The sequence below is a fragment of the Mycobacterium sp. NGS15 genome, assembly GCF_059813245.1.
Genome location: NZ_JCALEF010000008.1, coordinates 112,971 through 170,117, shown reverse-complemented (window position 1 = coordinate 170,117; position 57,147 = coordinate 112,971). Strand labels below are relative to the sequence as shown.

General features: G+C 64.6%; 55 protein-coding genes, 2 tRNA genes and 1 pseudogene (2 of these 58 running past the window's edge). 43 read left to right on the top strand and 15 right to left on the bottom strand.

Annotation, left to right across the window (positions count from 1 at the left end):
* From AC5Y5C_RS23775 to AC5Y5C_RS23765, 3 genes are all read left to right on the top strand, one after another.
* Positions 1-3,407, top strand: partial view of an NAD-glutamate dehydrogenase gene (locus AC5Y5C_RS23775; RefSeq protein ID WP_499977051.1) — the 3' portion only. Its footprint begins 1,267 nt before the window's first position; 3,407 of the gene's 4,674 nt are visible here — the last part of the coding sequence; its start codon lies off the left edge, out of view; it ends in the stop codon at positions 3,405-3,407.
* Positions 3,408-3,474: 67 nt separating this feature from the next.
* Entirely contained in the window at positions 3,475-3,933 is a 459-nt protein-coding gene (locus tag AC5Y5C_RS23770) for an acyl-CoA thioesterase (protein WP_499977049.1), read from the top strand.
* Positions 3,930-4,577, top strand: a complete 648-nt coding sequence (locus tag AC5Y5C_RS23765; RefSeq protein WP_499977019.1) for a DUF8185 domain-containing protein — start codon at positions 3,930-3,932, stop codon at positions 4,575-4,577. The genes AC5Y5C_RS23770 and AC5Y5C_RS23765 overlap by 4 nt, the downstream gene beginning before the upstream one ends.
* Here the strand turns inward: AC5Y5C_RS23765 and AC5Y5C_RS23760 are convergent.
* Both AC5Y5C_RS23760 and AC5Y5C_RS23755 read right to left on the bottom strand, forming a co-directional pair.
* Positions 4,574-6,163: a glycoside hydrolase family 13 protein gene (locus AC5Y5C_RS23760; RefSeq protein ID WP_499977017.1), complete on the bottom strand. Its 1,590-nt coding sequence runs from the start codon at positions 6,161-6,163 to the stop codon at positions 4,574-4,576. The two genes, AC5Y5C_RS23765 and AC5Y5C_RS23760, sit on opposite strands and share 4 nt — an antisense overlap.
* Before the next feature lie 51 nt (positions 6,164-6,214).
* Positions 6,215-6,634 carry a globin gene (locus tag AC5Y5C_RS23755; protein WP_499977015.1) on the bottom strand — a complete coding sequence of 140 codons (420 nt, stop codon included), beginning with the start codon at positions 6,632-6,634 and terminating at the stop codon, positions 6,215-6,217.
* Between the two features lie 237 nt (positions 6,635-6,871).
* Here AC5Y5C_RS23755 and AC5Y5C_RS23750 point away from each other — a divergent pair, with 237 nt between their 5' ends.
* The 4 genes from AC5Y5C_RS23750 to AC5Y5C_RS23735 all read left to right on the top strand — a co-directional run bounded on the left by AC5Y5C_RS23750 (position 6,872) and on the right by AC5Y5C_RS23735 (position 9,177).
* Complete coding sequence (locus AC5Y5C_RS23750) at positions 6,872-7,423, top strand: HNH endonuclease (protein ID WP_499977048.1); 552 nt, start codon at positions 6,872-6,874, stop codon at positions 7,421-7,423.
* A 31-nt stretch (positions 7,424-7,454) separates the two neighbouring features.
* The gene (gene ctaJ / locus AC5Y5C_RS23745) at positions 7,455-7,721 is read left to right on the top strand and encodes an aa3-type cytochrome oxidase subunit CtaJ (protein WP_499977013.1); all 267 of its coding nucleotides are present in this window, start codon (positions 7,455-7,457) and stop codon (positions 7,719-7,721) included.
* A complete protein-coding gene (locus tag AC5Y5C_RS23740) occupies positions 7,708-8,175 on the top strand; it encodes a DUF5130 domain-containing protein (protein WP_499977011.1) in 468 nt (155 codons plus the stop codon). The genes ctaJ and AC5Y5C_RS23740 overlap by 14 nt, the downstream gene beginning before the upstream one ends.
* A 132-nt stretch (positions 8,176-8,307) precedes the next feature.
* Positions 8,308-9,177 (top strand): type IV toxin-antitoxin system AbiEi family antitoxin, encoded by an 870-nt coding sequence (locus AC5Y5C_RS23735; RefSeq protein ID WP_499977009.1) that lies wholly within the window; start codon positions 8,308-8,310, stop codon positions 9,175-9,177.
* A 48-nt stretch (positions 9,178-9,225) separates the two neighbouring features.
* Here the strand turns inward: AC5Y5C_RS23735 and pepN are convergent, their stop codons facing one another.
* Positions 9,226-11,790, bottom strand: a complete 2,565-nt coding sequence (pepN, locus tag AC5Y5C_RS23730) for an aminopeptidase N (protein ID WP_499977008.1) — start codon at positions 11,788-11,790, stop codon at positions 9,226-9,228.
* Positions 11,791-11,907: 117 nt separating this feature from the next.
* Here pepN and AC5Y5C_RS23725 point away from each other — a divergent pair, with 117 nt between their 5' ends.
* The gene (locus AC5Y5C_RS23725) at positions 11,908-12,537 is read left to right on the top strand and encodes a mycothiol-dependent nitroreductase Rv2466c family protein (protein ID WP_499977006.1); all 630 of its coding nucleotides are present in this window, start codon (positions 11,908-11,910) and stop codon (positions 12,535-12,537) included.
* Here the strand turns inward: AC5Y5C_RS23725 and AC5Y5C_RS23720 are convergent.
* Positions 12,534-13,490 carry a M48 family metallopeptidase gene (locus AC5Y5C_RS23720; RefSeq protein ID WP_499977004.1) on the bottom strand — a complete coding sequence of 319 codons (957 nt, stop codon included), beginning with the start codon at positions 13,488-13,490 and terminating at the stop codon, positions 12,534-12,536. The genes AC5Y5C_RS23725 and AC5Y5C_RS23720 overlap by 4 nt on opposite strands.
* Before the next feature lie 60 nt (positions 13,491-13,550).
* On the opposite strand from AC5Y5C_RS23720, the gene AC5Y5C_RS23715 reads away from it, so the two are divergent.
* The 3 genes from AC5Y5C_RS23715 (at position 13,551) to AC5Y5C_RS23705 (ending at position 15,575) form a co-directional block, all read left to right on the top strand.
* Positions 13,551-14,030 carry a ribose-5-phosphate isomerase gene (locus AC5Y5C_RS23715; RefSeq protein WP_499977001.1) on the top strand — a complete coding sequence of 160 codons (480 nt, stop codon included), beginning with the start codon at positions 13,551-13,553 and terminating at the stop codon, positions 14,028-14,030.
* A gap of 6 nt (positions 14,031-14,036) precedes the next feature.
* Entirely contained in the window at positions 14,037-14,834 is a 798-nt protein-coding gene (locus AC5Y5C_RS23710; protein WP_499976998.1) for an Fpg/Nei family DNA glycosylase, read from the top strand.
* 78 nt (positions 14,835-14,912) lie between these two features.
* Positions 14,913-15,575, top strand: a complete 663-nt coding sequence (locus AC5Y5C_RS23705; RefSeq protein WP_499976996.1) for a TetR/AcrR family transcriptional regulator — start codon at positions 14,913-14,915, stop codon at positions 15,573-15,575.
* A 6-nt stretch (positions 15,576-15,581) separates the two neighbouring features.
* Here AC5Y5C_RS23705 and AC5Y5C_RS23700 read toward each other — a convergent pair whose 3' ends face one another.
* Positions 15,582-16,442 (bottom strand): DUF1542 domain-containing protein, encoded by an 861-nt coding sequence (locus AC5Y5C_RS23700; RefSeq protein WP_499976995.1) that lies wholly within the window; start codon positions 16,440-16,442, stop codon positions 15,582-15,584.
* A 21-nt stretch (positions 16,443-16,463) separates the two neighbouring features.
* Positions 16,464-16,537 (bottom strand) — tRNA-Gly (locus tag AC5Y5C_RS23695).
* 130 nt (positions 16,538-16,667) lie between these two features.
* Here AC5Y5C_RS23695 and AC5Y5C_RS23690 point away from each other — a divergent pair.
* The 7 genes from AC5Y5C_RS23690 to AC5Y5C_RS23660 all read left to right on the top strand — a co-directional run bounded on the left by AC5Y5C_RS23690 (position 16,668) and on the right by AC5Y5C_RS23660 (position 22,484).
* A tRNA-Pro gene (locus AC5Y5C_RS23690) sits at positions 16,668-16,741 on the top strand.
* A gap of 66 nt (positions 16,742-16,807) precedes the next feature.
* Positions 16,808-18,316, top strand: coding sequence for a trigger factor (gene tig / locus AC5Y5C_RS23685; RefSeq protein ID WP_499976993.1), 1,509 nt, complete (start codon positions 16,808-16,810; stop codon positions 18,314-18,316).
* 204 nt (positions 18,317-18,520) lie between these two features.
* Complete coding sequence (locus tag AC5Y5C_RS23680; protein ID WP_499976992.1) at positions 18,521-19,114, top strand: ATP-dependent Clp protease proteolytic subunit; 594 nt, start codon at positions 18,521-18,523, stop codon at positions 19,112-19,114.
* On the top strand, positions 19,111-19,764 hold the full coding sequence (locus AC5Y5C_RS23675) for an ATP-dependent Clp protease proteolytic subunit (RefSeq protein ID WP_499976990.1): 654 nt from the start codon (positions 19,111-19,113) through the stop codon (positions 19,762-19,764). Before AC5Y5C_RS23680 ends, AC5Y5C_RS23675 begins: the two co-directional genes overlap by 4 nt.
* Positions 19,765-20,017: 253 nt before the next feature.
* Complete coding sequence (gene clpX, locus AC5Y5C_RS23670; protein WP_134206261.1) at positions 20,018-21,298, top strand: ATP-dependent Clp protease ATP-binding subunit ClpX; 1,281 nt, start codon at positions 20,018-20,020, stop codon at positions 21,296-21,298.
* 15 nt (positions 21,299-21,313) lie between these two features.
* Positions 21,314-21,925, top strand: coding sequence for a maleylpyruvate isomerase family mycothiol-dependent enzyme (locus AC5Y5C_RS23665; RefSeq protein WP_499977046.1), 612 nt, complete (start codon positions 21,314-21,316; stop codon positions 21,923-21,925).
* A 19-nt stretch (positions 21,926-21,944) separates the two neighbouring features.
* Positions 21,945-22,484: a GNAT family N-acetyltransferase gene (locus tag AC5Y5C_RS23660; protein ID WP_499976989.1), complete on the top strand. Its 540-nt coding sequence runs from the start codon at positions 21,945-21,947 to the stop codon at positions 22,482-22,484.
* A gap of 48 nt (positions 22,485-22,532) precedes the next feature.
* Here the strand turns inward: AC5Y5C_RS23660 and AC5Y5C_RS23655 are convergent, their stop codons facing one another.
* The 3 genes from AC5Y5C_RS23655 to AC5Y5C_RS23645 are packed head-to-tail and all read right to left on the bottom strand — an operon-like array spanning position 22,533 to position 25,080.
* Entirely contained in the window at positions 22,533-22,763 is a 231-nt protein-coding gene (locus tag AC5Y5C_RS23655; protein ID WP_499976988.1) for a hypothetical protein, read from the bottom strand.
* Between the two features lie 10 nt (positions 22,764-22,773).
* The gene (locus AC5Y5C_RS23650; protein WP_499976986.1) at positions 22,774-23,955 is read right to left on the bottom strand and encodes a fatty acid desaturase family protein; all 1,182 of its coding nucleotides are present in this window, start codon (positions 23,953-23,955) and stop codon (positions 22,774-22,776) included.
* 24 nt (positions 23,956-23,979) lie between these two features.
* On the bottom strand, positions 23,980-25,080 hold the full coding sequence (locus tag AC5Y5C_RS23645; protein WP_499976985.1) for a ferredoxin reductase: 1,101 nt from the start codon (positions 25,078-25,080) through the stop codon (positions 23,980-23,982).
* Between the two features lie 104 nt (positions 25,081-25,184).
* Here AC5Y5C_RS23645 and AC5Y5C_RS23640 point away from each other — a divergent pair, with 104 nt between their 5' ends.
* Positions 25,185-25,841: a TetR family transcriptional regulator gene (locus tag AC5Y5C_RS23640; protein WP_499976984.1), complete on the top strand. Its 657-nt coding sequence runs from the start codon at positions 25,185-25,187 to the stop codon at positions 25,839-25,841.
* A 12-nt stretch (positions 25,842-25,853) separates the two neighbouring features.
* Here AC5Y5C_RS23640 and AC5Y5C_RS23635 read toward each other — a convergent pair whose 3' ends face one another.
* Positions 25,854-26,015 (bottom strand): hypothetical protein, encoded by a 162-nt coding sequence (locus tag AC5Y5C_RS23635; protein ID WP_139359845.1) that lies wholly within the window; start codon positions 26,013-26,015, stop codon positions 25,854-25,856.
* 52 nt (positions 26,016-26,067) lie between these two features.
* On the opposite strand from AC5Y5C_RS23635, the gene AC5Y5C_RS23630 reads away from it, so the two are divergent.
* Entirely contained in the window at positions 26,068-26,754 is a 687-nt protein-coding gene (locus AC5Y5C_RS23630; protein ID WP_499977044.1) for a guanylate cyclase, read from the top strand.
* Here the strand turns inward: AC5Y5C_RS23630 and fdhD are convergent.
* Both fdhD and AC5Y5C_RS23620 read right to left on the bottom strand, forming a co-directional pair.
* Positions 26,751-27,572: a formate dehydrogenase accessory sulfurtransferase FdhD gene (fdhD, locus tag AC5Y5C_RS23625; RefSeq protein ID WP_499976982.1), complete on the bottom strand. Its 822-nt coding sequence runs from the start codon at positions 27,570-27,572 to the stop codon at positions 26,751-26,753. The two genes, AC5Y5C_RS23630 and fdhD, sit on opposite strands and share 4 nt — an antisense overlap.
* Positions 27,565-29,901: an FdhF/YdeP family oxidoreductase gene (locus AC5Y5C_RS23620; protein WP_499976980.1), complete on the bottom strand. Its 2,337-nt coding sequence runs from the start codon at positions 29,899-29,901 to the stop codon at positions 27,565-27,567. The genes fdhD and AC5Y5C_RS23620 overlap by 8 nt, the downstream gene beginning before the upstream one ends.
* Before the next feature lie 310 nt (positions 29,902-30,211).
* On the opposite strand from AC5Y5C_RS23620, the gene AC5Y5C_RS23615 reads away from it, so the two are divergent.
* The 6 genes and pseudogenes from AC5Y5C_RS23615 (at position 30,212) to AC5Y5C_RS23590 (ending at position 36,695) form a co-directional block, all read left to right on the top strand.
* Entirely contained in the window at positions 30,212-32,137 is a 1,926-nt protein-coding gene (locus AC5Y5C_RS23615; RefSeq protein WP_499976978.1) for a 2-oxoacid:acceptor oxidoreductase subunit alpha, read from the top strand.
* The gene (locus AC5Y5C_RS23610) at positions 32,134-33,231 is read left to right on the top strand and encodes a 2-oxoacid:ferredoxin oxidoreductase subunit beta (protein WP_499976976.1); all 1,098 of its coding nucleotides are present in this window, start codon (positions 32,134-32,136) and stop codon (positions 33,229-33,231) included. The genes AC5Y5C_RS23615 and AC5Y5C_RS23610 overlap by 4 nt, the downstream gene beginning before the upstream one ends.
* A 137-nt stretch (positions 33,232-33,368) precedes the next feature.
* Positions 33,369-33,677, top strand: a complete 309-nt coding sequence (locus tag AC5Y5C_RS23605) for a hypothetical protein (protein ID WP_499976974.1) — start codon at positions 33,369-33,371, stop codon at positions 33,675-33,677.
* Positions 33,678-34,546: 869 nt separating this feature from the next.
* Positions 34,547-34,771: pseudogene (locus tag AC5Y5C_RS23600) on the top strand (transglycosylase family protein); the annotation flags it as partial.
* Between the two features lie 92 nt (positions 34,772-34,863).
* Positions 34,864-35,430: a molybdenum cofactor guanylyltransferase gene (mobA, locus tag AC5Y5C_RS23595; protein WP_499976973.1), complete on the top strand. Its 567-nt coding sequence runs from the start codon at positions 34,864-34,866 to the stop codon at positions 35,428-35,430.
* A 5-nt stretch (positions 35,431-35,435) separates the two neighbouring features.
* Positions 35,436-36,695 carry a YibE/F family protein gene (locus AC5Y5C_RS23590; protein WP_499976971.1) on the top strand — a complete coding sequence of 420 codons (1,260 nt, stop codon included), beginning with the start codon at positions 35,436-35,438 and terminating at the stop codon, positions 36,693-36,695.
* Here the strand turns inward: AC5Y5C_RS23590 and AC5Y5C_RS23585 are convergent.
* Positions 36,692-37,384 carry a VOC family protein gene (locus tag AC5Y5C_RS23585; RefSeq protein ID WP_499976970.1) on the bottom strand — a complete coding sequence of 231 codons (693 nt, stop codon included), beginning with the start codon at positions 37,382-37,384 and terminating at the stop codon, positions 36,692-36,694. The two genes, AC5Y5C_RS23590 and AC5Y5C_RS23585, sit on opposite strands and share 4 nt — an antisense overlap.
* A 9-nt stretch (positions 37,385-37,393) precedes the next feature.
* Positions 37,394-38,548, bottom strand: coding sequence for an FAD-dependent monooxygenase (locus AC5Y5C_RS23580; protein WP_499976969.1), 1,155 nt, complete (start codon positions 38,546-38,548; stop codon positions 37,394-37,396).
* Between the two features lie 127 nt (positions 38,549-38,675).
* On the opposite strand from AC5Y5C_RS23580, the gene AC5Y5C_RS23575 reads away from it, so the two are divergent.
* From AC5Y5C_RS23575 to AC5Y5C_RS23510, 14 genes are all read left to right on the top strand, one after another.
* A complete protein-coding gene (locus AC5Y5C_RS23575; protein ID WP_499976967.1) occupies positions 38,676-39,290 on the top strand; it encodes a DUF937 domain-containing protein in 615 nt (204 codons plus the stop codon).
* Positions 39,291-39,468: 178 nt separating this feature from the next.
* Complete coding sequence (locus tag AC5Y5C_RS23570; protein ID WP_499976966.1) at positions 39,469-42,129, top strand: valine--tRNA ligase; 2,661 nt, start codon at positions 39,469-39,471, stop codon at positions 42,127-42,129.
* Entirely contained in the window at positions 42,126-43,562 is a 1,437-nt protein-coding gene (gene folC / locus AC5Y5C_RS23565; RefSeq protein ID WP_499976964.1) for a bifunctional tetrahydrofolate synthase/dihydrofolate synthase, read from the top strand. The genes AC5Y5C_RS23570 and folC overlap by 4 nt, the downstream gene beginning before the upstream one ends.
* Before the next feature lie 62 nt (positions 43,563-43,624).
* Positions 43,625-43,969 carry a DUF4233 domain-containing protein gene (locus tag AC5Y5C_RS23560; RefSeq protein ID WP_499977043.1) on the top strand — a complete coding sequence of 115 codons (345 nt, stop codon included), beginning with the start codon at positions 43,625-43,627 and terminating at the stop codon, positions 43,967-43,969.
* Between the two features lie 10 nt (positions 43,970-43,979).
* Entirely contained in the window at positions 43,980-44,390 is a 411-nt protein-coding gene (gene ndk / locus AC5Y5C_RS23555) for a nucleoside-diphosphate kinase (protein WP_078298456.1), read from the top strand.
* A gap of 424 nt (positions 44,391-44,814) precedes the next feature.
* The gene (locus AC5Y5C_RS23550) at positions 44,815-47,661 is read left to right on the top strand and encodes an Rne/Rng family ribonuclease (RefSeq protein ID WP_499976963.1); all 2,847 of its coding nucleotides are present in this window, start codon (positions 44,815-44,817) and stop codon (positions 47,659-47,661) included.
* Between the two features lie 250 nt (positions 47,662-47,911).
* Positions 47,912-48,223, top strand: a complete 312-nt coding sequence (gene rplU, locus AC5Y5C_RS23545) for a 50S ribosomal protein L21 (protein ID WP_078291167.1) — start codon at positions 47,912-47,914, stop codon at positions 48,221-48,223.
* Positions 48,224-48,235: 12 nt separating this feature from the next.
* Positions 48,236-48,493, top strand: a complete 258-nt coding sequence (rpmA, locus tag AC5Y5C_RS23540) for a 50S ribosomal protein L27 (protein ID WP_078298462.1) — start codon at positions 48,236-48,238, stop codon at positions 48,491-48,493.
* A gap of 53 nt (positions 48,494-48,546) precedes the next feature.
* Positions 48,547-49,995 (top strand): GTPase ObgE, encoded by a 1,449-nt coding sequence (obgE, locus tag AC5Y5C_RS23535; RefSeq protein ID WP_499976961.1) that lies wholly within the window; start codon positions 48,547-48,549, stop codon positions 49,993-49,995.
* The gene (gene proB / locus AC5Y5C_RS23530) at positions 49,992-51,098 is read left to right on the top strand and encodes a glutamate 5-kinase (protein ID WP_499976959.1); all 1,107 of its coding nucleotides are present in this window, start codon (positions 49,992-49,994) and stop codon (positions 51,096-51,098) included. The genes obgE and proB overlap by 4 nt, the downstream gene beginning before the upstream one ends.
* Before the next feature lie 137 nt (positions 51,099-51,235).
* The gene (locus AC5Y5C_RS23525) at positions 51,236-51,874 is read left to right on the top strand and encodes a hypothetical protein (RefSeq protein ID WP_499976957.1); all 639 of its coding nucleotides are present in this window, start codon (positions 51,236-51,238) and stop codon (positions 51,872-51,874) included.
* A 28-nt stretch (positions 51,875-51,902) separates the two neighbouring features.
* Positions 51,903-52,520, top strand: a complete 618-nt coding sequence (locus AC5Y5C_RS23520) for a hypothetical protein (RefSeq protein ID WP_499976956.1) — start codon at positions 51,903-51,905, stop codon at positions 52,518-52,520.
* Between the two features lie 172 nt (positions 52,521-52,692).
* Entirely contained in the window at positions 52,693-53,286 is a 594-nt protein-coding gene (locus AC5Y5C_RS23515) for a hypothetical protein (RefSeq protein WP_499977041.1), read from the top strand.
* 70 nt (positions 53,287-53,356) lie between these two features.
* The gene (locus tag AC5Y5C_RS23510) at positions 53,357-53,899 is read left to right on the top strand and encodes a hypothetical protein (RefSeq protein WP_499976954.1); all 543 of its coding nucleotides are present in this window, start codon (positions 53,357-53,359) and stop codon (positions 53,897-53,899) included.
* A gap of 1 nt (position 53,900) precedes the next feature.
* Here AC5Y5C_RS23510 and AC5Y5C_RS23505 read toward each other — a convergent pair whose 3' ends face one another.
* Positions 53,901-54,767, bottom strand: a complete 867-nt coding sequence (locus AC5Y5C_RS23505) for a ribokinase (RefSeq protein WP_499976952.1) — start codon at positions 54,765-54,767, stop codon at positions 53,901-53,903.
* A gap of 56 nt (positions 54,768-54,823) precedes the next feature.
* Between AC5Y5C_RS23505 and AC5Y5C_RS23500 the strand changes: the two genes are divergently transcribed.
* The 3 genes in view from AC5Y5C_RS23500 to AC5Y5C_RS23490 are tightly spaced (at most 31 nt apart) and all read left to right on the top strand, a layout consistent with a single transcriptional unit that may run on beyond the window.
* A complete protein-coding gene (locus AC5Y5C_RS23500; RefSeq protein WP_499976950.1) occupies positions 54,824-56,128 on the top strand; it encodes a glutamate-5-semialdehyde dehydrogenase in 1,305 nt (434 codons plus the stop codon).
* A 13-nt stretch (positions 56,129-56,141) separates the two neighbouring features.
* On the top strand, positions 56,142-57,017 hold the full coding sequence (locus AC5Y5C_RS23495; protein ID WP_499976948.1) for an AAA family ATPase: 876 nt from the start codon (positions 56,142-56,144) through the stop codon (positions 57,015-57,017).
* Positions 57,018-57,048: 31 nt separating this feature from the next.
* Positions 57,049-57,147, top strand: partial view of a vWA domain-containing protein gene (locus AC5Y5C_RS23490; protein ID WP_499976946.1) — the 5' portion only. Its footprint extends 1,326 nt past the window's final position; 99 of the gene's 1,425 nt are visible here — the first part of the coding sequence; it begins with the start codon at positions 57,049-57,051; its stop codon lies off the right edge, out of view.

Here is a 57,147-nt window from a genome sequence, read left to right as displayed (position 1 = left end):
TGCTCACGCAGACCAGCCGCACCTGGAGTGACCGTCTGGTGAGTGCGGTGCGGCCGGACTCGCCGATCGATCGCGCGTGCGCCGAACGCTACTCGGTGATCCTGCCTGAGGTCTTCAAGACGAATGTCGCTCCCGTAGACGCCATCGATGACATCGCGAGAATCGAAGGACTCCAAGATAATTCGCTGGATCTTGCCTACGACGCCGCCGAAGAGCCGGCGACCGGTGTGCTCAGTATGTACCTGGGCGGGCGCTCGGCATCGCTGAGTCAGGTGCTGCCGGTCCTGCACAGCATGGGCGTCGACGTGATGGAGGAGCGCCCCTATCACTTCACCCGCCCCGATGGTCTTGCCGTCTCGCTGTACGCGTTCCGTATCGTGGTGCATCCGGCGATCGCGCGCACCTTCGACGCCGAGGGCGTGCAGCGCCGCGCGCAGCTCTTCACCGATGCGATCGACGATGTGTGGAACGGCCGCGTCGAGACCGACCGATTCAACGAGCTGGTGCTGCGCGCCGGGCTCACCGCTGGTCAAATAACGATTCTGCGCGGATACGCCAAATACCTGCGGCAGGCCGGCTTCCCGTACAGCCAGGCACATATCGAGACCGTGCTCGCGGACAACTCCGGCACCGCGCGTGACTTCGTCGAACTGTTCGAGGCTCGTTTCGATCCGGCCATTACCGACAACACGTTGGCCGTCATCAAGGCAGAGCAGGTTCTTGCGGAGATCGATAAGGTCGTCAGCCTCGATACCGACCGCGTGCTGCGTGCCTTCTTCGCGCTGATCCAGGCCACCCTGCGCACCAACTACTTTGTGACGGAAGAGAACTCGGCCCGAGCCAAGGGGGTGCTCGCCTTCAAGCTCAATCCGCGCGAGATCGAGGAGCTGCCCGAGCCCAGGCCGCGGTTCGAGATCTTCGTGTACTCCCCGCGTGTTGAGGGTGTGCACCTGCGGTTCGGCCCCGTCGCCCGCGGCGGGCTGCGTTGGTCGGATCGCCGCGAGGACTTCCGCACCGAGATCCTGGGGTTGGTCAAGGCGCAGGCCGTGAAGAACGCCGTCATCGTCCCCGTCGGGGCCAAGGGCGGATTCGTCGTCAAGCAGCCGCCGGCGACCACCGGCGATGCCGCCATCGACCGGGACGCGTTCCGCGCCGAGGGTGTCGAATGCTATCGACGATTCATCGGAGGTCTGCTTGACCTCACCGATAACTTGGACACTGCCACCAACGCCGTCATCCCGCCGGAGGGGGTGCGCCGTCGTGACGGCGATGACACCTATCTGGTGGTGGCAGCGGACAAGGGCACCGCGACGTTCTCCGATATCGCCAACGACGTCGCCAAGTCCTACGGATTCTGGCTCGGTGACGCGTTCGCCTCCGGCGGCTCCGTCGGGTACGACCACAAGGCCATGGGAATCACCGCGCGCGGTGCCTGGGAGAGCGTCAAACGTCACTTCCTGGAGATGGGGATCGACACCCAGGCAGAGGATTTCACCGTAGCCGGGGTCGGCGATATGAGCGGGGACGTGTTTGGCAACGGCATGCTGTTGTCGCAGCACATCAAGCTGGTGGCGGCCTTCGACCACCGTCACATCTTCCTGGACCCCAACCCGGACCCGGCATCGTCGTGGGCAGAACGCAAGCGGATGTTTGCGTTGGAGCGTTCCAGCTGGGCCGACTACAACCCGGCACTCATCAGCGCCGGGGGCGGGGTGTACAGCAAGGAACAGAAGTCTGTGCCGATCAGCCCCGAGGTTCGTGAGGCTCTCGGCATCGACGGCGATGTCACCGAGATGGCACCGCCACAGCTCATCCGGGCCATCCTGCTGGCCCCCGTCGACCTGTTCTTCAACGGCGGCATCGGCACCTACGTCAAGGCCGAGAGCGAATCGCACGCCGAGGTGGGAGACAAGGCCAACGACGCGGTCCGCGTCAACGGAAACCAGATGCGCGCCAAGGTGATCGGCGAGGGCGGCAACCTGGGTCTGACCTCGCGCGGGCGCATCGAATTCGAGCTCAACGGTGGCCGGGTCAATACCGACGCACTGGATAACTCGGCCGGAGTGGACTGCTCCGACCACGAGGTCAACATCAAGATTCTGGTCGACTCACTGGTCAGTGCCGGCAAGGTCGAGGCCTCCGAGCGCACCGCGCTCTTGGAGTCCATGACCGATGACGTCGCGGCACTTGTACTGGCCGACAACGAATCCCAGAACAATCTCATGGGAACGAGTCGCGCCAACGCGGCCTCGCTGCTCACAGTTCACGCGCGCCAGATCGCTCACCTGGTGGCGGATCGGGGGCTGGACCGTGAGCTGGAGGCGTTGCCCTCCGAGAAGGAGATCGAGCGCCGCGTTGCACTCGGGATCGGTTTGACGTCACCGGAGTTGTCGACCCTGATGGCGCACGTGAAGCTGGCGCTCAAGGCGGACCTGCTGGCCACTGACGCCCCCGAGCAAGAGGTCACCCAGCGGCGGATGGTCCATTACTTCCCGGACGAACTGCGTGAGCGCTTCGATGCCGAGATCCGCAAGCATCCGCTGCGTAAAGAGATCTACGCGACGATGCTGGTGAACGCGGTGGTCGACTGCGGTGGAATCACCTACGTGTACCGGCTTTTCGAAGATGCCGGGACGGGTTCGGTCGACGGACTCAAGACCTATGTGGCGGTGGAGGCCATCTTTGGGCTGCGCTCGCTGTGGGACCGAATCCGGCATGCCGATGTGCCGGTGTCGGTTTCGGACCGGCTGACCCTGGACATGCGCCGTCTACTGGATCGCGCGTCACGGTGGTTGATCAGCTACCGGCCGCAGCCCCTGGCGGTCGGCGCCGAGATCAACCGCTTCGCGGAGGGCATCGCCCAGCTGACCCCACAGCTCACCACCTGGCTGCGGGGTCACGACCTGGAGATCGTCACCAAACAGACTGAAGACCTGATGGCGCTGGGCGTTCCCGCCGATCTCGCCGGCGATGTGGCCGGTTGCCTTTACGGGTTCAGCCTGCTGGACATCATCGATATCGCCGACATCGCCGACCGTGACGGCGCGGAGGTCGCGGATCTGTACTTCACCCTGATGGACGATCTGCGGGTGGACGATCTGCTGACCGCCGTCTCTCAGCTGGAACGCGATGATCGCTGGCATTCCCTGGCCCGGTTGGCGATCCGCGACGACATCTACTCCTCGCTGCGGGCGCTCACCATGGACGTGCTGTCGGTGGGCGAACCCGATGAGACGGGCGAGCAGAAGATCGCCGAGTGGGAGTTCACCAATGCCTCGCGTCTGGAGCGCGCGCGCAGCACCCTCGCGGAGATCTTCGCCTCGGGCGAGCCGGACCTGGCGACGTTGTCGGTGGCAGCACGCCAGATCAGAGGGATGATCAGGAGCAGCATCACCGGTCCTGCATGATGGTGCGATGAGCGTGAGCGAAGAGCGTCAGGCACCGATGAGCGTGAGCGAAGAGCGTCAGGCACCGATGAGCGTGAGCGAAGAGCGTCAGACACCGATGAGCGTTAGTGAGAAGCCCGGCTATGTCGCGGCGGTGCCGGTCCGTTGGTCCGATATCGACATGTACCAGCATGTGAACCACGCCACGATGGTGACAATTCTGGAAGAGGCGCGAGTGCCCTTCCTGCGCGACGTTTTTGGCGCGGAGATCACCACCACGGGCCTGCTCATCGCCGACGTCCACGTGAAGTACAAGGGGCAGGTGCGGCTCGCGGACTCACCGCTGCAGGTGACCATGTGGGTGTCGAAGATCAGGGCAGTGGACTTCACGATCAACTATGAGGTGCGCTCGGTGGACGCGGCACCGGACTCCAAACCCGCGGTGATCGCGGACACCCAATTGGTGACGTTTCACCTCGACAGCCAAACCCTGCTGCGTCTCACCGACACCCACCGCGAGCATCTGCAGCGGTGGTCGCGACAATGAGTGAGGCCGCACTACGGGTGCCCGGCGCCTCCGATCGCAAGGACCTGGCGACCTTCCTCACCCGGGTTGCCCGCCTGGACGAGTCGGCGGTGGTACGGCTGCGCGTTCGAGACGATGGCCGGGTAGTTGTCTGGACCGCAACGCAATTCGATGTGCTGGCGTGTCGCGCGGTGCGCGGTGAGCTGAGGACACCCGATATCAGCGCCGCCGTCGATGAAGTGCTGCGTGGCCTGCAGGCCCCGGATGCGGACGGCTATGTGCACACGGGGTTTCCCATGGACTCGGTGTGGCGAGGTGCGCTACCCGCCGATAACGGCTTCGAGTATCTCGACGACATCCCGGCGCGGTCGGTGCTCGAACTGGCCCAGCGCGGGGGAGAGCTGGCGCGCGAACACGGCAGCGCCCACGGTCCGCCCGTATCGCTGCTGGACCAGTCCGTCGTCACGGTCGATGGAAGCGACGGCCGACCGGTCGACGTACCGATGCGGTGCGTGTTTGCCTTGGCCGCCATGGGATTCGTCCCCACCAGCCCGACCGAAGACGAACCGGTGCGGGTGCGGGCCGTCCCGGCGTGGTTGCGGCTTGATGCCCGCTTCGGATCGGTCTATCGGCGCCGCACTGATCTGACGCTACGGGTCCGTTAGACGATCCAGGCCGCGGTGTTACGCGGCAGCTTGCCGTTGACGAGAGGTCCGCTGGACAGGATGACCTCGCCCGCAGGCAAATCCACCAGGTCACTGCTGACATTCAGGGCGCAGGTCAGGCCGCCGCCCTTGACGCGGAAGGCCAGCGCGCCCGGGGGGCTGCCATACCACTCCAAGCCGGTGCCGTCGAATTCCTTTCGGTTCTTGCGTAATTCGATGGCACGCCGATACAGAGACAGCGTGGAGTCGGTGCGCTCCAACTGACGTTCGACCGTAAAGTCGGCCCAGCCGTGGGGCATCGGTAGCCAGGTCTGATCGGTGGTCGAGAAACCGTACGGGGGATCGGTGCCCTCCCACGGGATGGGCACTCGGCAGCCGTCGCGGCCCCGCTCGGTGTGGCCGGAACGCTCCCACACTGGATCTTGGAGAGCCTCGTCGGGCAATTCCACATTCGGCAGCCCCAGTTCGGAGCCGTTGTAGATGAACACAGTTCCCGGCAGCGCGAGCATCACCAGGGCCATGGCGCGGGCCCGCCACTGCCCGATCAGGCCATCGCCGTAGCGCGTCACCTCGCGCTCCACGTCGTGGTTGGATAACGTCCAGGTAGGCGTCGCGCCTACCGAATCCACTGCGGCGAGTGAGTTTTCGATGGCGGCGCGGATCTTGTCCGCATCGAAGTCGGCCTCTACCAGTTTGAAGTTGAATCCGAGATGCAACTCGTCAGGCCTGACGTATTCGGCGAAGCGCGCGTTGTCGTTCACCCAGATCTCGCCGACGGCCACCACATCGCGGTACTGGTCGAGCACCTTGCGAATCTTGCGGTGGTACTCGTGTACGCCCTCGTTGTTGAAACGTGGGTCCTCGTCAGCGATATGCAGCATCGAGGCTTCGGTTTCCTGGAGGTCCGGGAGGCCCGGTGGCTTGGCCATGCCATGGGCCACGTCGAGGCGGAATCCGTCGATGCCCCGATCGAGCCAGAAGCGCAGGGTGTCGGCGAAGTCGTCGAATACCTCCGGGTTGTCCCAGTTGACGTCTGGCTGCTCGGGGGCGAACAAGTGCAGGTACCACTGGCCGGGTTTTCCGTCGGGTTCGGTCACTCGCGTCCAGGCGGGACCGCCGAACACCGAGGGCCAATTGTTGGGTGGCAGTTCGCCGTTGGTGCCCTTGCCGTCCCGGAAGATGTAACGTGACCGGGCATCACTGCCGGGCTCCGCGGCCAGAGCCTCGATGAACCAGGGGTGCTCGGAGCTGGTGTGGTTGGGGACCAGGTCCATGATGACCTTGATGTCGTGGCGGTGGGCAGAGGCGATGAGCCTGTGCATCGCGGTCAACCCGCCGAACAACGGATCGATATCCCGCGGATTCGACACGTCATATCCGTGGTCGGCCATCGGTGATCTGGTAACCGGATTTAGCCAGATTCCTTGGACGCCGAGCAAGTCGAGGTAGCCAAGTTTTGCTGAAATGCCGTCGAGATCGCCGACGCCATCGCCATCGCTGTCGCCGAACGACCGCGGGTAGATCTGATAGAAAACGGCCCGCGACCACCAAGGGTCGTCATGTTGGCCCAAGTCGGCGGCGGTCACGGTTGAACATTCTGCACCACGGCGGCTCTGGCCTCGAATCGCGATCGATGTTCAGAAGGGCGAGTTGACCATCGATTGCGCCGCCATCTCCAGGTAGCTCCACAGCTGGGCTCGATGGTCGTCGTCAAGCGTGTTCCGATCGATGGAATCGACGGCGGTCCGCATGCAGCGCAGCCACGCGTCCCGTTCGATGGGTCCGATCCGAAACGGTGCGTGGCGCATCCGCAGCCGGGGATGTCCGCGCTGGTCCGAATAGGTGCGCGGGCCGCCCCAATACTGCTCGAGGAACATCCGAAGGCGATCCTCGGCGCCGGTGAGGTCTTCCTCCGGATATAAGGGGCGCAGCACCTCGTCGTCGGCGACAAGCTCGTAGAAGCGGGCCACTATCGCGTGGAAAGTGGCGGCGCCACCAACGGCGTCGTAGAAGTTATCCGGCGTAGGCGCCGGGGACAGCTCTGCCACGTACGCCATTGTGCCGGTACGCGCTTCGGTCGATCGGCCGGGTTGGTTACGCGATGTTCATTGGATTGACCTGCGAACACGGCACAAATTGTCGTGCGAAGACCGCGGAATCGTGGTGCACTGGTGGCAATGGTGCAACACAGGAAGAGCCGCGGGCACCGGCATAACAGTGCCAGCGCTGGGCCGACCCAGAACGGGTCGGCCCGAATACTGCACAGTGTCCCAGGGACGAGGGTCCCCGGGACCATTCCCCCACAGCACTCCAACGACGCCGGTTCCCTATGGGGCCGGCGTCGCGTGTTATTGCTGAACTCCACATATGAGCCGCTCACGGCACTGCCGATGCGTCGCGCTGTGATCATGCTGCTATGCGGGAAGGCCGATGTGGTGCACGACGACCCGGCTGCTCCGGTCATTCATTCCGCCACGACGTCGGTGGCGGTCCCGTCGGTGATCAGGCTCAGGTCCTTCGTACGGGTGCCATACCGGGCCCGGGTTCCGATGACGCGTGCCGCGCTCATGCATCGCGATCGGTTCCGTTGTGCCTATTGCGGTGGACGGGCCGACACCATTGACCACGTCATCCCGCGCAGCAAGGGAGGCACGCACTCCTGGGAGAACTGTGTGGCCTGCTGCTCGTCCTGCAATCACCGCAAGGCGGACCGGATGTTGGCGGACCTGGGCTGGTCGCTTCGCACCACGCCGATGCCGCCCAAGGGGCAGCACTGGCGACTGCTGTCATCGGTCAAGGAACTCGACCCGGCATGGGTGCGATATCTAGGGGAGGGCGCGGCGTGAGTTCCCGGTGCGGTCGGCTACGGTTTGCATCGTGAGCTTTCTCAACAGCCCCACATACATTGGGATGCCGGTCTGGGTAGCCCTGATCACGCCGGTCTTCTTCGTGCTCGTCGGACTGTGGACGATGCGCAAGAAGGGGCCGCACCCCGCGACCTACAACATGAACGACGGCTGGACGCACGCCCCAGTTCTGTGGGCTGCCGTCGACGAAAACGTCGGCGATGCCCATGGGCATGGCCACGGTCATGGACATGCGGGCACCGAGGCGATTGGAGGGTCCGCAAGTGGCAAGTGGTGAAGTGACCAAGACTGCTCCCGCCAATCTGCCGCGCGGCTGGGCCGAGACCATCAGCGGACGCATCTCGGGTGTGACCGAGCCCGGCGCGCTGTCGGTTGAATACCCGTTCCCCAACTACGAGCTGGCGACTCTCGACGACGCGCTGACCTACGGGTCTCGTCAGTCGAAGGCGCGGTTCTCGGTGTACATCGGCGATCTGGGATCCGATACCGCCGCCGGAGCGCGGGACGTGTTCCTCAAGGTACCGACGCCCGATGAGGCCGTGCTGATCGCTGTGTCGCCCAACCAGCATGCTGTCGAGGTCGTCTACGGCGAGGGACTCAAGGGTCGCGGTGTCGAGTCGGCCGCCGACCTTGGCGTCGCTGCTGCTGTGGCGTCGTTCAAAGAAGGCAACCTGCTCGACGGGATCATCAGCGCGGTGCGCGTGATGAGCGCCGCCGTCGCTCGCCCCTGATCTTTCTCTCTGCGCCGGTTCCCGGCGTGCTTCTTTGCGCCGAGCGCATACCTGGTGCAGGTCAAATAACTGAATCGCATGCACCTGGTATGCGTTCGGTGAGCTGTCGGACCTCTGTTGCATGCTTCGGCAATGGGGAACGGGGCCTTTCTCGGAAGTGAAGCGCTTCGTGCGGGTTTATTGACGCGGCACGAACTGATCACCAACTATGTGGCCTGGCATAAGGATGTCTACGTTCCGCGAGGCACCGTGATAACGCCGACGATCCGTGCGGAAGCCGCGTGGCTCCGCTCGCGTCGTCGTGGTGTGCTCGCTGGGTTCTCGGCGGCGGCGCTGCTTGGCGCGCAATGGATCGATCCCTCTCGGCCAGCGGAGGTTGTCGATGACCACAACCGCCGCCGCGAACCGGGTGTAATCACCCGTCGGTACGTCCTTCCCGCCGACGAGGTGTGCGTTGTGCGCGGTATGCGCGTCACAACTCCCGCTCGCACGGCGCTCGATCTGGCGAGTCGGTACCCCGCAGGCTCTGCGGTGGCATCTGTCGATGCGCTGTGCCGGGCGACGGGGCTTACGGCCCTCGAGGTACTACGCCTCTCAGAGCGCTACCGGGGCCGGCGCGGAATACGAAAGGCAAGGGCAGCACTCGATTTGGTGGACCCTGGCGCGCAGTCGCCGAAGGAGACCTGGCTCCGGTTGCTGCTGATTCGGGCTGGGTTGCCACGCCCTACCACGCAGATCCTGGTGCATAACGGAGACTTCGTTCCACTTGCATACGTTGACATGGGCTGGGAGGACGTCATGGTCGGCGTCGAATACGACGGCGATCACCACCGCAGTGACCGCCGACAGTACGTGAAGGACATTCAGCGGCTGGAGATGCTCGAGGGTCTGGGCTGGCTGATTGTCAGAGTGGTCGCCGAGGACCACCCCGACGACGTCATTCGTCGAGTGCGCGAAGCCCTCGCTCGCCGAGTGCATACCGTACGCGGACGAATCGCGTGAAAGGTCTGTGCCTGGTATGCACTCGGCGCAACGGCTGAGAGGCAGGAGCTAGTGGGCTGCGTCGAACTCGCGGGCTTTCAGTGACCTGACGATCCCGGCGCGCCCCTCGGACACCAGACGGCGCAACGCCGACGGGATCTCCTTGGCCAAGAAGCCGTCTGCCGACTCGACGGCGCGCTGGGAGATGTCCCATGACGGGTACAGGCCGATCACCACGGTCTGGGCCACTTCGCTGGACCGCCGTGCCCACACATTCTCGATGACATCGAAGTAGCGACCCGCGAACGGTGCCAGCAGGTCGGCCTGCCCGGGCTGCACGATTCCCGCGATGACGGAACGCGCGGTGATGTTCGGCAGCGCGTCATCCTCGATGACCTGCTTCCACGCGGCCTCTTTCACCTCGGCGACCGGACGGGCCGCCCGGGCCTGGGCGGCCTGACGTTTGCCCGCCGCGGTCTGGTCGCGCTCCAGCTCCGCATCGATGAACACCGAGGCGTCCGGCTCCAGTGCCCCGGAGGCCGACAGCGCGTTCACGATCCGCCACCGCAGGTCGGTGTCCACCGTGAGACCCGGCAGATCCAGCGACGCAGGATCGGAGTCCAGTAGCGCCTGCAACACGACGGTATGTCCGGCCGACAACACCGAGGTGGTGAAGGCGTTCACGAACGCCAGCTGATGATCCGAGCCAGGGGCGGCGGCGCGCGCCAGCTCCAGCAGCCGGTCGGCGAAGGCCGGCCAGCCGTGCTCGCGTGCCCACTGGGGTTCCACATATGAGCTCAAGGCCGTCTGCGCCTGGAGTAGCAGGCGTTGCGCCACACCGACTTCGGATTCGGCGTGCACCCCGGAGGACACCAGCGCCACGAAGTCGCGTGCGCGCAGCTCTGCCTCACGAGTCATCTCCCACGCCGCCGACCATGCCAGCGTGCGCGGCAATGGGTCGGCGATATCGGCCACCCGGGACAGCACAGTCTCCAGTGACTCGTCATCGAGCCGCAGGGAGCAGTACGTCAGGTCGTCGTCGTTGACCAGGATCAGCTTGCCGCGGGAGATTCCCTGCAACGCAGGAACATCCGTTATCGGGCCAGCGACATCGAGTTCCACTCGATGAGCACGGACCAGTTTGCCGTCCACATCGTCATAGATACCAACCGCGAGCCGGTGTACCCGCGTCTCCCCGGCGCCCGGCGCCGCCCCGGACTGCTTGACGGCGAAACGGGTGAACTTCCCGTCGTTGTCCACCTCGAAGTCGGGTGACAACGTGTTGAGCCCGGTGGTCTTGAGCCACTGCGTGCCCCAGTCCGACAGGTCGCGCCCGGAGGCCTCCTCCAGGGCGCCCAGCAGATCGTCGAAGGTTGCGTTGCCGAACGCGTGCGCCGTGAAGTATGCACGGAGGCCCGCGAGGAAGTTCTCCAAACCGACATACGCCACAAGCTGTTTGAGCACGCTGGCGCCCTTGGCATAGGTGATGCCGTCGAAGTTCACCTCGACGGCTGCCAGGTCGGGGATATCGGCGGCGACCGGGTGGGTCGACGGCAGCTGGTCCTGGCGGTACGCCCACGACTTCTCGACATTGGCGAAGGTGGTCCACGCCTCGGTGTACTCGGTGGCCTCCGCCTGGCACAGCACCGAGGCGAAGGTCGCGAAGGACTCGTTGAGCCACAAGTCATCCCACCAGCGCATGGTGACCAGGTCGCCGAACCACATGTGCGCCATCTCGTGCAGCACGGTCTCGGCGCGGCGCTCATAGGAGTACTTGGTGACCTTGCTCCGGAAGACGTAGTCCTCCAGGAACGTCACCGCTCCGGCATTCTCCATGGCACCCGCGTTGAATTCGGGGACGAATAGCTGGTCGTACTTGCCGAAGGCGTACGGGGTACCAAAGTTCTTGTGGTAGAAGCCGAATCCCTGCTTGGTCTCGGTGAACAGCCGATCGGCGTCCATGAACTCCGACAGTGAGGCGCGGCAGTAGATACCCAGATCGATGGTGCCGTGGTCATCGGAATACACGTCGTTCCACCGTGCGTACGGTCCGGCGATCAGCGCCACCAAGTAGGTGCTCATCTTGGCAGTGGTCGCGAACGTGTGCACGCCGTCGGCGACCGATAGCGGCGCACCGTTGGAGATCACCTGCCAATGCGCCGGGGCGGTCACCGTGACGTCGAAGGTGGCCTTGAGGTCGGGCTGGTCGAAGCTGGCGAACATCCGCTTGGCATCGGCGGTCTCGAACTGGGAGTAGAGGTAGACCTCGTCATCGACCGGGTCCACGAAGCGGTGCAAACCCTCGCCGGTGTGCGAGTACTCGAAATCGGCCTCGACCACCACGGTGTTGGTGGCAGCCAGCTCCGGCAGTGTGATGCCGTTCTCCTCGTCGTACTCGCTGACGTCGATCTCGACGCCGTTGAGCTCGACGCGCCGCACGGTGCGGGCGGCGATATCGATGACCGTCGAGGCCCCCGGCTGCGCCGTGAAGGTGACGGTGGTCGCCGAGTGGAAGGTTTCTTCGCTGGGACCGCCCTCGCCATCGGTGAGGTCGAGGGTGATCGCATAGTGCTGGACGTCGATCGCTGCGGCTCGGGCCGCGGCCTGGTCACGGGTGAGGTTGGGAAGTGCCACGTACCCAACGTAGCCGGTAGACGGACATTCGTGCGGGATGGGAACACGGGGGCAGAATCGTGAGTTGGGTTAGACGTCCCCTATTAGGCCGGCCACATCACATCCGAAAGGCGCTCTATGTCTGCAGACAAGAAGGACCTCGCTGAGTTCTGGTTCGACCCGCTGTGTCCGTGGTGCTGGATCACCTCGCGGTGGATTCTTGAGGTCCAGAAGGTTCGCGATATCGACGTGAAGTTCCGGGTGATGAGCCTGGCCGTCCTCAACGAAGGCCGCGATAACCTGCCGGAGCGCTATCAGGAGCTCATGAAGACCGCCTGGGGGCCGGTGCGGGTGGCCATCGCCGCCGAGCAGGCTACTCAAGACGGCGGGGGACCCGACATCCTGGAGCCGCTGTACACCGCCATGGGTACCCGGATCCACAACCAGGACAACAAGGATCTTCCGGCGGTCATCGCCGAGTCGCTGGCTGAGGTGGGCCTGCCGGCCGAGCTGGCCGACGCCGCCGAGTCCACCGACTACGACGAGGCACTGCGCGTCAGCCACCACGCCGGCATGGACAAGGTGGGCCCGGATGTGGGCACCCCGACGATCCACGTCAACGGTGTGGCCTTCTTCGGCCCGGTGATCTCCAAGATTCCGCGCGGCGAAGAGGCGGGCAAGCTGTGGGATGCGTCGGTGATCTTTGCCTCGTACCCGTATTTCTTCGAGCTCAAGCGCACGCGCACCGAACCGCCGACGTTCGACTAGTAACGCGGGGGCGGATTGCCGAACGTGTAGCCCTGCTGGTGCGGCTGGTAGCCGTGCGGAATCGGGAGCGGTGCGGGCGGTAGTACCGGGGGCACTGGAGGAATGGGAGTCGGCGGCAGCAGCTTGGGCCGGAAGAACAACGACCCGGCCTGCTGCCGATTCCGCAGTGCGGCCGCGCGCCAGGTGTGCACCGGGTGGCTGGACAGCATATTGACCAGCCATACAAAGAAGCCTGTTTCCAGAGTGGCGCGGTTGGCCAGCGTATCGAACTCGACCCGCTTGAGCAGATATTTGCCTGCCGCCATGACTCCGATGGCCCCCTGAATTCCGGTGGGGCGCATGGCATATCCGTGGTTGTCGGCGGTGTATTCCATGGACCGCGACAGCGAGGTGCCGAGGAACGGGACGAAGTTCATCGCGGTCTGGGCGAACTGCCGCCAATAGGACGCGTGCCCGGCGGCGATGTGGCCGACCTCGTGGCCGATGATGAAGGCCAGCGCCTCCGGGTCACGTGCATCGCCGCCGATCTCGAACAGGTCGCTGTAGACGACGACGAACCGGCGGAAGCCATGACCACTGGCGAAGGCGTTGATCTGGCCGTTGCCCAGCACGACGTAGGCATCGGGCAGCTCTTGCAGGCCGAACCGCTGTGCCGCCTCGACGACCATCGCATATCCCTCGGGGAACTGCGTGGGTGACATCTTCACGCCGTTCACCCGCTGCTGTCCGTAGAGGATGCCTCGACCCAGGTACAGGGTCAGAGGAGTGGCCGCCAGCGCCACGATGATGATGTTCAGGTCGACGTGCTCGGGGTCGGCGAGGTACCCGATGATGCTGAAGAGCGCGCCGATGTAGAGCAGCACCGTGAACAGGATCACGGCGACGAGCAACCCGATCTCCCACGGATGTCGACGCGGGGGATAGGTGTACTGAGGCAGTCCGACCGGGTACATGCGCGCCACGGTAACCGACCGCGGGGCAACCTGACACAACTCAACTGTCACAATTGGGGCATGCGCGTCTATGTGGGAGCCGATCACGCCGGATACGAGTTGAAGCAGAAGATCATCGAGCACCTTCGTGGTCGTGGCCACGAGCCGGTGGATTGCGGTGCCTTTGAGCTGGACCCGCAGGACGACTATCCGGCGTTCTGCATTGACGCGGCGCGCCGCACCGTCGCCGATCCGGGCAGCCTCGGCATCGTGCTGGGCGGTTCGGGTAACGGTGAGCAGATCGCCGCCAACAAGGTTCCGGGTGCCCGCTGTGCGCTGGCGTGGAGTCTGGAGACCGCAGTGCTGGCCCGCGAACACAACAACGCACAGCTGATCGGCATCGGTGGACGCATGCACACCGTGCCCGAGGCACTCGCCATCGTGGACGCCTTCCTGGCGGCCACCTGGTCCGAGGAGCCGCGGCACCAGCGCCGCATCGACATCCTGGCCGAGTACGAGACCACGCACGTCGCGCCGCCGGTACCGGGCGCCGGCGGGTAAACGTCTGTGCCGGAGGGGCATACCCTGCACCGGCTGGCCCGGTTGCATCAGCGCCGGTTCGCTGGATCGCCGGTGTCGGTCAGTAGTCCGCAGGGACGGTTCACCGAAGGCGCGGCCGCGGTCAACGGACGGATCTTCGTGAAGGCGCATGCCTGGGGCAAGCACCTGTTCCATGACTATGGCCCCGCTGGCGTCGTCCATGTTCACTTGGGGCTATACGGCGCGTTCACCGAGCTGTCCGTCCCGATGGGTATGCCCGTCGGCCAGGTGCGGATGCGTATCGAGGGAGCGCAGTTCGGTACCGATCTGCGCGGCGCGACGGCGTGTGAGCTCATTGACGCCCCGCAGGTCGACGCGATCCTGGCTCGGCTGGGCCCCGACCCGTTGCGCCCCCGGTCCGACCCGGCGTCCGCCTTCGAGCGGATCACGAAGTCGCACAGGCCAATCGGCGCTCTGTTGATGGATCAGAAGATTATCGCCGGTGTCGGCAACGTATATCGCAGCGAGGTGCTGTTCCGCCAGCGGATCGACCCGTACCGGGAGGGCGTCCGGCTGGATCCGGACGAGCTCACCGCGCTCTGGGGTGACCTGGTGGACAGAATGCGCGTCGGCCTGCGGGTCGGAAAGATCGTCACCGTCGATCCCGAGTTCGATCACGGCGCGCCGTCGTACGCACCGGACAGACCCCGTACCTACGTGTACCGGCGCGCGGGTGCTCCCTGTCGGGTGTGCGGCGCCCCGATCCGCACAGCGGAGATGGATGCGCGAAACCTGTTCTGGTGTGCCTCATGTCAAATTGGCTGATGACAAGCCCGGTGACGTACAGGTTGTTAAGCTTGCCTGAATGAGACGGTGAGTACCGATAACCCGAGAGGTGGGTTCATGACGCGACCTGGCGCGCCGTTGGGAAAGCTTTTCGCGCGCGCGGTTCGCGGACTTGGTTCGCACCCTGAACCGGACGATATCGAAATACGGCTGCTGGATGCCGCCATCGAGGTTCTGGCGGAGCGGGGAACCCAGACCGCCACCATTGACGAAGTGGCGCGACGGGCGAAAGTGGGCCGCGCCACGGTGTTTCGGCGCTTTGCGAGTAAGGACCAGTTGTTCGAGAGGGCGCTTGCCCAAGAAATGCGAAAATTCCTGGACGAGTTACAGGAGCGTGCGGGCGGTTTTGACGACATCGGTGAGCGGGTCGCCGAGGGGTTCGCTGTCTGTATTGAGGTAGTGAATCATCCTCTGCTGCGCGGTGATTCACTCGTGGCCAGGATGACTGCGATAGAGGCAATCACGCAGGGAGATCCGGCGCCAATCGAACTGGCGCGACACTATCTCACCTCTCAGATCGATCAGATGCGGGAGGAAGGGCGCATTCCGCCGGGCGATTCGCAACGGCAGGTGGACGTCTTGATCCACTTGGTGCTGGGATATCTCGCCGCGCCCACGACAACCATCGACCTCGGCAACACCGAAGAGGTACGTGCGCTGGCGCGCGAGACTTTTGCGCCCATCTTGCTCACGCCCAATGTGCCGCTCAATGCACCGTAGGCGTCCCTAGAAGTCCCCGAAATCGCCGCCGAAATCGCCGCCACCGCCACCATCCCAGCCGCCGCCGCTGTCCCAGCCGCTACCGCCGCCCTGGTCCCAACCGGAGCCGCCCTGGTCCCAGCCCCCTTGGTCGGCCCCGCCTGAGCCTTGATCCCAGCCGGCTTGGTCCGCGCCGCCGTCGTTCCCGGCATTCACCCCGGCGTCATATCCGTCCGAATAGCCTTGGCCGAAACCACTTTCGAAGCCGGAGGCGCCGTACCCGACGCCATGCATGCCGGAGAAGAGTGAGTTGAACAGCAGCGCCGAACCCACACCCCACGCGCCGGCCACGAGCGCAGGCTTCCACCACGGCTCGGAGTACCACCCGGCGGGAACCGGACGTCCGGCGACGGTACCGCCGGGGTAGTAGTTGGGCGTGCGGCCCGACGGATCCGGGGAGGCCTCGATCTCGCGTCCCTCGAAGTTGATGCGCCGATCCTCACTCACGGAGCCGGCGTTGCTTTGTCCGGTGGTCGACGGGAGTTCGGGTCCGGGATCCATGCCCATGGCAAGGCGAGCTGCCCGGACGTAGTACAGCCCTTCAACGGCGCTTTCCTTGGCCAGCGTTGCCTGTGCCGGGGTCCTGGCCTGCTCGATGGCCGAGGACGCGGCGGTGAAGCGCTCGGAGGCGTCGGCGAGTGCCTGCCGGGAAGCATCGTCGTTCCCGGTCAAACCCAGCACCTGCCCGCCGAGACGCTCGGTGAGGCGGCGGGCATCGGCCTTGGCGTCCTCGAGCTGGTCGCCACGGCGGCGGCTCGATCCCTGTGTGTAGATGATCGCGCCGCCGACGATCACGCCGAGGAGAAGCAGGCCCAGGATGATTTCCATGGCACCTACGGTACTGATGTGTGGAGCGGGTGACGGGAATCGAACCCGCGTAGCTAGTTTGGAAGACTAGGGCTCTACCATTGAGCTACACCCGCATGCGTGCGAGGTTGTCCCGCATGCGCTGACGAATGTACAGCGCCAGGGAGGATCAAACCAATTCCTTCTGCGATATGGCGAGGCCGTAGTATCACCAGGTCTCATCGAAGTGAGGGGACGCAGGTCCGACGGGGTGTAGCGCAGCTTGGTAGCGCATCCGCTTTGGGAGCGGAGGGTCGCAGGTTCAAATCCTGTCACCCCGACAGCACGACAGCACGAAGAACCGCAGGTCACGACGATCTGCCGCGAACTATAAAGGAGCACTGCACGTGAAGAGCACCGTCGAAAAGCTGAGCCCGACCCGGGTTCGCATCAACGTCGAGGTTCCCTTCGCAGAGCTCGAACCGGATTTCTCCAAGGCGTACAAGGAGCTGGCCCAGCAGGTCCGTCTGCCCGGTTTCCGGCCGGGTAAGGCCCCCGCCAAGCTGCTTGAGGCGCGCGTCGGTCGTGCCGCCGTGCTGGAGCAGGTCGTCAACTCCGCGCTCCCGGGACGGTACAGCGAGGCCGTCACCGCCTCCGACGTCAAGCCGCTCGGACAGCCGGAGATCGAGGTCACCAAGATCGAGGACGGCGAGGAGCTGACCTTCACGGCCGAGGTGGATGTACGCCCCGAGATCGAGCTGCCCGACCTGAGCACCGTCGCAGTCACCGTCGAGCCCGTCACCGTCGAGGACTCCGAGGTGGATGCCGAGCTGGACGCGCTGCGGGCGCGGTTCGGAACCCTCAAGGGTGTCGAGCGGCCCGCCGAGGACGGCGACTTCGTGTCGATCGACCTCTCGGCCACCGTCGACGGCAAGGACGTCGAGGAAGCCGCGACCACCGGTCTGTCTCACGAGATCGGCTCCGGGCAGCTGATCGACGGCCTGGATGAGGCCATCATCGGTCTGAAGGCCGGCGAGGAGAAGCTGTTCACCACCAAGCTGGCCGCCGGTGAGTTCGCCGGACAGGAAGCCGAGGTCACCGTCAAGGTCGGATCGATCAAGGAGCGCGAACTTCCCGCTGCCGACGACGACTTTGCCCAGCTGGCAAGCGAATTCGACACCATCGGCGAGCTCAAGGACAGCCTCGTCGAGCAGGTGAAGGGCCGCAAGCGCATTGCCCAGGCCGACGAGATCCGCGATGAGACCATCACCGCGCTGCTTGCGAAGATCGAGATCCCGGTGCCCGAGAAGATCCTCGAGGAGCAGATCGGCAATAGCTTCCACGAGGCCGTTCACGGTCTGGACCACAACGAGGAGAAGCTCAACGAGCTGCTCGAGGAGCAGGGCACCTCCCGTGAGGAGTTCGACAAGGACCTGCGCGAGTCCGCGACCAAGTCCATCAAGACCGAGCTGTTGCTGGACGTGATCGCCGACAAGTTCGACATCAACGTCGACCAGCAGGACCTCACCGAGCGTCTGGTGCTGATGTCACGGCAGTACGGCATCGAGCCGCAGCAGCTGGTGCAGTACCTCACGCAGCAGCAGCAGCTGCCCGGCCTGTACGTCGACGTGCGTCGCGGTAAGGCCATCGCCGAGGTCATCCGTCAGGCCAAGGTGACCGACTCCACCGGCGCCGATGTGGACGTCGATGCCGTGCTGGGACCGCGTCGTGGCGGGGCCGAAGAGGCCGGTGCCGAGATCGACGCAGATATCGACGCAGACGTATCTGCCGAGGAGAGCGCGGACAGCGCCAAGAAGAAGAGCAAGGACAGCACGGGCGGGGAAAAGTCCGAAAAGTCCGAGAAGAAGGCCAAGAAGAAGAGCAAGGACGAAGCCGGGGAAGCCGCCGACGCCTAAATAACGCCGTGATGAGCCATTGAGATGAGCCATTGAGGCGAGGAACATCACGCTCTGAGCGAACTCACCCGCTGTGGGGAGTGCGCAGCCGCCGATGTTGGTTAATGTCGGCAGTACACAAAACGGTTCTCAAGATTGGTTTCCACCGGTTTCTCAAACGGAAACCTGAAGAGCTAGACGAAGGCAGGTTGCACAGTGACTGAAATGCGTTCGGCGACAGCCGGGCTCAACCTCATCGACTCGGTGTATGAGCGCCTGCTCTCCGAGCGCATCATTTTCCTGGGCCAGCAGGTGGACGATGACATCGCCAACAAGCTGTGCGCGCAGATTCTGCTGCTGACGGCCGAGGATCCCACCAAGGACATCCACCTGTACATCAATTCGCCAGGTGGGTCGATCAGCGCCGGCATGGCGATCTTCGACACCATGGAGCTCTCCGAGTGCGATATCGCCACCTACGCGATGGGTATGGCGGCATCGATGGGTGAGTTCCTGCTCGCAGCGGGCACCAAGGGCAAGCGGCACGCGCTGCCGCACGCCCGGATCCTGATGCACCAGCCCCTTGGCGGTGTGACCGGTAGCGCCTCCGATATCGCCATTCAGGCCGAGCAGTTCACGGTCATCAAGAAGGAAATGTTCCGCCTCAACGCCGAATTCACCGGCAAGAGTGTCGAACAGATCGAGACCGATTCGGACCGCGACCGCTGGTTCACCGCGCCGGAGGCCCTGGAGTACGGGTTCGTCGACAAGATCATCACCCGCGGCAATCTCAACGGCAGCAAGGGAGCCTCCAAGTGATCTCGAAGCACCTCAACCCGGAATTGGCTCCGCAGGCGCGCTACATCCTGCCCTCGTTCATCGAGCACTCGAGCTTCGGTGTCAAGGAGTCCAACCCGTACAACAAACTGTTCGAGGAGCGCATCATCTTCCTCGGCGTGCAGGTGGACGACGCCTCGGCCAACGACATCATGGCCCAGCTGCTGGTGCTGGAGTCGCTGGATCCCGACCGCGAAATCACCATGTACATCAACTCCCCGGGTGGCTCCTTCACCTCGTTGATGGCGATCTACGACACCATGCAGTACGTCCGCTCGGACATCCGCACGGTGGTGCTGGGCCAGGCCGCTTCGGCTGCGGCCGTGCTGCTTGCGGCGGGCACCCCGGGTAAGCGGATGGCGCTGCCCAACGCCCGCGTGTTGATCCACCAGCCGTCGCTGTCCGGTGTGATCCAGGGGCAGTTCACCGACCTGGAGATCCAGGCCAAGGAGATCGAGCGCATGCGGGTGCTGCAGGAGACGACCCTGTCCCGGCACACCGGCAAGGACGCGGAGGTCATCCGTAAGGACACCGACCGCGACAAGATCTTCACGGCCGAGGAGGCCAAGGAGTACGGGATGATCGACGTCGTCCTGGAGTACCGCAAGCTCTCCGCGCAGGCAACCTCGTAGCTGCCGGGCGGCGGGTCCGGATAACAGTTGCGACACACCGGTCCTCGGTGCGCGTCATCGGCGGCTTCGGTCGGTGTGAGGCGATATGTTCTCCACCACGGCAGGGTGTAAATGCCGTCGGTGCTATTCGGTTTATCGGTCGCGGGTTGTCCGGTATAGCGGGTAGCGTCGGGTTCGATAGCTCTTTAATCAGGGCAGGGACGTGTTGACACCACGATCCACCACCGTGTGACAGGAAGTAGGACTGGCCACCATGGCACGTATCGGAGACGGCGGCGACCTGCTGAAATGCTCGTTCTGCGGAAAGAGCCAGAAGCAGGTCAAGAAGCTCATCGCCGGCCCCGGCGTGTACATCTGCGACGAATGCATCGACCTCTGCAACGAGATCATCGAAGAGGAACTGGCCGACGCTGACGACGTCAAGCTCGATGAACTGCCCAAACCCGTGGAGATCCGCGAGTTCCTGGAGAATTACGTCATCGGCCAGGACAATGCGAAGAAGACCCTCGCCGTCGCCGTCTACAACCACTACAAGCGCATCCAGGCCGGAGACAAGGCCCGCGATGCCCGGGGTGAGACCGTTGAACTGGCCAAATCCAATATTTTGATGCTGGGTCCCACCGGCTGCGGCAAGACCTACCTGGCCCAGACGCTGGCCAAGATGCTCAATGTGCCGTTCGCCATCGCCGACGCCACCGCCCTCACCGAGGCCGGATACGTGGGCGAGGACGTGGAGAACATTCTCCTCAAGCTGATTCAGGCGGCCGACTACGACGTGAAGCGTGCCGAGACCGGCATCATCTACATCGACGAGGTCGACAAGATCGCCCGCAAGAGCGAGAACCCCTCCATCACTCGCGATGTCTCCGGTGAAGGCGTGCAGCAGGCGCTGCTGAAGATCCTGGAGGGCACGCAGGCTTCGGTGCCCCCGCAGGGCGGCCGCAAGCACCCGCATCAAGAGTTCATCCAGATCGACACCACCAATGTGTTGTTCATCGTGGCCGGCGCGTTCGCGGGCCTGGAGAAGATCGTGTCGGACCGTGTCGGCAAGCGCGGCCTCGGCTTCGGCGCCGAGGTCAAGTCGAAGGCCGATATCGATACCACCGACCATTTTGCCGAGGTCATGCCCGAGGACCTGATCAAGTTCGGGCTCATCCCCGAGTTCATCGGTCGTCTGCCGATTGTTGCCTCGGTGACCAACCTGGACCGCGAATCGCTGATCACGATCCTGTCCGAGCCGAAGAACGCGCTGGTCAAGCAGTACACGCGGCTCTTCGAGATGGACGGCGTCGAGCTGGAATTCGAGCAGGATGCGCTCGAAGCCATCGCCGACCAGGCCATCCACCGCGGCACCGGCGCCCGGGGTCTGCGCGCCATCATGGAGGAAGTTCTGCAGCCGGTCATGTACGACATCCCGAGCCGCGACGATGTCGCCAAGGTCGTGGTGACCGGGGAGACCGTCATCGACAACGTGCTGCCGACGATCGTGCCCCGTAAGCCCTCCCGTGCCGAACGGCGCGATAAGAGCGCCTAGTTCGTTATGAGCGCCATGGAATTGGCGCGCGCCGAGCGCATTGACCTGGCGAATTTTCTCGCCGGGCTTGCTCCGGAGCAATGGGACGCGCCAACCCTGTGCACTAAATGGCGGGTGCGCGATGTCGTCGCGCACATGATCGGGTACGAAGACCTCAGCCGCGGCGAGTTCTACTCGCGCATCGCAAAGGCCGGATTCAACCCGAATCGGGCCAACGCCAATCGCGTGGCCGAACTGGCCGACCGCACCCCCGAACAGCTACTCGCGATGGTCCGTGCCGCGGAAACGCCGGGCGTGCTCACATCGGGTTTCGGTGGCCGGATCGCACTGCTGGACGGCATCGTCCACCATCAAGACATCCGGCGCCCGTTGGGGATTCCGCGGGAGATTCCCGGGGAGCGGTTACGCGTAGCGATGGATTTCGCACGCTGGGCGCCACCGATACGGGGTGCGTTACGGGCCCGCGGTGTACGGCTGGTAGCCACCGATATCGGCTGGTCGCGCGGCAGCGGCCCCGAGGTCACCGGGCCGGCCGAGGCGCTGCTGATGGCGATGGCGGCACGGCCGTGTGCTCTGGCGGAGCTCGATGGCCCCGGTAAATCGACCCTGGCGCAACATATTTCGTAACCCCTCGTAAACTGGCTGGATGGCCACCGAGTTCATGAGCCAGCCCACGCTAGAGGGCCCCACGCTGACGTTGCGTCCGCTGGAGGAAGACGATCTGGAGCCGCTGCATCGGGCCGCCAGTGATCCGCTCATCTGGGAGCAACACCCGAGCTCGGACCGCTACGAGCGGGCGGTCTTCGAGAAGTGGTTCACGGAAGCTCTTGCCGCGAAATCGCTTGTCATCATCGACCACTCAACGGGGGAGATGATCGGCTCCTCCCGTTTCTATGAATGGGACCCGGAGAAGCGCGAGGTCGCGATCGGGTACACGTTCATCACCCGCGAATACTGGGGCGGCACCGTGAACGCCGAGCTCAAGACGCTCATGCTGGATTACGCGTTTATCAATGCGGACCTGGTGTGGTTCCATGTGGGCGCAACCAACCTCCGGTCGCAGCGCGCGCTCGCCAAGATCGGTGCCCATGAGCACCACCGGCAGAAGCGGGAGATCAACGGCGCGCTGGAGGACTACGTCTACTTCACCATCACGGCGACCGACTGGCGAGAAGCCTCCGACTGAGCGCGACGTGCTCCGCTGAACAGAACGCAGCGCTCAGTCGGTGACCGATCAGCGTGTAGCCGGGTCCTCATCGGCGCCCACGTCGGACCGAGCTCCGTCCTGCTCGGCCAACTTGGCCGCCTCTCGCATCTCGAAGGCGTCCGTAGCGATCTCGCCGAGCTGCCGGGTGACGTCCACCACCGCGTTGGTGATGATCTTGGCGATTTCACCCACATGCTCAGCGGTCGACGAGACGACCTCCTGGGCCAGGTCTTTGTTGCGTTCGAACTTGCTCACCACGTCACCTAACTTACGCGTCGACCAGCTCACCGCGCTCGTCAACGACCAGGGGCTCCGGGCTGACCTCGGTGTACTTGTCTGCGTTCTTCTCTCTGTCGATGTGCACGACCAGCTCGGGCTCGCTGTTGAACCAGCCGTTGGGCAGGGACAACCGGGCGATCTTCTTCCAGGTGGACGAGAGCTGCGCGAAGAAGCCGCCCGAGTTGTAGGGCAGACCGTACTTCTGGCATAGCTCGCGCACCTCGGTGGCCATCTCCGGGTAGCGGTTGGCCGGCAGGTCGGGAAACAGGTGATGCTCGATCTGGTGCGACAGGTTGCCGCTCATGATGTGAAAGAGCCTGCTGCCCTCGATGTTCGCCGAGCCGAGGAGCTGCCGGACGTACCACTCGCCACGGGTCTCGTTGGCTGTTTCCTCCTTGGAGAAGGTCTGCACGTTCGACGGGAAATGGCCGCAGAAGATGATCGAGAAGGTCCAGATATTGCGCACGAAGTTGGCCGATGCGTTACCCAGGAACGTGATCGGAAACAAGGGGCCGGTCAGCGCAGGGTAGATCAGGTAGTCCTTGAGCACCTGCTTTCCGGCCTTGCGCCACATGCCCTTCACCAGGCTCTTGACGTCGTACCACTTGCGCTTGCCCTTGAGGATGTTCTCGACCTCCAGGTCGTGCACCATGACACCCCACTCGAACAGCACCATCAGCGCCGTCGCCCAGGCGAGGTTCCCCAGGTAGTACGGATTCCACTTCTGCTCGGGCACCATCCGCAGGATGCCGTAACCGATATCGCGATCCATGTCGACGACGTTGGTGAAGGTGTGGTGCATGTAGTTGTGCGAATGGCGCCACTGATCGGCGGGGCACACCGTGTCCCATTCGAATTCCCTTGAGTTGAGCCCCTTTTCACGCATCCAGTCGTACTGGCCGTGCATGACGTTGTGCCCGATCTCCATGTTGTCGAGGATCTTGGAGATCGATAGCGCACCCACCGCGGCAAGCCATACCGGCGGGATGAACCCGAGGTACATCAGACCGCGCCCGGCGAGCTCGCAGCCACGCTGCGCCTTGATGATGGAGTAGATGTACTCGCGGTCACGGTCGCCCAGATCGGCGACGATGCGGGCGCGCAGCTCGTCGAATTCCTTGCCGAGTGCCTCGATATCGGCGGCGCTGATGGTGATTTCGTTGCTTGGCATCTGGCTGCTCTCCTTGAGGTCTATTCAGAGGTTGATCGAGACGTCACCGACGGGGGCGGTGATGCAGAGCTGGATGTGCTGATCGGGGTCGTCGTTCTCATCGCCGGTGCGCAGATTCCGGGTGCACCCCGAGGTCTTGACCGCGGTGCAGGCGAAGCAGATACCCATCCGGCAGCCGAATTGCGGCTGTAGACCGGCGGCCTCAGCCTGTTCCAGGATTGGCCGACCGTCGTTCTCCGCGGTGACTGTGCCCTTGTCGGCGGTGGCGAATCGCAGCACGCCGCCGGCCTCGCCGGTGGTGCCCGATGTGGTGAGGGTGAACTCTTCGGTGTGCAGGCGATCGGAGATACCGCGCTCGGCGTACAGCGCGCCCACGGCCTCGTGCAGGGAAGGCGGGCCACACAGGAAGGTCTGGCCATCGACGTGCCACGGCGCGATTGCCTGCAGCTGCTCTGCGCTGAAGTGTTCGCCGCCTTCACGCGTGTACTCCATGTGGACCGTGACGGAGGGCAGCTCACCCAGCTCGGCCAGCTCGCGTGCGTACGGGTTTTCGTCGGCATGCGGGGCGTAGTAGAGGACCGCAAGGGTGCCGGGGTACCCATTGCCGACAAGGGTTCGCGCCATTGAGAGCACAGGTGTAATCCCACTGCCACCCGCGATGAGCAGAGTCTGCGCCGGGCGTGGGTCGGGCAGGGTGAAGCTGCCCGTGGCCGGGGTGATGCTGTAGACGTCGCCGACCGCGGCGTGCTTGTACAGATGGTTGGAGACCAGGCCGTCGGGCCGGCGGGCGATGGTCAGCTCGATGATGTCGCGGGCGTCGTCGGCGCAGGACGGCGAGAAGCACCGGACATGCCGCACGCCGTCGATCACGACCCCTAGCTGGACGAATTGACCCGCCCGAAAGCCCTTGAACTGGCGGGTTGTGCGTAAGGTCAAGGTCACGGATCGGGTGGTGCGGCGCTGCACGCGAACGACGCGGGCTCGCGCCTCTTCCCACGTGATCATCGGATCGACGAGTTCGAGGTACCGGTCGACCGCGTGCGGGGTGAGGGCGGCTGTCAGCAGCCGGCCCAGTGACGACTCGGGGGTCAGGATGCGGCGGGTGGCTTTAGTTAGAAATGTCATTCGAACTCCCTCCGTTAGGTTAACGAATGTACACTGAAATTGTGAACCAAGCCGCCCCCTCTCAGTCAAGCCGTAATCACCGTGTCGGTCATCACAGCGATACAGTGACCGCTATGACCAGTCGTCGTGAGCGGGGGCCGCATTCGGGTGTCTCCACGCGGCGTGAATCGGTACGGGGTGAGCAGAAATTGCGCACCCGTACCTCGCTGATCGAGGCGGCTCTCGAACTCTCGCGAACCCAGGCGTTCTCCGGGCTCAGCCTGCGCGATGTGGCCCGTGGCGCAGGGATCTCGCCGACGGCCTTCTATCGCCACTTCTCGTCGCTCGACGACCTGGGCGTCGCGTTGGCAGAGGAGGGGATGCGCATTGCGCGGGGTATCGCGCGGGAAATCCGGCGACGTGAACCGGCGTCGTTAGCCGAGGCGATGCGGATCCTCGCCGAGCAGGTGCAGGAAAAACCTGATCAGCTGCGGTTTGTTGTCACCGAGCGGTACACCGCACCCACCGAGGTGCGACGGGCGGTGCATATCGAGATGCGCCTGCTCGCGGGGGAGCTGGCGATCGATCTGGCACGCCGCGATCAGATGCGCCTGTGGGACTCGGCCGATCTCACGACGGCGGCGAACCTGATTCTGTCGATTGCCGCCAACGCGGTGGCCGAACTGGTGCAGCCCGACGCCGAAACCAACGACGTGGTCGAGAGCGCAGCCAGCGCGCTGACGATGGCCTTCGTCGGCCTGCAGAACTGGCGTTCCCAGTAGCTTGGGAGCTCGCTAGTCGCGACGCTCGGCTTCGCCGAGTCGCTGATGCAGACGGTCGCGGATCTCATCGACGGTGTACGCCTCGCGTTTGCGTTGATCGCGGACGACCAGCACGCCCCCGGCTGCCACCCCGACGGCCCCGGCGAGCCCGAGCCACTTCCACATGTTGGCCATCGGTCCAGGCTACGGTGCGGGGATGAGCCGCCTGCGCGAAGACGATCGAGCCGTGTCGATCAACGAGGCGCTCGATGCGACGCGGACCGGCGACATCTGGGTGTTCCGCGGGCGTTCGGGCCCCGATCGACTCATCCAGACGTTGTCGAACAGCCCGGTCAACCACGTCGGCATGACGGTGGCGATCGACGATCTGCCGCCGCTCATGTGGCACGCCGAACTCGGCAACAAACTCGCCGACGTATGGAGCGGCGACAACCACCGCGGTGTGCAGCTGCACGACGCGCGTGCGGCGATCGAACGATGGGCGCACGTCTATGGACAGCGGTGCTGGCTGCGGCAGCTGGGCCCGCGGGTGACCCGCGAGCAGGAGAACGCCGCGCTACGCGTCGTGGCCAGGATGGATGGGACACCGTTTCCGGCCACGGCACGGCTGACCGGTCGCTGGGTGCGGGGACGGCTTCCCACGGTCAGCGACCTCACCCGTGGACTTCCCTTCGTGCACAAGAAGGTTCGCGAGGTGGCCGAGCGAGACATCACCACAAAGCGGCAGGCCGGGCTGGAAACCGCGTTCTGTGCCGAGACGGTGGCGATCACCTACGAGGAAATGGGGCTGCTCGTCACCGAGAAGCGGTCGAACTACTTTGACCCGGGATCGTTCTGGAGTGGCGATGACTTGCCGTTGGCTCCTGGTTACTCACTGGGCAGAGAGATCGCCGTCGAGGTGCCGGAGGGTTAGATGACCCGGTCCATCCGGGTGTAGACGTTCATGCTGTCCTCGCGCAGGAAGGCGACGAGCGTCATCCCCGACTGCGCCGCGAGGTCCACCGCCAACGAGGATGGCGCCGACACCGCGGCCAGGATGGGAATTCCGGCCATGGTTGCCTTCTGGGCGAGCTCAAAGGAGGCGCGCCCACTGACCAGCAGCACGGTCGCGGTGAGCGGCACACGGTCGTTCTCCAGAGCCCACCCGATGACTTTGTCCACCGCGTTATGTCGGCCGATGTCCTCGCGCACCGCCAACATGGTCCCGTCGACGGTGAATAGCGCCGCGGCATGAAGCCCGCCGGTTGCCTCGAAAACCTTTTGTGCCGAACGAAGTTTGTCGGGCAGCGTCACCAGGGTGCGCGAGTCGATGGTGGACGGATCGTCGCCGGGGGAGAAGCGGCTGATGGTGCGCACCGCCTCCAGTGAGCCCTTGCCGCAAACGCCGCAGGAGGAGGTGGTGTAGAAGTTTCTCGTCACCGCCGGGTCGGGTGCGGGAACCCCGGGGGCCAGGGTGACATCCAGAACGTTATAGGTGTTCAGGCCGTCGGGTCCGTTGCCCTGGCAGTAGCGCACGGTCAGCAGGTCGTCGCGGCCGGAGACGACCCCCTCGGTGAGCAGGAACCCTTGGGTGAGTTCGACATCCGATCCGGGGGTGCGCATGGTGACGGCCACCGCGCGCCCATTCACCCGAATTTCCAGGGGCTCCTCGACGACGAGCGTCTCACTGCGGTCGCCGCGTCCGACGCCCTCGATGCGTCGAATCTTGCGGTTGTCGGTGACCCTACCCACGGGCCACCAATCGAATCACGACCGCCTTCGACACCGGAGTGTTGGACCGTTCCGCAACATGATCAAGGGGCACAAGCGGATTGGTCTCCGGATAGTAGGCGGCGGCGTTGCCTCGCGGTGTCGAGTACGGCACCACGAGAAAGTCCTCGGCTCGGCGCTCTTCAAGCACCCCGTCAGCGCCCGCGTACTCAGAGATCAGATCAACCCGTGCGTCCTTGGGCAACCCAAATGCCGCAAGGTCTTCCGGGTTGACGAAGACCACCCGCCGGCCGCCCTTGACGCCTCGGTAACGGTCGTCCAGGCCGTAAATGGTGGTGTTGTACTGGTCGTGGCTGCGCAGTGTCTGTAGCACCAGGCGGCCAGCGGGCACCGGTACCCACTCCAGCGGCGCCGCCGAGAAGTTGGCCTTACCCGTGTGGGTGGGAAAGTGGCGATCGTCGCGCGGTGGGTGCGGCAGCAAGAAACCATCCGGCCGGCGGACCTTGGTGTTGTAATCGGCGCATCCGGGCACGACGCGCGAGATGGCATCGCGGATGGTGTCGTAGTCGTCGGCAAACCGCCCCCACGGCACCGGATGCTCGGGTCCCAGGATGGCGCGTGCCAGTTGGCAGACGATGGCGACCTCACTGCGCAGCACCGAGCTGGGCGGGTGCAGGCTGCCACGTGACAGGTGCACCATGGACATTGAATCTTCTACGGAAACAAGCTGTTTCCCCGATTCTTGGATGTCCCTGTCGGTGCGTCCGAGGGTGGGCAGGATGAGTGCGGTGCGTCCATTCACGAGGTGACTGCGGTTGAGTTTAGTGGAGATCTGCACGGTCAGTGCGCAATTGCGCAGTGCGGCCTCCGTGACGGCGGTGTCGGGGGTGGCGGAGGCGAAGTTGCCACCCATGCCGATGAAGACCGAGACCTTGCCGTCCCGCATGGCCCGGATCGCGTCGACCGTGTCGAACCCGTGCTTGCGGGGAGCGGTGATGCCGAATTCGGAATCCAATGCGGCCAGGAAGGTTTCGGGCATCTGTTCCCAGATGCCCATGGTGCGGTCGCCCTGGACGTTCGAGTGACCGCGCACGGGGCACACCCCGGCACCGGGCTTGCCGATCATGCCGCGCATCAACAGCAGATTCGTTGCCTCGCCGATGGTGGCAACCGCGTGCCGGTGCTGGGTGAGGCCCATGGCCCAGCAGAAGATGGTGCGCTTTGATTCGGCTAACAGTGTGGCAACCGTCTTCAGCTGGGACATGTCGATACCCGTTGCCTGCGTGACGGTCTCCCAGTCGACCAGCCGCGTCCGTGCGGCCCATTCCTCATAGCCCGCGCAATGCTCGTCGACGAACTGCCGGTCGATGATGCTCCCGGGGTTGGCGTCTTCGGCCTCCAGCAGCAGCCTGCCCAACCCTGCGAAGAGCGCCATGTCGCCGCCGAGGCGGATTTGCACGAACTCGTCGGCGATCGCCACGCCGTGGCCGACCACGCCGTTGACCTTCTGCGGGTCCTTGAAGCGGAGCAGTCCGGCCTCGGGGAGTGGGTTGACGGCAATGATCTTGGCGCCGTTGGCTTTCGCCTTCTCCAACACCGACAGCATGCGGGGATGGTTGGTACCGGGATTCTGACCGGCGATGAGGATGACGTCGGCGTGCTCGATATCGGGTACCGACACCGAGCCCTTACCGATTCCGATCGAGTCCGTCAGTGCGGTGCCCGACGACTCGTGGCACATGTTGGAGCAGTCGGGCAGGTTGTTGGTGCCCAGGCTGCGAACCAGCAGCTGGTAACAGAATGCGGCCTCGTTACTGGTGCGCCCCGAGGTGTAGAAGACGAGGCGGTCTGGGTCGGCGGCAGCCCTGACTTCGTCGGCGATGAGCTCGTAGGCGTCGTTCCAGTCAATCGGCCGGTAATGCGATTCGCCCGGGCGCAGCACCATCGGATGGGTGAGGCGACCTTGCTGGCTGAGCCAGTACTCGGGTAGCTCGCGGAGTTCCTCCACGGAGTGCTCGGCAAAAAATGCCGGGGTCACCGTGCGCTTGGTTGCCTCTTCCGCGACCGCCTTGGCACCGTTCTCGCAGAACTCGGCAAGTTTGCGGTGACCCGGGGTTTCCGGCCACGCACAACCTGGGCAGTCAAAACCGTGACGTTGATTCAGCTTGGCCAGCGTCGCCGCAGTGCGCAATGGCCCCATTTGTTCGAAACCGCGTTGCAGGGAAACGCCAACAGCGGTCATTCCCGCGGCAACGTCCTTGGCCCCGGTGACGCTGATATGGGGTTCCCCACTCTCGCCCGCTTCGTGTTCTGCGCCTTGAACAGTCGTCGGTATCCGGTGCCCGGTCATGTTTCTCATTCTGGCCCTGTTGCCGGCGCCTGGGCGTCACAACTCCCGAATGCTGGTCCCGGGGTGGCGGCACGGAGGACAACCAAGCAGATGCTTGGCGGATCCTTGTGATTTGCCTCACGTCTACTGGCGGGTAGTGGGGTAACGGCACTGGCCAGGCCGCAGGTGGAGACTCGACACGTGTCAAGTTTGGCGCCCGCGGGGGCGGCCTCGTCAAGGTCAGCGGTGTGAAAGTGCAATAATCGGTACCGAGAGTGACAGAAAACTCTGCTGAATGGTGACGTACGTACCGTGACCGGCAGAGTTCGTCGTGAAAGGTAGGTCACCGGTGGGCGACGGAGCCGTATCGGAGAAGCTGGAAAAGGTCGTCATCCGGTTTGCTGGAGACTCTGGCGACGGTATGCAGCTCACCGGAGACCGATTCACTTCCGAGGCTGCCGTCTTTGGCAATGACCTCGCAACTCAGCCGAACTATCCCGCCGAGATCCGGGCCCCACAGGGCACGCTGCCCGGTGTTTCGTCCTTCCAGATCCAGATTGCCGATTACGACATCCTCACCGCGGGCGATCGGCCCGACGTACTGGTGGCGATGAACCCGGCCGCACTCAAGGCCAATATCGGCGACCTGCCGCGCGGCGGCATGGTGATCGCCAACTCTGACGAATTCACCAAGCGCAATCTGGCCAAGGTCGGATATCAGTCCGATCCGCTGGAACACGACGACATGTCGGACTACGTGGTCTATCAGGTACCGATGACCACGTTGGCGCTCGGCGCCGTCGAGCCCGCCGGAGTTTCGAAGAAAGACGGCGCGCGCACCAAGAACATGTTCGCGCTGGGGCTGCTGTCCTGGATGTATCACCGCCCCCTGGAGGGCACCGAGCAGTTCCTGCGGGAGAAGTTCGCGAAGAAGCCCGATGTGGCCGAGGCCAACATCTTGTCTTTCCGCGCCGGCTGGAACTACGGCGAGACCACCGAAGCATTCGGCACCACCTACGAGGTCGCCAAGGCGTCTCTTCCGGCGGGCGAGTACCGGCAGGTCTCGGGTAACACGGCGTTGGCCTACGGTGTTGTCGCCGCGGGCCAGCTTGCGAAGACCCAGGTGGTGCTCGGCACCTACCCGATCACCCCGGCATCCGACATCCTGCATGAGCTGAGCAAGCTCAAGAACTTCGGTGTGCTGACCTTCCAGGCCGAGGACGAGATCGCCGGAATCGGTGCGGCCCTGGGTGCTTCATTCGGTGGCGCCCTCGGCGTCACCAGCACCTCCGGTCCCGGTGTGGCGCTCAAGAGCGAGGCGGTGGGTCTGGCGGTCATGACCGAGCTGCCACTGCTGGTGATCGACGTGCAGCGCGGCGGACCATCGACGGGTCTGCCTACCAAGACCGAGCAGGCGGACCTGCTGCAGGCCCTCTACGGCCGCAATGGCGAGTCGCCCATCGCGGTGCTGGCCCCGCGTTCACCCTCGGACTGCTTCGATATCGCCGTCGAGGCGGTGCGCATGGCGCTCACCTACCGCACCCCGGTGATGATCCTGTCCGATGGAGCGATTGCCAACGGCTCTGAGCCGTGGGCCATCCCGGATATCGCGAGCTACCCGGCGATCGAGCACACCTTCGCCACCCCCGACCAGGACTTCGCGCCCTACAACCGCGATCCAGAGACGTTGGCCCGTCAGTTCGCCGTTCCGGGTACACCCGGTCTGGAGCACCGCATCGGTGGTCTGGAGAAGGCCAACGGTTCGGGCAACATCTCTTACGACCCGGCGAACCACGACCTCATGGTGCGGTTGCGCCAGCTCAAGATCGATGGAATCACGGTGCCGGACTTGGAGGTCGACGATCCGACCGGTGACGCCCAACTGCTGATGATCGGATGGGGCAGCTCCTACGGCCCCATCGGTGAGGCATGCCGTCGCGCCCGCCGTAAGGGACTCAAGGTGGCCCACGCCCACCTGCGCCATCTCAACCCGTTCCCGACGAACTTGGGTGAGGTACTGCGCAAGTACCCGAAGGTCGTTGCGCCGGAGATGAACCTTGGACAGCTGTCGCTGCTGCTGCGCGGCAAGTTCCTGGTGGATGTGCAGTCGGTGACGAAGGTGCAGGGCATGGCCTTCCTCGCCGACGAGGTCGAAGAAATCATCGATGCGGCCCTAGACGGGTCGCTCGCCGAAAAGGAAAGTCAAAAGGCCGTTCTCGCGCGTGAATCCGCGGTGGCCGTAGGGGATCGCGCATGACCGACGTTTTGAACGGAATCAACGGAATCGGTAGCTTGGCCGGTGCAGATCTGGGTCTGACGGCCAATGCTCTGGTGCCGACCACAACTGAGGAGCAGAAGTCGAAGGACTTCACCTCCGATCAGGAAGTGCGCTGGTGCCCCGGTTGTGGTGACTACGTCATCCTCAACACCATCCGTGGCTTCCTGCCGGAGCTTGGCCTCAAGCGCGAGAACATCGTGTTCATCAGTGGTATCGGCTGCTCCAGCCGGTTCCCTTACTACTTGGACACCTATGGCATGCACTCCATCCATGGGCGGGCTCCGGCCATTGCGACCGGCTTGGCGCTGGCTCGCGAGGACCTTTCGGTGTGGGTGGTAACCGGCGACGGTGACGCACTGTCCATCGGCGGTAACCACCTGATCCACACCCTTCGCCGCAACGTGAACCTGACAATCCTGTTGTTCAACAACAGGATTTACGGCCTCACCAAGGGGCAGTACTCGCCGACCTCGGAGACCGGCAAGGTCACCAAGTCGACCCCGATGGGGTCGCTGGACTACCCGTTCAACCCGGTGTCACTGGCGCTGGGAGCCGAGGCCACGTTCGTGGGACGGGCTCTGGACTCGGACAAGAAGGGTCTCTCGGAGGTGCTGCGCGCCGCAGCCGCCCACCGCGGTTCGGCGTTGGTGGAGATCTTGCAGGACTGCCCGATCTTCAACGACGGCTCCTTCGACCTGCTGCGCAAGGAAGGCGCCGAACAACGCGTCATCAACGTGAGCCATGGCCAGCCGATAACCTTCGGCGCCGAGGGCGAACTCTGCGTCATCCGTTCGGGTTTCAGCCTTGAAGTGGCCAAGACCGCAGACGTGAAGGCCGAGGACATCGTGGTGCACGATGCGTATTCGGATGATCCGGCCTACGCTTTTGCGCTGTCGCGGTTGTCCGAGCAGGACCTCGAGCACACCGTGATGGGCGTGTTCCGCAGCGTGCAGCGCCCGACCTATGACGATCTGGCCCGTGAGCAGCTGGCGGTCGCCGCGGCCGCCAAGCCCAGTGACACCGCTGCATTGCAGGCGCTGCTGACCGGCCGGGACACCTGGACCGTCGGCTAGGCCGAGAATTCGGATACTCCGGCGTCTCCTCGCGCGCGATATGCGGTTGCTCTCGTAGGATGCAGGGACGTTGATGCTTCCGGGCCGAGCCGGTGCGGGACACAACCTTCATGCCCTAGATACGAGGTGAGAAGGCCGTGAGGCAGTCGCTGATTGCGGTAGCAGCACTAGTGGCGATGATCGGTGTCTCGTCGGGGGGCGCAGACACAGCGGCCGCCGCTCCTGCGAGCGGCAACGCCAACGATGTCATCAACGAGCTCAAGGCCAATGGGTATCGGGTGATCATCACCAAGAGCGGGGGCGGCGACATGAGCAAGTGCACGGTGACCTCGGTGGAAAAGCAGTCCCCCGTGACGGATGTGGGCGCAGGGCGCGATGCGCAGAACTATCCGACCACCGTCCCGGTGACCTCGCGCAAGATTGCGGTAGTCGCACTGCGCTGCTGATCTGGCAGTCCTGAAAAGCCTTCTGCTGCAATTATTTCTGTGCGTCGACCGGAAAGCCTGGTCACTACGGTCGTCACATTGCCTATGGGTTGGTGCATTGTATTTTCGTATTCGAACGCCGAATCGATCTGTATGCCAAAGTATTTGGCTCGAATGGGCGAAGGCGGCCGGGAATGGCCGCATATTTCCTCGGTAATAGTGTGTCGGGATTGGCAAATGGCAAACAGTGTGACGATTGATATCAGAGTGAATAGAGTGAACTTGTCAATTCGCCACGCCGCATGTTGTTAAAGTTCCTAATGTTGCTTGAGTGATTCGCCGTAATCGTGGCGGGGCTCACAAACTCGGCGTGATCTGACTCACTTTTCGCAGGTAGAGTCCACCATAAGAGAACCTGAGAATTTCCTAAGCGACCTGGGGTTAGTCGCTGAAGATTGGCTCCGTAATTGTTTCGTTATTGGTTTGGGATGTGCGTGTCGCGAGATGACTTTCGCTGAATGGTTCCGTACGGTCCGACACGTCAACAAAGCGGAGCAAAACTCCGAAGCGTGAACCCTGTGTGCAAATGGGGCCAGGAAGCCGTGAGGCGGTCTGGTCGCCGGCCACTACGAGCCGGTGAGGCAGCAGCCGCCTCCCTTGTCGCGCCCGACCGAGACGGCGCGATCCGACGAAGAAGTCCACCTCGCCTGGAGGTGTGCCTGAACCCGCTGCGGTATCCGCAAGCGGGTGGTGTTCGGTGCGCGCCCGGCGAGAGGAACCACATGAATTACATCCGCAAAACGCTCACCACCCGCGCCGTCCTATGGGCCATGGCCCCTGCGCTTGTCGCGGCTCCGATGGCGCTGGCTGGAACAGCGAGTGCGGATCCGGTCAACTGGGATGCCATCGCCAAGTGCGAGTCCGGTGGCAACTGGGGAATCAACACCGGAAACGGCTACTACGGCGGTCTGCAGTTCAACATGGGCACCTGGCGCGCCAACGGCGGCTCCGGCTCCCCGCACCTCGCCTCGCGTGAGGAGCAGATCCGGATTGCCGAGAATGTGCTCTCCCGTCAGGGCATCGGCGCATGGCCCGTCTGCGGACGGCGCGGCTAGACCACGAACCACAGTTCCACCTCGAACAAGCCACCAGGGGCGATGACGTTCCCCTTGGTGGCTTGTTTGGTATCTGTGCGTACCTTTCTTTCATGAACCAACTCGCTGCGGTGGTGCTCACCGGTGGGGCGTCGCGCCGCATGGGGCGCGATAAAGCATCCATCTGCTGGGGTGGTCAGACGATGGCACAACGCATCGTGCGGATAGTGAGTTCACGCTGTGCGCCGGTGGTCGTGGTGCGCGCGCCCGATCAGGACATCGCTGATCTGACGGCGGTCATCATCGATGACCGCGAGCCTCGCCAGGGCCCGCTGATGGCGCTGGGGCAGGGTCTGCGGGCCGCCGCGGAAATCGGCGCGGGCAGAGTCTTCGTCTGCGCTGTCGACATGCCCCTGGTCTGTGCGGCGCTCATCGAGGAGCTCGCGACCGGCAGCGGTCGCATCGTCCTGGCCGCCGCCGGCGGCCGGGATCACTACCTGGCCGCCATCTATGACGTAGGCCTATGCGACACCATTGATGAGTTGACCTCCGCGGGGGAACGGCGACTCAGTGCGCTCGTTGCGCGTGTTGGTGCGCAACGAATTTCGATATCCGACCCGAAATGGGTCGTGAACGTGAACACACAGGCGGATCTGGACGCGTTACCACCTCTACCCTGACAGGCGTGTCGCATTCTCATAGTCATTCCCACGCGATGCCGACGGGTCCGGCACCTCTTGGATCCAACGCTGCCCGGATCGTGGTGGGTCTACTCGCCGCGATGGGGGTCGCGGTCCTTATCGGGCTGGTGACGTTGTGGCCCGAGCACCGCACCGTGGACATTCCGCTGCCGTATCAAAACGCCCACGGTGGCGCGGTGACCACGGAGTCGGGCACGGTGCTGTCGACGCGTCTCGGCGAATGCGGCAGCCCGTCCACCGGGCAGGTGCTCACCGCTGATCCCGCAGCGGGGCAGACGCCCGAATCTGCTTGTGCGCTTGACCTCATCGCAATCACCTCCGGCCCGAACTCGGGTGCCAGGACTCAGCTGGAGTTCACCTCCGGCGGCGGGCAACCGACTCTCGCTGCCGGAGAACGCATCCGGATCACCAGACAGGTCGACGCGCAGGGCGCCACCACCTACAGTTTTTACGACTACGAACGCACCTGGCCACTGATCGCCGTCGCCGCGGCGTTCGCGATCGTGATCTGCCTGGTGGCACGCTGGCGTGGATTGCGGGCACTCGTAGGCATTCTGGTGGCCTTCCTGGTGCTGGCCGTCTTCCTGCTTCCGGCGCTGCGCGACGGCGGTCCCGCGTTACCGCTGGCACTGGTCGCGTCGGCGACGATCCTGTTCGTGGTCATCTACCTCGCCCATGGCGTCAGCATGCGCACCAGCGCGGCGCTGCTGGGCACGCTCACGGCGATGCTTTTCGCGGCCGGGCTGTCCTGGGCCGTCATCGAAGTGACGCACCTGACCGGCCTGTCCGACGAGCAGAACAATGAAGTCGCCGCGTACATGGGGGGAGTGTCGATATCCGGTCTGCTGCTGGCCGGGTTCATCATCGGATCGCTCGGTGTTCTCAACGATGTGACCGTCACCCAAGCTTCAACGGTGTTCGAACTGTCAGAGCTGGGCGACGGCTCCACGCGTAAGGACGTGTTCCTGGGCGCCATGCGGGTGGGGCGCGATCACATCGCCAGCACGGTGTACACACTCGTGCTGGCGTACGCGGGGAACTCGCTGCCGCTCATGCTGTTGTTCAGCGTTGCCAACCGTTCCCTGGGCGACGTGCTGACCAGCGAAGGTGTGGCAATCGAGATCGCTCGATCCGCGGTGGGCGGTATCGCGCTGGTGCTTTCGGTTCCACTGACGACCGCCATCGCGGCGGCCCTGGCGACTCCCGCGAAGCGCGTCCAACCGAAGGCGGGCCCAGCGGCCTAACCGAACGCGCAGAAGTCGTTTCCATCCGGGTCGGTCAGCACGGTCCAGCGGATATCGGTATCGGGGCCGCGGACTGCTCGGGCGCCGTCGTGCACCAATTCGGCGGCATCGGCATGCACATCCCAGTGCCAGCGGTTCTTCACCACGCGCTGGTCCGCAACCCGAACGAACTTCCAGATCAGCTCACCCCATCCGGCGCCCCCGCGCAGCCACCGAAGGGTGCCGTCGGAGCCGGGCGTGAGTGTGCCGCCGACGAGGCCATGCCACCATTGGGCGATTTCGACCGGTTTGTCGCTGTCCGTGCACACCGCGAAGAGGCGTGCGGGCGTGTCACTTTCGAGATGGGGATCGAGGAAGGCACAAAACTCGTTGCCCTCGACGTCGGCCATCACGACCCATTCGGGTTCGGCGGTGAGTACCGTCGCGCCCAGGGCGACGAGGTCCTCCGTGGCACGCGCGTAGACATCGAAATGCACCCGGTTCTTGACGGACTTGGCCTCCGGGACGCGATTGACCCAGATGTCGACTTCCTTGCCGCGCCGGATGAGCACCTCACCGGCCTCGTCGATGTCGATCTCGCCGCCGATGGCCGCGGCCCAGAACTTGGCGACGGGCACCGGTAGTAGCGCGTCGATACAGAAGTCCTTGAGACTGGCGCTGGGCGCTGGCTCGAGCTCGGGATGAGACACAGGGAAATCCTAGGGGCGAACCACTATGTCGCACGCGTCATATCCGGCAATGCCCTGGAGCTGCCGCCAGAACAAGGAGGCCGGTATCCGTCCCGAAGCTCGCACCAGCAGCCCGCCCAATGCCGCGGGCCGTGCAAAGGTCGCGTGCCCGATCTGGCGACTCCGATTCACCACCACCCGGGTACGGGACCTTCGCCGGCGTGCGTACTCTCGGAAAGCGCTTGGCAGAGACGACCGTTCGGATATTGCGGCGCCCAGTACGGCTGCATCCTCGAGCGACTGGCATCCGCCCTGGCCCAGATGTGGCCGCATCGGATGCGCGGCGTCGCCCACCAGCACCACACGTCCGCCAGTGACTCGGCGCAGACGCCCGCGGTCGTAGATATCGCCGCGGAGCACCGATGACTCGTCGCTCTGGCTCAACAGGTCCGGTATGGGTTCTGCCCAGTTGCTGAACGTCCTTGCCAGGTAGTCGGTCTCGCCGTTAGAGGCGCGTTGCGCTTCGTGAGATCGCTCGCCGGCGAACCAGTAGGTGCGGCCGCCGGACATTGGCAGGTGGCCGAATTCAAGGCCCGGCCCCATGGTGATCCCGGCCAGCTCATCCGGAAGTGCGATATCGGATATACCGCGCCACGCGGTGTATCCGGAGTATCGGAACGACAGTGGCCCGTTGAGATACTGGGCGGTCAGCGATCCGATGCCGTCGGCTCCGACGACCGCGGCGGCGGTCAGTGAGAGGCCATCGGCCAGCTCGACAGAGGTTCCGTGCAGCCCATCTCGAACGTTGCTCACTCGGGCGCCATAGCGCACGGTTCCCGGCGCGAGCCGGGCAGCCAGAATCGCCAGGAGTTGATTGCGTTCGGTGACCGCGACGGGTTCGCCCATCGCCTTGGTGAGCTGTCCGTTGGGAGGTTCTCGCAGCACTCGACCGTCGTGCCAGCGCACCATACCGGCCTCTACACGGGCACTTACGTCACGCACATCGTCACCGACGCCGAGGGCATCACATGCCGCTAGTGCATTGGGCCACAAGGTAATCGCATATCCGGTGGAGTCGCCGTCCCGGTCGTCGAGAACCACGGCATCGCGTCCGGACCGTTGTAACGCGACTGCGGTGGCAAGGCCGGCGATACCGGCACCAACCACGACGATGTAGCCGCTCATAGCTCGACGTTATGGGTGGACCTCACAGGGGTAAAGGGTCTGAGGTTGTGATGTTCGGCATTCGTTCACTCGGGGCTGATCTGCTTGGCTAAGGTTTACCAAACCCCAGTTATCTAGGAGGAGACCCATGGCCACACTCGACGAGCTGCTCAACGAGATTCCCACCGACCAGATCGCAGCGAAGCTTGGGGTCGACAGCGAGACCGCCGACAAGGCGATCAAGTCCGTGGTCCCGCTGCTGGTGGGCGGATTTCAGGCCAACGCCGATGACCCGGACAAGGCCGCTGATCTGCAGGCCAATGTCAGCAGTGCCCCGAGCACCCTCCTCGATGGCGGAGTCAACGTCGAGGATGTCGATCAGAGCACGGGCAATGCGGTCGTTGCTTCGCTGTTCGGCGACAACAACGCCGACGATGTCGCCGCGAAGCTGGCCGGGGCGGGCGCGGGTAGCAGCGACTTGATCAAGCAGCTGCTGCCGATCCTTGCTCCGATCGTGCTGGCCTTCGTCGCCAAGAAGCTCACCGGGGGTGGTGCACAGGCTGCGCCCGCAGAGGCGCCCGCGGCCAGCGGTGGCGGTATCGGTGACATTTTGGGAAACATCCTGGGCAGCGCCGTTGGCGGCGGGGCGGCCTCGGGCGGAAACAACCCGCTCGGCAGCATCCTGGGCAGCGTGCTCGGCAGCAAGGGCGGGAGCGACGCCCTCGGCAGCATTCTGGGCGGGCTGCTCGGCGGTAAGAAGTAGCCACACAGCAGAAGACGAAACCACCCGGTGGGCCTCCATGGGCCGGGTGGTTTCGTCGCTGTAGGGCACGTTGTGCCGAGTGGATGTGACCTCGGTGCGGCATGTGGGCCGGATTCGTGTGGTGGCGTCACGCTCGGCGCGTGAAAAGCCGTGGACCGGCAACCCTAGAATCTGATGGGTGACCCAAAGTTCTGATACGAATGCCGCCAGCTCCCTGCCCACCTCATGGGATCCGGGAGCGGTAGAGGCGGAGCTCTACCAGGGCTGGGTCGATGCCGGATATTTCACCGCCGACCCTGCCAGCGAGAAGCCCGGCTATTCGATCGTGCTGCCGCCCCCCAACGTCACCGGCAGCCTGCACATGGGCCACGCGCTTGACCACACCCTCATGGACGCGTTGACCCGCCGCAAACGCATGCAGGGCTATGAGGTGCTGTGGCTCCCGGGTATGGACCATGCCGGTATCGCCACCCAGAGCGTGGTGGAGAAGCAGCTTGCCGTCGATGGCAAGACCAAAGAGGACTTCGGCCGCGAGCTGTTCATCGACAAGGTGTGGGACTGGAAACGTCAGTCCGGTGGCACCATCGGCGCGCAGATGCGCCGCCTCGGCGATGGTGTCGACTGGAGTCGTGACCGGTTCACCATGGACGAGGGCCTGTCCCGCGCCGTGCGCACCATTTTCAAGAAGCTGTTTGACGCGGGGCTTATCTACCGTGCCGAACGGCTGGTCAACTGGTCACCAGAACTGCAAACGGCGTTGTCCGATATCGAGGTCAACCACAAGGAGATAGAGGGGGAGCTGGTCTCCTTCCGCTACGGCTCCCTCGACGACAACGAACCACACCTGGTGGTCGCGACCACTCGTCTGGAAACGATGTTGGGTGACACCGCGATCGCGGTGCATCCCGACGACAGGCGGTACAGCGCGCTAGTCGGTCAGACGCTGGCGCACCCGTTCCAGGACCGGTCGATACCGGTTATCGCGGACACCCATGTCGACCCCGAATTCGGCACCGGCGCCGTCAAGGTCACTCCCGCCCATGACCCGAATGACTTCGAGATCGGGCTGCGGCACAACCTGCCGATGCCGACCATCATGGACACCCACGGCAGGATCGCGGACAGCCGAACGCAATTCGACGGGATGGACCGGTTCGAGGCGCGGGTGAAGGTCCGTGAGGCGCTGGCCGAGCAGGGTCGCATTGTCGCCGAGAAGCGCCCCTACCTGCACAGCGTTGGACACTCCGAGCGCTCGGGTGAGCCCATCGAGCCACGGCTCTCGATGCAGTGGTGGGTCAAGGTCGAGCCGCTCGCCAAGGCCGCTGGCGACGCGGTGCGCAACGGCGACACCGTGATTCACCCGGCCAGCCTGGAGCCGCGATGGTTTGCCTGGGTTGACGACATGCACGACTGGTGCATCTCTCGTCAGCTCTGGTGGGGCCACCGCATCCCCATCTGGCACGGTCCGAACGGCGAGATCGTGTGCCTGGGGCCCGATGAGACCGCCCCCGAGGGTTACGAGCAGGACCCCGATGTGCTCGACACCTGGTTCTCCTCGGCGCTGTGGCCGTTCTCCACGATGGGTTGGCCCGATGCCACCCCGGAACTGGAGAAGTTTTATCCCACAAGCGTTCTGGTCACCGGATACGACATCCTGTTCTTCTGGGTGGCGCGCATGATGATGTTTGGCACCTTCGTGGCAGGCGATCCCGCGCTCGACGGCGGCTCAGGGAAAGGCAAGGTGCCCTTCGAGAACGTCTTCCTGCACGGCCTCATCCGCGATCAATTCGGCCAGAAGATGAGCAAGTCCAAGGGCAACGGCATCGATCCGCTGGATTGGGTGGAAGGTTTCGGCGCCGACGCACTGCGCTTCACCCTGGCTCGCGGCGCCAGCCCCGGCGGCGATCTGTCTGTTGGCGAGGACGCCGCGCGCGCCTCGCGCAACTTCACCACAAAGCTGTTCAACGCCACGCGGTTCGCCCTGATGAACGGTGCGGCACTGGGCGAGTTGCCCGCCGCCGGTGACCTCACCGATGCCGACCGGTGGATCTTGGGCCGCCTCGAACAGGTGCGGGCCGAGGTGGATGCGGCGCTGGATCGTTACGAATTCAGTGTCGCCTGTGAGGCGCTGTATCACTTCGCGTGGGACGAGTTCTGTGACTGGTACCTGGAATTGGCGAAGGTTCAGATGGCCGACCACGCCGATGGCACCCGCATTGTGCTGGCGACGGTCCTGGACACCCTGCTGCGGCTGTTGCATCCCGTGATCCCATTCGTCACCGAGGTGCTGTGGAAGACGGTCACCGGTCAGGAATCGGTGGTGATCGCGGCCTGGCCGACCGGCTCCAATGCTGTGCCGGAAGGCCCCTATAGCCTTGCCGTGCAACGCATTGCCGATATGCAGAAGCTGGTGACCGAGGTGAGGCGGTTCCGTAGCGATCAGGGTCTGGGTGACCGGCAGAAGGTCGCTGCACGACTGGCCGGTGTCTCGGAGGCAGGCCTGGACGGACAGCTGGCCGCGGTGACATCGCTGGCCTGGCTGACCCCTGCCGAGGACGGTTTCAGCCCGACGGCCTCGGTGGAGGTGCGCTTGTCCGGTGCCACCGTGACCGTCGAGCTCGACACCTCCGGCACCGTCGACCTTGGGGCAGAGCGTCGGCGGCTGGAGAAGGATCTTGCCGCCGCGCGCAAGGAACTCGACGGCACCACAAGCAAACTGGGCAACGATGCGTTCTTGGCGAAGGCACCTGACGCTGTGGTCGAGAAGATTCGCACCCGCCAGCAGGTCGCCACCGAGGAGGTCGAGCGGATTACTGCTCGTTTGGCGGCGCTGGCGTGAGCGAGTCATTGGTTCCGGAACCCTCGCCCGATGAGATCGCGGCCTTGCTGCAGATCGAATATCTGCTCGACCAGCGTTGGCCCGAGACGAAGATCGAACCGTCGACCGACCGCATCGTCGCGCTGATGGAATTGCTGGGCTCGCCCCAGCGTGCCTATCCGTGCATCCATGTCGCCGGCACCAACGGCAAGACCTCGGTGACCCGGATGATCGACGCGCTGCTGACGGCACTGCACCGGCGCACCGGACGCACTACCAGTCCGCATCTACAGTCGGCGATCGAGCGTATTGCCGTTGACGGTGAACCGATCTCGCCGGCGAAGTACGTGGAGATCTACTCCGAGATCGAACCGTTCGTGGAATTGGTGGACAAGCGGTCGCAGGAGCAGGGCGGGCCCGCGATGAGCAAGTTCGAGGTGCTGGTCGCCATGGCCTTCGTGGCGTTCGCGGACGCACCCGTCGATATCGCCGTAGTGGAGGTTGGGCTGGGCGGGCGTTGGGACGCTACCAACATCGTCGACGCCCCGGTCGCCGTCATCACTCCGATCGGCATCGACCATGTTGAGTTCCTGGGTCCAGACCTCGCATCCATCGCTAACGAAAAGGCCGGAATCATCAAGCGGCACAAGCTTGATGAGATGACCGGTGAGGCGGGCCCCGATACGGTCGCCGTCATCGCCCAGCAGGCCCCGGAGACAATGGAAGTACTGCTGCGCCAAACTGTGGAAGCGGATGCGGCCGTGGCGCGGGAAGGTTCGGAGTTCTCGGTGCTGTCGCGTCAGGTAGCGGTCGGTGGCCAGGTGCTCGAGCTGCAGGGTCTGGGTGGCGTGTACTCGGAGATATTCCTGCCCCTGCACGGTGAACATCAGGCACATAACGCGGCGGTCGCGCTGGCTGCGGTGGAGGCATTCTTCGGAGCTGGTGCCGAACGTCAGCTCGATATCGATGCGGTACGAGCGGGATTCGCGTCGGTGATCGTTCCCGGACGACTTGAGCGCGTACGCAGTGCCCCCGCTGTTTTTCTGGATGCCGCCCACAACCCCCATGGCGCGGCCGCACTGGCGGACACCCTGCAATCGGAGTTCGACTTCCGGCGTCTGGTCGGTGTTATCAGCGTGATGGCCGACAAGGACGTCGCCGGAATTCTCGGCGCGCTCGAGCCGGCATTCGACGAGATCGTGGTGACGCATAACGGTTCGCCCCGCGCATTGGAGACGGACGCATTGGCGAGCATCGCCGTCGAGCTCTTCGGTGAAGACCGGGTCGTCGTGGCACCCACTCTGCTCGACGCCATCGAAACGGCCACGGCAATGGTGGAGGAGGCTGCCGAAGATGGGGGAGCGGAAGGCTTTTCGGGTACTGGCATCGTGATCACCGGATCAGTTGTCACCGCGGGTGCCGCGCGGACACTGTTCGGAAAGGACCCGCAGTGAGCAGTCCCGAGGACGAGACCCAACCGGCGCCCGTTGATCCCTGGCGGGGTTTTCGCGGGGTGATGGCGGGCACGCTCATCCTGGAGACGATCGTGGTGCTGCTGGCCATCCCGGTGGTGAAGATGGTGGGCGGCGGGCTGTCGCCGTTGTCGCTGACCTATCTCATCGGGGTCGCCGTGGCGATGATCGTGCTCTCCGGGATGCAGGGCCGGCCGTGGGCTCTCCAGGCCAACCTGGCTCTCCAGGTGGTCCTGGTGGCGGGATTCTTCGTGAACGCCGCGATCGGCTTCGTCGGGCTGTTGTTTCTGGGCGTCTGGTTGCTGATTTGGTACATGCGCAACCAGGTCCGTGACCGTCAGGACCGCGGCGAGCTGCCGGGTCAGCGAGGGCGGACTACCGACCAGTAGGCTGTCGCCCGTGACTGAGCGGACGCTGGTTTTGATCAAGCCCGATGGTGTGCGGCGGGGACTTGTCGGTGAGGTGCTGAACCGAATTGAGCGCAAGGGCCTGACGCTGGCTGCCCTTGAGCTCAAGAATGTCGACGAGTCGTTGGCAAGTGCGCACTATGCCGAGCACAAGGAGAAGCCGTTCTTCGGCTCTCTGTTGGAATTCATCACCTCGGGGCCTGTGGTGGCTGCCGTGTTGGAGGGACCGCGTGCCATCGCCGCCTTCCGCCAGCTCGCCGGCGGCACCGATCCCGTGGAGAAGGCCGCGACCGGCAGCATCCGCGGCGACTTTGCCCTGGAAACCCAGGAGAACCTGGTGCACGGATCCGACTCGCCCGAGTCGGCGGCGCGCGAGATTGCACTCTGGTTCCCGGCGCTCTGACCTAATCCACCTGACCTGATATCCACCTGACCTGACATCGCGAGTGTGCGGTTGCGTCGGTTTCCCTCGAAATCTCGGCGTAAATCGCACACTCGCGTGGTTTTGTGGCCCTGCGGATCGCGCGGGTGCATGGCTTGGTGCCCGCCGTCTGATTCGTATGGGATACTAAGTGTGGGCTACGGCACTTCGACCCCAATCGGGGCCGGTCGGAAACCCGAATGACGACACGGCGAGCGCGATTACCATTGCAGCACGTCAAGCCATCATTCCAGCCAGGCACTGGGTGGGTTCGGAACTGCGGCATCGCAGCTACGGATCGCTCGGAGCAAGACCACCACAAACCCGGACATAGCCCGGGTACATAGAGAGAAAGCCCTCGCGTGGCCGCGTCTGAATGACGCGCCCGGGGGCTTGAGGAGAATAAGTGGCCGACTATGAGCTACCAGAAGACCTACACACCAGCACTCCTGAGGGGGACCGCGCCGCGCTAACGCCGGCCCCCCCGCCAGTTCCTGCTGAGCAGGGAGAACTGCCCGAGAAGCTGAGGGTGCACAGCCTCGCGCGTGTCCTCGGGACCTCGACCCGTCGCGTACTCGACGCGCTGTCCAAGCTGGATGGGCGCGCCCGCAGTCCCCACTCCAATGTCGACAAGCAGGATGCCGCGAAGGTACGCGAGGTGCTGGCCGGCGAGGCGGAACCCACCGCCCCGGCAACGACTGCGGGTGCGGCTCCGGTAGTCGCCGAGGAGCCCGCCAGGGTAGTCGCCGAGGATCCGGCCGAGGACCCCGACGCCCCGCCGACCGGGCCGATCCTTGTCGCGGAGCCGACCGTCATCGAGGCTGCCGCGGTGCCGAGCCAGGCGACCGCGGGGCCCACCGCGTTCGACTACGGCCCGCTCTTCGTGGCGCCACAGGCTCCCGAGCCGCAGCAACGCCCCGCGCCTGTCGTGACGGACAGCGCTGAGGACCCCGATGAGGACTCCGATGACGGAGACGATTCAGACGCCGACGGTGACGGTGACCGTCCCGCGGCGCGTCGCAGGCGCCGGGGACGTCGTGGTCGCGGCCGTGGTCGCGGCGAGCAGGCAGGCGCCGATGGGGCAGAGGAGTCCGATGCCGAGGGCGGCGACGCCACCGATGGCGAGGATGCTGCCGACGACGCCGATGGTGACTCCGCCGCTGCAGAGGGTGACGATTCGAACACCGAGGATGGCGACACGCCCGAGGGCGCCAGCCGCCGTCGGCGCCGCCGGCGTCGGCGCAAGGCCGGAAGCGGCGACGAGGGCGATAGCGCCTCGGAGGACGATCCGCCGAACACCGTTGTGCACGAGCGCAAACCACGCGCCGAGCGTGCCGAGCGTGGGGACGAGATTCAGGGCATTTCCGGATCTACCCGCCTGGAGGCCAAGCGTCAGCGCCGCCGTGACGGACGCGACGCCGGACGGCGCCGCCCGCCGATCCTGACCGAGGCGGAGTTCTTGGCCCGGCGTGAGGCCGTTGACCGGGTGATGGTGGTCCGGGACAAGACCCGTACAGAGCCGCCGCACGAGGGCGCCCGGTACACGCAGATCGCCGTCCTGGAGGACGGTGTGCTCGTTGAGCATTTCGTGACGTCGGCTGCGTCCGCGTCGCTGGTGGGCAACATCTACCTCGGTGTCGTGCAGAACGTGCTGCCCTCGATGGAGGCTGCCTTCGTCGACATCGGCCGTGGTCGTAACGGTGTGTTGTACGCCGGTGAGGTCAACTGGGATGCCGCCGGTCTCGGCGGCTCCAACCGCAAGATCGAGCAGGCGCTCAAATCGGGCGATTACGTCCTGGTCCAGGTCAGCAAGGACCCGGTAGGGCACAAGGGCGCCCGCCTGACCACCCAGATCTCGTTGGCGGGTCGCTATCTGGTGTACGTGCCGGGTGCGTCGTCGACAGGAATCAGCCGCAAGCTTCCCGATACCGAGCGGCAGCGCCTCAAGGAGATTCTGCGGGACATCGTCCCCTCGGATGCCGGTGTCATCATTCGCACCGCGTCCGAAGGCGTGCGAGAAGAGGACATTCGAGCCGACGTGCAGCGGCTGCAGGAGCAGTGGCAGGACATCGAGCAGCGTTCCACCGACCTCGCTTCGAAGGCATCCGGGGCCGCCATGGCGCTCTACGAGGAGCCCGATGTGCTGGTCAAGGTGGTTCGTGACCTGTTCAACGAGGACTTCTCCAAGCTCATCATCGAGGGCGACGTCGCCTGGGGCACCATCGATGATTATGTGAAAAGCGTTGCTCCCGACCTTCTTTCGCGTATCAATCGTTATGATCCCGCTGACGGTCCCGATGTTTTCGCGGTACATCGCATCGACGAGCAGTTGGCCAAGGCTCTTGACCGCAAGGTCTGGCTGCCCTCCGGCGGTACTCTCGTCATCGATCGCACCGAGGCCATGACGGTTGTCGACGTCAACACCGGAAAGTTCACCGGCGCCGGCGGCAACCTGGAGGAGACGGTCACCCGCAACAACCTGGAAGCCGCCGAAGAAACCGTCCGGCAGTTGCGTCTGCGCGACGTCGGCGGAATCATCGTCATCGACTTCATCGACATGGTGCTCGAGTCCAACCGGGACCTGGTGCTGCGGCGCCTCACCGAGGCATTGGGACGTGATCGCACCCGCCACCAGGTATCCGAGGTGACGTCGCTGGGGTTGATCCAGCTGACCCGAAAGAAGCTCGGTACCGGCCTGATTGAGGCGTTCTCCTCGACCTGCGCCCATTGTGCAGGCCGGGGAATCGTGCTGCATGCCGACCCCGTCGACAACGGCAGTGCGGCAGCCGGGGGAACCAAGAAGGCCGAGACCGGCCGTCGTACCAAGCGTTCCCGCAAGGGCAAGACGGATGAGCCCGAAGTGGTCGTCGCCCGCACCCCACCTCACCCGCAGGGTGAACACCCGATGTTCAGGGCGATGGCGGCCGCAAATGACCACCACGAAGACGGAGAAGACGGCGACGCGGCCGAGGACGTGCTGGACAGCGACGTGACCGATGAGGTCGAAGAAATTGTCGAGGCCGTCCAGCGTGCGGAGACTCCGGATACACCAGAAGCCGAATCCGGGCCCGCGGTCGACGACAGTGCCATCACGCCGGAGACCGAGGCCGAAAAGGTGCCCGAGGTCGTCGCTGAAGAGCCGGATGAGCCCGCAGTGCCCGACACCGACCCTGAACCAGCTGCCAAGGCGCCCACACGACCCCGGCGGAGGCGGTCAGCCGCGCGTGCCGCGGGGCCTCCGGTAGAGCACTAGGCCGCTGAGCTGCTGTCGGTTGCAACGTTGACGGAAATCGCCAAGCGGTCGCGGGTGAGTGTGATCGGGCCGGGCCGCGAGCCGGTTTGACCCTTAGCCCGCTGGTCACGTAGCCTTGAGCAGTTGTCACGAGGCTTCCGGCCTGCGACACGCGGCCCAGTGGAAGAACTGAGCGGGCCCACCCACGATCCAGATGCGTCAGCCGACCTGGTTGCGCGCGTCCGAAGAGCAGAGCAGAGGTAGCGCAACGATGGCGACGTACGCAATCGTCAAGACCGGTGGCAAGCAGTACAAGGTTGCCGTCGGTGACGTGTTGAAGGTCGAGAAGATCGAATCGGAGCCCGGCTCCTCGGTGCAGCTGCCCGTCGCTCTGGTCGTGGACGGCGCTACCGTCACCACTGACGCGGACAAGCTGGCCAAGGTGGCAGTGACCGGGGAAATCCTCGAGCACACCAAGGGCCCGAAGATCCGCATCCACAAGTTCAAGAACAAGACCGGCTACCACAAGCGGCAGGGTCACCGTCAGCCGTTGACCGTGCTCAAGGTCACCGGGATCAAGTAGAGGATTTGACTCATGGCACACAAGAAGGGCGCGTCTAGCTCGCGCAACGGTCGTGACTCCAACGCGCAGCGGCTCGGCGTCAAGCGGTTCGGTGGCCAGCTCGTCAAGGCCGGCGAGATCCTGGTCCGTCAGCGCGGCACCCACTTCCACCCCGGCGTGAACGTCGGGCGTGGCGGCGACGACACCCTGTTCGCGACCTCCGCGGGCACCGTCGAGTTCGGCGCTCGCCGTGGTCGCCGGGTCGTCAACATTCTCCCGGTCGACGCTTAATAAGTGTTCTGTGTTCGGTGTGACCGAACACAGAACAGTGTGAAGGAGGCTTAATGCCTCGTTTTGTTGACCGTGTTGTCATCCATGCCAAGGCAGGTATCGGCGGTCATGGCTGCGCTTCGGTGCATCGCGAGAAGTTCAAACCACTGGGCGGGCCCGATGGCGGCAATGGTGGTCGCGGCGGCAGCGTGATTCTGGAAGTGGACCCACAGGTACATACCCTGCTGGACTTCCACTTCCATCCCCATGTGCAGGCGCCCAACGGCACCCAGGGCATGGGTGGCCACCGCAACGGCGCCAATGGCGATGACCTGATTCTCAGGGTGCCCGACGGCACCGTCGTGCTCGACAACGACGGCCGGATCCTTGCCGACTTGGTCGGCGCCGGTACGCGTTTCGATGCGGCCGCCGGCGGCCGTGGCGGACTGGGCAACGCCGCGTTGGCATCCCGCGCTCGTAAGGCCCCCGGATTTGCCTTGCTCGGTGAGGCCGGCGCCGAAGCCGATCTCACTCTCGAACTGAAAACCGTCGCCGATGTTGGGCTGGTCGGCTTCCCCTCGGCGGGTAAATCGTCTCTGGTCTCGGTGCTTTCGGCCGCAAAGCCGAAGATCGCCGATTATCCGTTCACGACATTGGTGCCCAACCTGGGCGTGGTGACCACCGGTGACCACTCCTTTGTGATGGCCGATGTCCCCGGCCTGATACCCGGTGCGGCCGATGGGCGCGGTTTGGGTCTGGAATTCCTGCGGCATATCGAGCGCTGCGCGGTACTGGTTCATGTTGTCGACTGCGCCACGCTGGAACCCGGCCGCGACCCGGTTTCCGATATCGACGCCCTGGAAAATGAGTTGGCGCGGTATCAACCGACGTTGCAAGCTGACTCTGTGTTGGGTGATCTGGCCGACCGGCCTCGCGCGGTGGTGCTCAATAAGGTCGACGTGCCCGAGGCCGCCGAGCTTGCCGACTTCGTCACCGAAGAGGTCTCTCAGCGCGGCTGGCCGGTCTTCAAGGTGTCCACGCTGACCCGAGATGGGTTACGGCCGTTGACCTTCGCGCTGTGGGAGATGATTGAGGCGGCCCGCGCCGCACAGCCCGCGCAGGTGAAGACCCGCGCGGTGATTCGGCCTATCCCAGTCGACGAGACCGGCTTCTCCGTGATCCCCGACCTCGAAAACCCCGGCGGATTTGTGGTGCGCGGGGTGCGCCCCGAACGCTGGATCCGTCAGACCAACTTCGAAAACGACGAGGCCGTCGGCTATCTCGGTGACCGGCTGGCACGCCTGGGTGTCGAAGATCAGCTGCTCAAGTTGGGGGCACAACCCGGCTGCGCGGTCACCATCGGCAATATGACCTTCGATTGGGAGCCGCAGACCCCGGCGGGTGTCGATGTGACCCTGAGCGGGCGCGGCACCGATTCACGTATCGACAAGATCGATCGCGTCGGTGCCTCCGAACGTCGCCAGGCCCGACGGGTACGCCGCGGGCAGGTGGAACCGGAGTGAACACGGGTGTGCACGCGCGCCAAGCAATTCAGGCCGCACGCACCGTTGTTGTGAAGGTCGGCACCGCCGCCCTCACGGATGCGACCGGAACATTCAGTGCCGACCGGATGGAGTACCTCGTCGAGGCCATCGAGGGACGGATGAAGGCCGGATCCGATGTCGTGATCGTGTCTTCGGGAGCGATCGCGGCGGGCATGGTTCCGCTCGGATTGACTAAGCGTCCCGCGGATTTGGCGACCAAGCAGGCCGCAGCCAGCGCGGGCCAGGTTGCGCTCATCAGTGCCTGGAGCGCGGCCTTCGCGCGCTATCGGCGCACCGTGGGTCAGGTGCTGTTGACCGCCCACGACATCTCCATGCGCGTGCACCACACCAACGCCCAGCGCACACTCGAGAAGCTGCGGGCATTGCACGCAGTGGCCGTCGTGAACGAGAACGACACCGTGGCCACCAACGAGATTCGCTTCGGAGACAACGACCGCCTGTCGGCGCTTGTCGCTCATCTCGTGGGTGCAGACGCGCTGGTGTTGCTCTCCGATATCGACGGGCTGTACGACTCTGATCCCCGAAAGGGAAACGCGCGCTTCATTTCCGAAGTAAGCGGACCGGAGGATTTGGACGGTGTGATCGCCGGGCCGGGTGGTGCCCGTGGCACCGGGGGAATGGCCTCGAAACTCTCGTCGGCTCTGCTGGCCGCGGACGCCGGCGTGCCGGTGCTGTTGGCCTCGGCGACCGAGGCCGAGGCAGCCCTGGGGGACGGATCCTGCGGAACTGTGTTCGCCGCGCGACCGCAACGCATGTCGGCCCGCAAGTTCTGGGTGCGTTATGCGGCCGAGGCGACCGGCTCCCTCAGCCTTGATGCCGGCGCCGTGCGCGCGGTGGTGGCATCGCGCCGTTCCCTGCTGCCCGCCGGCATTACCGAGGTGTCCGGGCGCTTCCACGGCGGCGATGTCGTCGAGCTTCGCGATACCGATGGCACCATGGTCGGCCGCGGTGTGGTGGCCTACGACGCCGCCGAATTGGCGACCATGGTGGGTCATTCCACCAGTGAGCTACCCGAGGATCTGCGGCGCCCGGCAGTGCACGCGGACGACCTCGTCACCTGAGCGCTTCGCGCCTTGCCCGAAAGAGTGGCGCATCGCAACGGCGCCTGATAGAAATTGTCAGCTGGTTCACAGCTTGGGGGAGGTTCCCCAATTTCGATGCAGCGTGCTTTGCGCTGGTCAGGCACGGAGGGGTACCGATGGCAGGTCGGTTGACCAGGTTCGTCAGTGCGGTGGTGCTTGCGCTGGGGGCGGTGACAACGTCGGCCGTCGCCGCAGCGACATCGACCGACGAAAGCCAGATCCGGCAGGTCGTTTCCGCCGAGTTGACTGCATTGCGGGCGCTCGATCCCACTGCCTACGCGCAGAACTTCTGTGCGGAATACCGCGATGGGTACGAGGCGTGGGTGCAGCGCAACATCACGCCGCCGCCCTTCGAGGACCTTGAGGGTGCCAATCCACGGCGACTGACTGCGGTGCTCCACAAGAATTTCCCCACGGTGTCGGACGCCGCAATCCAGGCTTTCGTCAACGCCGCGACCGCGGGCGAGCGGGATGCATATCATCGGTCGTGGCTTGGGATTCTGCGAGAAGAGTTCTCCCACTACTCATATCGGGTGCGCCAGGTGCAGGTCACCGGCGATCAGGCTGATGTGACGGTTCAGGCCACCTTGGGCAAGGCGTCGGGCACCGTCCAGTGGCAGTTCCTTCGCGAGAACGGTGACTGGAAGGACTGCACGGCGCCCCCGGCCGAATCCGATGCCGCGGTTCCCTCGCTGAAGGGTGAAGCGCCCCAGGGGCTTCTCGGTGAGATCGGCGACGTGCGTGCAGCGGGATAACGGAAACCTGGATCGAAGGAGAATGACCATGCCGAAGAACGTCTTCGCTTGGCTGGCAGTATTTTTCGTGGCTATCGGGCTTGTTGCGCAGAGCGCTGTCGCAAGCGCCACCGCGGCGGATGAGGCAGAGATCCGGGATGTCACCGCGGGACGGCTTGCGGCGTTGCAGGCTGTGGACGCGGTGCAGTACGCGTCGTTCTTCTGCGGCGATGTTCGGGACACGATCGAATCGGATTGGGGACAATCGTTCTCCCCACCTGAGGTCGGCCGTTTGGAAGGCGCGAACCTGAAGAAGCTGCGCGCGAAGGTGCACGAGGTGTTTCCCCTGGCTTTAGACGCCACTGTTGAGGATTTCGTGATCGCGGTGGACAACCAAGACCAGCAGGCGTTGTCATCGGCGTGGCACCGGTTCTGGGTGGAGACTTTCGCGCACCTGACCTTCAAAGTCACCAAGGTGACGGTGAACGGCGAGACGGCCAAGGCGACCATCGCGTTCCGCAACACCGGTGGACGGGGCAACGAGCCGAGGAAGTTCGTGCGCGAGGACGGGGCCTGGAAGGACTGCACACCCGAAGCCACGCAAACCGAGACGGCGATCGGTAACGATGCGCCTCTGCTAGACGCCCTGACCGGCGCCGAGGGCTAACGGATCTCGCCGCTGGTCGCGGCGATCACGGCGCGATCTCCCCGCCGGCGCTGGCTGGTAGGTTTGCTCAGTCAGGGTGCACGAGCTGATCTGGACTGATAGAAATTAGCTCGGAGACGAGTGGTCGATACGAGCGAGGGTTGTCATGGGTTGCCGGAGATGGGCCGGGGCGGTGCTACTGGGGGCGCTGCTGTTCGGTGGGGTGGGTTGCACGCAAACTGTGGCGGGGGATGCTCAGCCCAACGCTGAAGCGGTCGCCGCGACGCGCGACGAGAATCAGATCAAGGCCCTGATCGAGAAGCAGAACACCTACACCTCGAGCTTTGACTTCGCGAAGCTCGCGGAGACCAAGTGCGCCAAGTACCGGGAAGCCACCGCCCAGAGCGGACCGCCCATCCCCCCGATGAGCGAAATCGCGCCGCCCGAGATCGCCACCGTGCCCGGCGCCGGCGATGCGCTGCGCGGATTGCTGGCGCAGAAGTTCCCCACGGTGCCGCAAGACGTCATCAATGCCGTGGTCGACAGTCTTGTCGCGCAGGATGAGCAGGCCTACCAAACGGCGATGCGCAATCTGCTGAAATCGCTCATCACCGTCAAGGTGACCGATGTGCAGAACATCGAAATCAAGGGCGACCAGGCCACCGCCGATATCACGATCACCACCACGTCGGGAAACAAGACGCCCTCCCAGGAGAAGCAGACCGTCAAGTACGTCAGGGAAGACGGAAAGTGGCTGGACTGTGCGCCGCCGACCGGCGGGTCCTAGTCCGGACGTAACGGACCCGGTGTCCTGCGGCGATAACGTGATGGAGTACTGCCAGCCAGGGGAGGGAACCGTGAAGCAAACACTCGTAGTCATCGCAGCGGTTGCCACGCTGGCCGGCCTCGGGGCGCCCGCGGCGGGTGCGGCGCCCAATCGCGACGCGGTGACGGAACACGTACGGGCCTGGGAAAAGGCATACAACGATGTCGACACCAACAAGATCGGCGACCTGACCTGCGATAAGTATCGCGACCGCGAAATGGCGAATAACGAGTCGCGGATCCCGACCTGGGACGACTTCACCAAGCCCAAGGATCTGTACGCCAAGTTTCCCAAGCTCGCTCAGGAAACCCTTGATCAGCTGCTTGACGCCGCCAAACGCAAGGACGCCGCGGCCTTCCGTCAGGCGTCGGTACAGGTGGTGCGCGAGAACGCGCATCTGACAGTCACCAATATCGACAAGGTCAATGTCATCGAGGCCAAGAACGCGACGGCGACGGTGACGACGTCGTCGGTGTGGGGCAACGACTCACCCAAGACCACCACGTCCGACTGGTACCTGACCTACGAGCGTGACGCCTGGCGGTACTGCAACCCGGTCCTGACGGTTCGCTGATTTACGCTCCCTTGAGCGACAGCTCGATCCTGGCCGCCGACGGAGCACAGTTCCCGGCGCCGGTGCGCAGAGTGGCGAGCGCTCCGGCCACATTCGCCCGCCGCAGGGCCGTCTCGGCTCCGTGCGGCCACCACGCCGCCAGTACCCCGGCGAACACATCACCGGCGCCGGTGGTGTCGATCGGCCGCACCGGATACGACGGAACCGTGATATCGCCTTGTGGGCTGCGGTAACGCGATCCCTCCTCGCCCAGTGTGGTCACCAGGTGCCGTGACGGGTACAGCCAGGATCTGGCCTCGGTCTCGTTGACGACGACCACGCTCGCGCGGAAGGCCAGCTCCGCCATGTCGGGTGAGCGCTCGGGTACAGGGGAAGCGTTGAGTACGAATTGCTTTCCGGCCTCGGCGGCCCACCGCGCCGCCGTCAACGCGATCGGAACCGGGATCTCCAGCTGGCACAGCAACACATCGTGCGAGCAGATGATGTCCTTATGCACCTTCTCGTCCAAGGTGAAGGCAGTGTTGGCGCCGGGGGCCACCACAATGGAGTTCTCGCCGGAGTCCTCCACGGTGATGGTGGCCATTCCGCTGGGCCCGTCCACCTCGACGAGTCCATCGAGTCCAATGTTGTTGTCCTCCAAATGAGATCGCAGCATTGGCGCGGCGCCGTCGCAGCCCACCGCTCCGATGAACTGTACCGAGGCGCCGGCACGTGCCGCGGCGACGGCCTGGTTGGCGCCCTTGCCTCCGGGCGCGGGCCGGGCCGATGTCGCCAGCACCGTCGCCCCTGGGGCGGGCAGCTCCTCTACCCGCAACGTCAGATCCATGTTGACGCTGCCGAGAACACATACTGTGGCTAACTCGGTCACCCGCCTAGGCTAGTCCTGGCGCAGCTACATTTCGGGCACCCGGATACCCTGACACGATGAGCGTTTCAACCAACGAGTTGGCCGCACCCACATCGGAGGTCTCCGGTGCGCCCGCGGATCTGCGCGCGGACGTTCATGATGCCGCCCGGCGGGCACGGGTCGCCGCTCGCGATCTGGCCCGGCTGACCGCCGATACGAAAAACACCGCGCTTCGAGCGGCGGCCGATGCGATTGTGGCCGCCACCGATTCGATCATCACGGCCAACGCCGATGACGTGCGGCGGGCTCAGGACGCCGGTATCGGCGTGGCCATGCTCGATCGGCTCGCACTGGACGAGCGCCGGATCGCCGGTATTGCCGAAGGACTGCGCCAGGTCGCGGGTCTACCGGACCCCGTTGGGGAGGTGCTGCGCGGCTCCACCCGGCCCAACGGACTGCGGCTGCGTCAGATCCGGGTGCCGCTCGGTGTGGTCGGCATGGTGTACGAGGGGCGACCGAACGTCACGGTCGATGCATTCGGGTTGACTCTCAAATCGGGCAACGCCGTGCTGCTGCGCGGTAGCTCCTCGGCCGCAACCTCTAACACCGAACTCGTGCGGGTGCTACGTGAATCGCTGGTCGACGGCGGGTTGCCGGCCGACGCCGTGCAGCTGCTCGACAGCCGGGACCGGATGACGGTGACCCACCTCATCCAGGCTCGCGGCCTCGTCGATGTCGTGATTCCGCGCGGCGGAGCCGGCCTCATCGACGCCGTGGTCCGCGATGCGCAGGTGCCTACCATCGAAACCGGTGTCGGCAATTGCCATGTGTATGTGCACGCCGACGCCGACCTTGAGCTGGCCGAGCGGATTCTGTTGAACTCGAAGACCCGTCGGCCCAGCGTGTGCAATGCGGCGGAGACGCTCCTCATCGATCGTGAGATCGCGGAGGCCGCGGTGCCGCGGCTGATCGGTGCGCTACAAGCCGCCGGGGTCACCGTGCATGGCGATCTCGCGGTGCCGGGCGTCGTTCCGCTGACCGAGGCGGACTTCGACACCGAGTATCTGTCACTGGATATCGCGGCCGCCGTCGTCGACGATCTCGATGCCGCGATCCGTCATATCGAGCGGCATTCCAGTGGACACACCGATGCCATCGTCACCGCGAATCTCGGTGCGGCCCAGGAGTTCACCGACCGCGTCGACAGCGCGGCGGTGATGGTCAACGCCTCCACCGCGTTCACCGATGGCGAGCAGTTCGGGTTCGGTGCCGAGATCGGCATCTCCACCCAAAAGCTGCACGCCCGTGGCCCCATGGGGCTGCCCGAACTGACCACCACGAAGTGGATCGTCCTCGGCGACGGTCAGATCCGTCCCGTCTAACACCTGGAGCACTGTGCCTGACCGAACCCAGACCGCGCCGCTGTTCACGAGCATCGACGACGTCATCGCCCGGCTGGCGGAGACCGGGTACCTCGCCGACACCGCCACGGCCACGGCGGTATTCCTGGCCGACCGACTGGGCAAGCCGCTGCTGGTGGAGGGGCCCGCGGGTGTTGGCAAGACCGAATTGGCCAGGGCGGTGGCGCAAACCACCGGGTCGGAGCTGGTACGCCTGCAGTGCTACGAGGGCGTCGACGAGGCGCGCGCGCTGTATGAGTGGAACCACGCCAAGCAGATCCTGCGCATCCAGGCAGGATCGGGCGACTGGGACGAGACCAAGACCGACGTCTTCGCCGAGGAGTTCCTGCTCTCACGGCCGCTGCTGACAGCGATCCGTCGCGAGGACCCCACGGTTCTGCTCATCGATGAGACCGACAAGGCCGATATCGAGATCGAGGGTCTGCTGCTGGAGGTGCTCAGCGACTTCGCCGTCACCGTCCCCGAGCTGGGCACCATCAAGGCCAGTAGGCGGCCCTTTGTTCTGCTGACCTCCAATGCCACCCGAGAGCTTTCCGAGGCACTCAAACGGCGCTGCCTGTTCCTGCATATCGATTTTCCCGATACCGAGCTGGAGCGCCGCATCCTGCTCAAGCGCGTCCCGGAGCTGCCGGCCGCGCTCGCCGAGGAGCTGGTGCGCATCATCGGTGTGCTGCGCAGCATGCAGCTCAAGAAGGTTCCCTCGGTGGCCGAGACCATCGACTGGGGGCGCACCATCTTGGCCCTCGGGCTGGACACTCTCGACGACGCCGTCATCGCGTCGACGCTCGGCGTGATTCTCAAACATCACTCCGACCAGCAGCGTGCCGCCGGAGAGCTGAGGCTGAACTGATGAGCGCTCGTGCGAAGAAGAGACGGCACTAATGCCCCCGCGTAAGCCCTCCAAGGCGGTGCTGCCCCTGGCGCCGCACGGGCTGCCGGGGCATCTGGTGGGCTTCGTGGAAGCGCTGCGCGAACAAGGC

What these genes read in the sequence shown, in the direction of transcription:
- AC5Y5C_RS23770 (WP_499977049.1), top strand. Translation starts at nt 3,475, where the DNA reads ATGAGCGTGAGCGAAGAGCGTCAGACACCGATGAGCGTTAGTGAGAAG.
- AC5Y5C_RS23765 (WP_499977019.1), top strand. Translation starts at nt 3,930, where the DNA reads ATGAGTGAGGCCGCACTACGGGTGCCCGGCGCCTCCGATCGCAAGGAC.
- AC5Y5C_RS23755 (WP_499977015.1), bottom strand. Translation starts at nt 6,634, where the DNA reads ATGGCGTACGTGGCAGAGCTGTCCCCGGCGCCTACGCCGGATAACTTC.
- AC5Y5C_RS23735 (WP_499977009.1), top strand. Translation starts at nt 8,308, where the DNA reads ATGGGGAACGGGGCCTTTCTCGGAAGTGAAGCGCTTCGTGCGGGTTTA.
- AC5Y5C_RS23725 (WP_499977006.1), top strand. Translation starts at nt 11,908, where the DNA reads ATGTCTGCAGACAAGAAGGACCTCGCTGAGTTCTGGTTCGACCCGCTG.
- AC5Y5C_RS23720 (WP_499977004.1), bottom strand. Translation starts at nt 13,490, where the DNA reads ATGTACCCGGTCGGACTGCCTCAGTACACCTATCCCCCGCGTCGACAT.
- AC5Y5C_RS23715 (WP_499977001.1), top strand. Translation starts at nt 13,551, where the DNA reads ATGCGCGTCTATGTGGGAGCCGATCACGCCGGATACGAGTTGAAGCAG.
- AC5Y5C_RS23705 (WP_499976996.1), top strand. Translation starts at nt 14,913, where the DNA reads ATGACGCGACCTGGCGCGCCGTTGGGAAAGCTTTTCGCGCGCGCGGTT.
- AC5Y5C_RS23700 (WP_499976995.1), bottom strand. Translation starts at nt 16,442, where the DNA reads ATGGAAATCATCCTGGGCCTGCTTCTCCTCGGCGTGATCGTCGGCGGC.
- AC5Y5C_RS23680 (WP_499976992.1), top strand. Translation starts at nt 18,521, where the DNA reads ATGCGTTCGGCGACAGCCGGGCTCAACCTCATCGACTCGGTGTATGAG.
- clpX (WP_134206261.1), top strand. Translation starts at nt 20,018, where the DNA reads ATGGCACGTATCGGAGACGGCGGCGACCTGCTGAAATGCTCGTTCTGC.
- AC5Y5C_RS23665 (WP_499977046.1), top strand. Translation starts at nt 21,314, where the DNA reads ATGGAATTGGCGCGCGCCGAGCGCATTGACCTGGCGAATTTTCTCGCC.
- AC5Y5C_RS23660 (WP_499976989.1), top strand. Translation starts at nt 21,945, where the DNA reads ATGGCCACCGAGTTCATGAGCCAGCCCACGCTAGAGGGCCCCACGCTG.
- AC5Y5C_RS23650 (WP_499976986.1), bottom strand. Translation starts at nt 23,955, where the DNA reads ATGCCAAGCAACGAAATCACCATCAGCGCCGCCGATATCGAGGCACTC.
- AC5Y5C_RS23645 (WP_499976985.1), bottom strand. Translation starts at nt 25,080, where the DNA reads ATGACATTTCTAACTAAAGCCACCCGCCGCATCCTGACCCCCGAGTCG.
- AC5Y5C_RS23635 (WP_139359845.1), bottom strand. Translation starts at nt 26,015, where the DNA reads ATGGCCAACATGTGGAAGTGGCTCGGGCTCGCCGGGGCCGTCGGGGTG.
- AC5Y5C_RS23620 (WP_499976980.1), bottom strand. Translation starts at nt 29,901, where the DNA reads ATGACCGGGCACCGGATACCGACGACTGTTCAAGGCGCAGAACACGAA.
- AC5Y5C_RS23610 (WP_499976976.1), top strand. Translation starts at nt 32,134, where the DNA reads ATGACCGACGTTTTGAACGGAATCAACGGAATCGGTAGCTTGGCCGGT.
- mobA (WP_499976973.1), top strand. Translation starts at nt 34,864, where the DNA reads ATGAACCAACTCGCTGCGGTGGTGCTCACCGGTGGGGCGTCGCGCCGC.
- AC5Y5C_RS23580 (WP_499976969.1), bottom strand. Translation starts at nt 38,548, where the DNA reads ATGAGCGGCTACATCGTCGTGGTTGGTGCCGGTATCGCCGGCCTTGCC.
- AC5Y5C_RS23575 (WP_499976967.1), top strand. Translation starts at nt 38,676, where the DNA reads ATGGCCACACTCGACGAGCTGCTCAACGAGATTCCCACCGACCAGATC.
- AC5Y5C_RS23560 (WP_499977043.1), top strand. Translation starts at nt 43,625, where the DNA reads ATGGCGGGCACGCTCATCCTGGAGACGATCGTGGTGCTGCTGGCCATC.
- rplU (WP_078291167.1), top strand. Translation starts at nt 47,912, where the DNA reads ATGGCGACGTACGCAATCGTCAAGACCGGTGGCAAGCAGTACAAGGTT.
- rpmA (WP_078298462.1), top strand. Translation starts at nt 48,236, where the DNA reads ATGGCACACAAGAAGGGCGCGTCTAGCTCGCGCAACGGTCGTGACTCC.
- obgE (WP_499976961.1), top strand. Translation starts at nt 48,547, where the DNA reads ATGCCTCGTTTTGTTGACCGTGTTGTCATCCATGCCAAGGCAGGTATC.
- AC5Y5C_RS23525 (WP_499976957.1), top strand. Translation starts at nt 51,236, where the DNA reads ATGGCAGGTCGGTTGACCAGGTTCGTCAGTGCGGTGGTGCTTGCGCTG.
- AC5Y5C_RS23520 (WP_499976956.1), top strand. Translation starts at nt 51,903, where the DNA reads ATGCCGAAGAACGTCTTCGCTTGGCTGGCAGTATTTTTCGTGGCTATC.
- AC5Y5C_RS23500 (WP_499976950.1), top strand. Translation starts at nt 54,824, where the DNA reads ATGAGCGTTTCAACCAACGAGTTGGCCGCACCCACATCGGAGGTCTCC.